The organism is Microbacterium sp. ACRRU (assembly GCF_022346945.1).
GTDB classification, from domain to species: Bacteria; Actinomycetota; Actinomycetes; order Actinomycetales; family Microbacteriaceae; genus Microbacterium; species Microbacterium mcarthurae.
In genome coordinates this window covers 57,376-112,820 of sequence record NZ_JAKRNI010000005.1, presented here as the reverse complement: position 1 = coordinate 112,820, position 55,445 = coordinate 57,376, and the positions used below count along the sequence as shown (strand labels likewise).

The 55,445-nt window shown below is 71.1% G+C and carries 58 protein-coding genes (1 of these 58 running past the window's edge); 35 read left to right on the top strand and 23 right to left on the bottom strand.

Annotated elements, in window-relative coordinates; genetic code table 11:
* The 5 genes from hemL to hemQ all read right to left on the bottom strand — a co-directional run.
* Positions 1-1,181 carry the 5' portion of a glutamate-1-semialdehyde 2,1-aminomutase gene (hemL, locus tag MHY30_RS05025; protein WP_239275647.1) on the bottom strand. Its footprint begins 160 nt before the window's first position, so 1,181 of the gene's 1,341 nt are visible here — the first part of the coding sequence; the start codon lies at positions 1,179-1,181; its stop codon lies beyond the left edge, outside the window.
* A 91-nt stretch (positions 1,182-1,272) separates the two neighbouring features.
* Positions 1,273-2,256: a porphobilinogen synthase gene (hemB, locus tag MHY30_RS05020; protein WP_239275645.1), complete on the bottom strand. Its 984-nt coding sequence runs from the start codon at positions 2,254-2,256 to the stop codon at positions 1,273-1,275.
* Positions 2,253-3,056: a uroporphyrinogen-III synthase gene (locus MHY30_RS05015; RefSeq protein ID WP_239275643.1), complete on the bottom strand. Its 804-nt coding sequence runs from the start codon at positions 3,054-3,056 to the stop codon at positions 2,253-2,255. The genes hemB and MHY30_RS05015 overlap by 4 nt, the downstream gene beginning before the upstream one ends.
* Complete coding sequence (gene hemC / locus MHY30_RS05010; protein ID WP_239275642.1) at positions 3,053-4,051, bottom strand: hydroxymethylbilane synthase; 999 nt, start codon at positions 4,049-4,051, stop codon at positions 3,053-3,055. Before hemC ends, MHY30_RS05015 begins: the two co-directional genes overlap by 4 nt.
* The gene (hemQ, locus tag MHY30_RS05005) at positions 4,048-4,719 is read right to left on the bottom strand and encodes a hydrogen peroxide-dependent heme synthase (protein WP_239275640.1); all 672 of its coding nucleotides are present in this window, start codon (positions 4,717-4,719) and stop codon (positions 4,048-4,050) included. Before hemQ ends, hemC begins: the two co-directional genes overlap by 4 nt.
* Positions 4,720-4,942: 223 nt before the next feature.
* Here hemQ and MHY30_RS05000 point away from each other — a divergent pair, with 223 nt between their 5' ends.
* Positions 4,943-5,731 carry a DUF4239 domain-containing protein gene (locus MHY30_RS05000; RefSeq protein WP_239275638.1) on the top strand — a complete coding sequence of 263 codons (789 nt, stop codon included), beginning with the start codon at positions 4,943-4,945 and terminating at the stop codon, positions 5,729-5,731.
* A gap of 58 nt (positions 5,732-5,789) precedes the next feature.
* Here the strand turns inward: MHY30_RS05000 and MHY30_RS04995 are convergent, their stop codons facing one another.
* The 5 genes from MHY30_RS04995 to hemE all read right to left on the bottom strand — a co-directional run bounded on the left by MHY30_RS04995 (position 5,790) and on the right by hemE (position 9,532).
* The gene (locus tag MHY30_RS04995; protein WP_239275636.1) at positions 5,790-6,068 is read right to left on the bottom strand and encodes a hypothetical protein; all 279 of its coding nucleotides are present in this window, start codon (positions 6,066-6,068) and stop codon (positions 5,790-5,792) included.
* Positions 6,058-6,468, bottom strand: a complete 411-nt coding sequence (locus MHY30_RS04990) for a phage holin family protein (RefSeq protein ID WP_239275634.1) — start codon at positions 6,466-6,468, stop codon at positions 6,058-6,060. Before MHY30_RS04990 ends, MHY30_RS04995 begins: the two co-directional genes overlap by 11 nt.
* Before the next feature lie 3 nt (positions 6,469-6,471).
* Positions 6,472-6,873 (bottom strand): hypothetical protein, encoded by a 402-nt coding sequence (locus tag MHY30_RS04985; protein ID WP_239275632.1) that lies wholly within the window; start codon positions 6,871-6,873, stop codon positions 6,472-6,474.
* A 116-nt stretch (positions 6,874-6,989) separates the two neighbouring features.
* A complete protein-coding gene (locus MHY30_RS04980; protein WP_239275630.1) occupies positions 6,990-8,498 on the bottom strand; it encodes an NAD(P)/FAD-dependent oxidoreductase in 1,509 nt (502 codons plus the stop codon).
* Positions 8,495-9,532: a uroporphyrinogen decarboxylase gene (gene hemE / locus MHY30_RS04975; RefSeq protein WP_239275628.1), complete on the bottom strand. Its 1,038-nt coding sequence runs from the start codon at positions 9,530-9,532 to the stop codon at positions 8,495-8,497. The genes MHY30_RS04980 and hemE overlap by 4 nt, the downstream gene beginning before the upstream one ends.
* 100 nt (positions 9,533-9,632) lie before the next feature.
* Here hemE and MHY30_RS04970 point away from each other — a divergent pair, with 100 nt between their 5' ends.
* The 20 genes from MHY30_RS04970 (at position 9,633) to MHY30_RS04875 (ending at position 28,340) form a co-directional block, all read left to right on the top strand.
* Positions 9,633-10,958, top strand: a complete 1,326-nt coding sequence (locus tag MHY30_RS04970; protein ID WP_239275626.1) for a glutamyl-tRNA reductase — start codon at positions 9,633-9,635, stop codon at positions 10,956-10,958.
* A 24-nt stretch (positions 10,959-10,982) separates the two neighbouring features.
* Complete coding sequence (locus MHY30_RS04965; protein ID WP_239275624.1) at positions 10,983-11,264, top strand: hypothetical protein; 282 nt, start codon at positions 10,983-10,985, stop codon at positions 11,262-11,264.
* Positions 11,265-11,283: 19 nt separating this feature from the next.
* Positions 11,284-11,856, top strand: a complete 573-nt coding sequence (locus MHY30_RS04960) for an HhH-GPD-type base excision DNA repair protein (RefSeq protein WP_239275622.1) — start codon at positions 11,284-11,286, stop codon at positions 11,854-11,856.
* A gap of 134 nt (positions 11,857-11,990) precedes the next feature.
* Positions 11,991-12,311, top strand: coding sequence for a hypothetical protein (locus MHY30_RS04955; protein ID WP_239275620.1), 321 nt, complete (start codon positions 11,991-11,993; stop codon positions 12,309-12,311).
* A 20-nt stretch (positions 12,312-12,331) separates the two neighbouring features.
* A complete protein-coding gene (locus MHY30_RS04950) occupies positions 12,332-12,643 on the top strand; it encodes a pore-forming ESAT-6 family protein (protein WP_228161668.1) in 312 nt (103 codons plus the stop codon).
* A gap of 103 nt (positions 12,644-12,746) precedes the next feature.
* Positions 12,747-13,091, top strand: a complete 345-nt coding sequence (locus tag MHY30_RS04945) for a DUF6507 family protein (protein ID WP_239275618.1) — start codon at positions 12,747-12,749, stop codon at positions 13,089-13,091.
* Positions 13,091-15,928 (top strand): hypothetical protein, encoded by a 2,838-nt coding sequence (locus tag MHY30_RS04940; protein ID WP_239275616.1) that lies wholly within the window; start codon positions 13,091-13,093, stop codon positions 15,926-15,928. Before MHY30_RS04945 ends, MHY30_RS04940 begins: the two co-directional genes overlap by 1 nt.
* Positions 15,928-16,419: a hypothetical protein gene (locus MHY30_RS04935; protein WP_239275614.1), complete on the top strand. Its 492-nt coding sequence runs from the start codon at positions 15,928-15,930 to the stop codon at positions 16,417-16,419. The genes MHY30_RS04940 and MHY30_RS04935 overlap by 1 nt, the downstream gene beginning before the upstream one ends.
* A 5-nt stretch (positions 16,420-16,424) precedes the next feature.
* Entirely contained in the window at positions 16,425-17,273 is an 849-nt protein-coding gene (locus tag MHY30_RS04930) for a hypothetical protein (RefSeq protein ID WP_239275613.1), read from the top strand.
* A 5-nt stretch (positions 17,274-17,278) separates the two neighbouring features.
* Positions 17,279-17,920: an SseB family protein gene (locus MHY30_RS04925; protein ID WP_239275611.1), complete on the top strand. Its 642-nt coding sequence runs from the start codon at positions 17,279-17,281 to the stop codon at positions 17,918-17,920.
* Between the two features lie 13 nt (positions 17,921-17,933).
* The gene (locus MHY30_RS04920) at positions 17,934-18,284 is read left to right on the top strand and encodes a hypothetical protein (RefSeq protein WP_239275609.1); all 351 of its coding nucleotides are present in this window, start codon (positions 17,934-17,936) and stop codon (positions 18,282-18,284) included.
* Between the two features lie 433 nt (positions 18,285-18,717).
* Complete coding sequence (locus MHY30_RS04915; RefSeq protein WP_239275607.1) at positions 18,718-18,861, top strand: hypothetical protein; 144 nt, start codon at positions 18,718-18,720, stop codon at positions 18,859-18,861.
* A gap of 539 nt (positions 18,862-19,400) precedes the next feature.
* Positions 19,401-19,574, top strand: coding sequence for a hypothetical protein (locus MHY30_RS04910; protein ID WP_239275605.1), 174 nt, complete (start codon positions 19,401-19,403; stop codon positions 19,572-19,574).
* 103 nt (positions 19,575-19,677) lie between these two features.
* Positions 19,678-20,448: an FHA domain-containing protein gene (locus MHY30_RS04905; RefSeq protein WP_239275603.1), complete on the top strand. Its 771-nt coding sequence runs from the start codon at positions 19,678-19,680 to the stop codon at positions 20,446-20,448.
* Positions 20,445-21,518 carry a DUF6177 family protein gene (locus tag MHY30_RS04900; RefSeq protein WP_239275601.1) on the top strand — a complete coding sequence of 358 codons (1,074 nt, stop codon included), beginning with the start codon at positions 20,445-20,447 and terminating at the stop codon, positions 21,516-21,518. The genes MHY30_RS04905 and MHY30_RS04900 overlap by 4 nt, the downstream gene beginning before the upstream one ends.
* Complete coding sequence (locus MHY30_RS04895) at positions 21,518-21,778, top strand: hypothetical protein (protein WP_239275599.1); 261 nt, start codon at positions 21,518-21,520, stop codon at positions 21,776-21,778. The genes MHY30_RS04900 and MHY30_RS04895 overlap by 1 nt, the downstream gene beginning before the upstream one ends.
* Positions 21,775-23,112 carry an EsaB/YukD family protein gene (locus tag MHY30_RS04890; protein WP_239275597.1) on the top strand — a complete coding sequence of 446 codons (1,338 nt, stop codon included), beginning with the start codon at positions 21,775-21,777 and terminating at the stop codon, positions 23,110-23,112. The genes MHY30_RS04895 and MHY30_RS04890 overlap by 4 nt, the downstream gene beginning before the upstream one ends.
* Positions 23,109-23,903: a hypothetical protein gene (locus tag MHY30_RS04885; protein ID WP_239275595.1), complete on the top strand. Its 795-nt coding sequence runs from the start codon at positions 23,109-23,111 to the stop codon at positions 23,901-23,903. Before MHY30_RS04890 ends, MHY30_RS04885 begins: the two co-directional genes overlap by 4 nt.
* Positions 23,900-27,988, top strand: a complete 4,089-nt coding sequence (eccCa, locus tag MHY30_RS04880; RefSeq protein WP_239275593.1) for a type VII secretion protein EccCa — start codon at positions 23,900-23,902, stop codon at positions 27,986-27,988. Before MHY30_RS04885 ends, eccCa begins: the two co-directional genes overlap by 4 nt.
* Complete coding sequence (locus MHY30_RS04875; protein ID WP_239275591.1) at positions 27,978-28,340, top strand: hypothetical protein; 363 nt, start codon at positions 27,978-27,980, stop codon at positions 28,338-28,340. The genes eccCa and MHY30_RS04875 overlap by 11 nt, the downstream gene beginning before the upstream one ends.
* A gap of 94 nt (positions 28,341-28,434) precedes the next feature.
* Here MHY30_RS04875 and MHY30_RS04870 read toward each other — a convergent pair whose 3' ends face one another.
* The 4 genes from MHY30_RS04870 to menC all read right to left on the bottom strand — a co-directional run bounded on the left by MHY30_RS04870 (position 28,435) and on the right by menC (position 33,810).
* Positions 28,435-30,126, bottom strand: coding sequence for an amidase (locus MHY30_RS04870; protein ID WP_239275589.1), 1,692 nt, complete (start codon positions 30,124-30,126; stop codon positions 28,435-28,437).
* Positions 30,123-31,157, bottom strand: a complete 1,035-nt coding sequence (locus MHY30_RS04865; protein ID WP_239275587.1) for an agmatine/peptidylarginine deiminase — start codon at positions 31,155-31,157, stop codon at positions 30,123-30,125. The genes MHY30_RS04870 and MHY30_RS04865 overlap by 4 nt, the downstream gene beginning before the upstream one ends.
* A 53-nt stretch (positions 31,158-31,210) precedes the next feature.
* A complete protein-coding gene (locus tag MHY30_RS04860) occupies positions 31,211-32,599 on the bottom strand; it encodes a glycine--tRNA ligase (RefSeq protein ID WP_239275586.1) in 1,389 nt (462 codons plus the stop codon).
* A gap of 77 nt (positions 32,600-32,676) precedes the next feature.
* Positions 32,677-33,810, bottom strand: a complete 1,134-nt coding sequence (gene menC, locus MHY30_RS04855; protein WP_239275585.1) for an o-succinylbenzoate synthase — start codon at positions 33,808-33,810, stop codon at positions 32,677-32,679.
* A 455-nt stretch (positions 33,811-34,265) separates the two neighbouring features.
* On the opposite strand from menC, the gene MHY30_RS04850 reads away from it, so the two are divergent.
* Entirely contained in the window at positions 34,266-35,072 is an 807-nt protein-coding gene (locus MHY30_RS04850) for an SDR family oxidoreductase (RefSeq protein WP_239275583.1), read from the top strand.
* A gap of 7 nt (positions 35,073-35,079) precedes the next feature.
* A complete protein-coding gene (locus MHY30_RS04845) occupies positions 35,080-35,289 on the top strand; it encodes a multidrug transporter (RefSeq protein WP_239275581.1) in 210 nt (69 codons plus the stop codon).
* Positions 35,290-35,291: 2 nt separating this feature from the next.
* Here the strand turns inward: MHY30_RS04845 and MHY30_RS04840 are convergent, their stop codons facing one another.
* A complete protein-coding gene (locus tag MHY30_RS04840) occupies positions 35,292-35,978 on the bottom strand; it encodes a GNAT family N-acetyltransferase (protein ID WP_239275579.1) in 687 nt (228 codons plus the stop codon).
* 145 nt (positions 35,979-36,123) lie between these two features.
* Positions 36,124-37,428 (bottom strand): nitrate/nitrite transporter, encoded by a 1,305-nt coding sequence (locus MHY30_RS04835; RefSeq protein WP_239275577.1) that lies wholly within the window; start codon positions 37,426-37,428, stop codon positions 36,124-36,126.
* A 199-nt stretch (positions 37,429-37,627) separates the two neighbouring features.
* On the opposite strand from MHY30_RS04835, the gene purU reads away from it, so the two are divergent.
* Positions 37,628-38,515, top strand: a complete 888-nt coding sequence (purU, locus tag MHY30_RS04830) for a formyltetrahydrofolate deformylase (protein ID WP_239275575.1) — start codon at positions 37,628-37,630, stop codon at positions 38,513-38,515.
* A 96-nt stretch (positions 38,516-38,611) separates the two neighbouring features.
* Here the strand turns inward: purU and MHY30_RS04825 are convergent, their stop codons facing one another.
* The 4 genes from MHY30_RS04825 to MHY30_RS04810 all read right to left on the bottom strand — a co-directional run bounded on the left by MHY30_RS04825 (position 38,612) and on the right by MHY30_RS04810 (position 42,914).
* Positions 38,612-39,499, bottom strand: coding sequence for an FHA domain-containing protein (locus tag MHY30_RS04825; RefSeq protein ID WP_239275573.1), 888 nt, complete (start codon positions 39,497-39,499; stop codon positions 38,612-38,614).
* Positions 39,500-39,513: 14 nt separating this feature from the next.
* Positions 39,514-39,789 (bottom strand): hypothetical protein, encoded by a 276-nt coding sequence (locus MHY30_RS04820; protein ID WP_239275571.1) that lies wholly within the window; start codon positions 39,787-39,789, stop codon positions 39,514-39,516.
* A gap of 140 nt (positions 39,790-39,929) precedes the next feature.
* Positions 39,930-40,892, bottom strand: a complete 963-nt coding sequence (locus MHY30_RS04815) for a serine hydrolase (protein ID WP_275438037.1) — start codon at positions 40,890-40,892, stop codon at positions 39,930-39,932.
* Between the two features lie 48 nt (positions 40,893-40,940).
* A complete protein-coding gene (locus tag MHY30_RS04810; protein WP_239275568.1) occupies positions 40,941-42,914 on the bottom strand; it encodes a M13 family metallopeptidase in 1,974 nt (657 codons plus the stop codon).
* A gap of 100 nt (positions 42,915-43,014) precedes the next feature.
* On the opposite strand from MHY30_RS04810, the gene MHY30_RS04805 reads away from it, so the two are divergent.
* The 3 genes from MHY30_RS04805 to MHY30_RS04795 all read left to right on the top strand — a co-directional run bounded on the left by MHY30_RS04805 (position 43,015) and on the right by MHY30_RS04795 (position 45,341).
* Positions 43,015-44,340 carry an MATE family efflux transporter gene (locus MHY30_RS04805; RefSeq protein WP_239275566.1) on the top strand — a complete coding sequence of 442 codons (1,326 nt, stop codon included), beginning with the start codon at positions 43,015-43,017 and terminating at the stop codon, positions 44,338-44,340.
* Positions 44,341-44,405: 65 nt separating this feature from the next.
* Complete coding sequence (locus MHY30_RS04800; protein ID WP_239275564.1) at positions 44,406-44,948, top strand: hypothetical protein; 543 nt, start codon at positions 44,406-44,408, stop codon at positions 44,946-44,948.
* A 51-nt stretch (positions 44,949-44,999) separates the two neighbouring features.
* Positions 45,000-45,341 (top strand): hypothetical protein, encoded by a 342-nt coding sequence (locus MHY30_RS04795; RefSeq protein ID WP_239275562.1) that lies wholly within the window; start codon positions 45,000-45,002, stop codon positions 45,339-45,341.
* Here MHY30_RS04795 and MHY30_RS04790 read toward each other — a convergent pair.
* On the bottom strand, positions 45,294-45,920 hold the full coding sequence (locus tag MHY30_RS04790) for an RNA methyltransferase (protein ID WP_239275701.1): 627 nt from the start codon (positions 45,918-45,920) through the stop codon (positions 45,294-45,296). The genes MHY30_RS04795 and MHY30_RS04790 overlap by 48 nt on opposite strands.
* A gap of 279 nt (positions 45,921-46,199) precedes the next feature.
* Between MHY30_RS04790 and MHY30_RS04785 the strand changes: the two genes are divergently transcribed.
* The 4 genes from MHY30_RS04785 (at position 46,200) to MHY30_RS04770 (ending at position 49,849) form a co-directional block, all read left to right on the top strand.
* A complete protein-coding gene (locus MHY30_RS04785) occupies positions 46,200-47,252 on the top strand; it encodes a TerC family protein (RefSeq protein WP_239275560.1) in 1,053 nt (350 codons plus the stop codon).
* A 146-nt stretch (positions 47,253-47,398) separates the two neighbouring features.
* Complete coding sequence (locus MHY30_RS04780; RefSeq protein ID WP_239275558.1) at positions 47,399-48,676, top strand: Nramp family divalent metal transporter; 1,278 nt, start codon at positions 47,399-47,401, stop codon at positions 48,674-48,676.
* A gap of 9 nt (positions 48,677-48,685) precedes the next feature.
* Positions 48,686-49,321, top strand: coding sequence for a metal-dependent transcriptional regulator (locus MHY30_RS04775; protein ID WP_239275556.1), 636 nt, complete (start codon positions 48,686-48,688; stop codon positions 49,319-49,321).
* Between the two features lie 96 nt (positions 49,322-49,417).
* Positions 49,418-49,849 (top strand): hypothetical protein, encoded by a 432-nt coding sequence (locus MHY30_RS04770; RefSeq protein ID WP_239275554.1) that lies wholly within the window; start codon positions 49,418-49,420, stop codon positions 49,847-49,849.
* On the opposite strand, the gene MHY30_RS04765 is transcribed toward MHY30_RS04770, so the two are convergent.
* Positions 49,798-52,293: an HAD-IC family P-type ATPase gene (locus tag MHY30_RS04765; RefSeq protein ID WP_239275552.1), complete on the bottom strand. Its 2,496-nt coding sequence runs from the start codon at positions 52,291-52,293 to the stop codon at positions 49,798-49,800. The two genes, MHY30_RS04770 and MHY30_RS04765, sit on opposite strands and share 52 nt — an antisense overlap.
* Before the next feature lie 41 nt (positions 52,294-52,334).
* Complete coding sequence (locus MHY30_RS04760; protein ID WP_239275550.1) at positions 52,335-53,282, bottom strand: SDR family NAD(P)-dependent oxidoreductase; 948 nt, start codon at positions 53,280-53,282, stop codon at positions 52,335-52,337.
* Positions 53,283-53,472: 190 nt separating this feature from the next.
* Between MHY30_RS04760 and MHY30_RS04755 the strand changes: the two genes are divergently transcribed.
* The 4 genes from MHY30_RS04755 to MHY30_RS04740 all read left to right on the top strand — a co-directional run bounded on the left by MHY30_RS04755 (position 53,473) and on the right by MHY30_RS04740 (position 55,299).
* Positions 53,473-53,643 carry a CsbD family protein gene (locus tag MHY30_RS04755; protein WP_239275548.1) on the top strand — a complete coding sequence of 57 codons (171 nt, stop codon included), beginning with the start codon at positions 53,473-53,475 and terminating at the stop codon, positions 53,641-53,643.
* Positions 53,644-53,736: 93 nt separating this feature from the next.
* Entirely contained in the window at positions 53,737-54,567 is an 831-nt protein-coding gene (locus MHY30_RS04750) for an HAD-IIA family hydrolase (protein ID WP_239275546.1), read from the top strand.
* Between the two features lies 1 nt (position 54,568).
* Positions 54,569-55,141: a YdeI family protein gene (locus tag MHY30_RS15305; RefSeq protein WP_239275544.1), complete on the top strand. Its 573-nt coding sequence runs from the start codon at positions 54,569-54,571 to the stop codon at positions 55,139-55,141.
* 17 nt (positions 55,142-55,158) lie between these two features.
* Positions 55,159-55,299, top strand: coding sequence for a hypothetical protein (locus MHY30_RS04740; protein WP_239275542.1), 141 nt, complete (start codon positions 55,159-55,161; stop codon positions 55,297-55,299).
* Positions 55,300-55,445: the final 146 nt, after the last annotated feature.

Below are 55,445 nucleotides of genomic sequence, written 5' to 3'. Positions count from 1 at the left end.
GCGTGGAAGAAGGGGGCGTACCGCCACGACTGCTGCGTGAGCGCCGTGGCGTAGTCGCGGGGCACCTCGGGCAGGAACGCGACACCGAACAGCGACCCCGCGCGCGGGACCGTGTGCACCACGCCCTCGGCAGTGAGCGCCGCGTCGAGGGCGTCGGCGATGCGGGCGGCCGAGGCGTCGACCGCGGCGTACACCTCCGGTGTCGCCAGGCGCAGGGTCGCCAGGCCCGCGGCGACAGACAGCGGATTCCCCGACAGGGTGCCGGCCTGGTACACGGGGCCGAGCGGGGCGAGCTGGTCCATGACGTCGGCGCGGCCGCCGAGGGCGGCCAGCGGCATCCCTCCGCCGACGACCTTGCCGAAAGTGAGGATGTCGGGGAGGTACGTCTCACCCTGCGACGCCTGCAGCCCCCAGAAGCCGGCCGGGTGCACGCGGAAGCCGGTGAGCACCTCGTCCATGATCAGCAGCGCACCGTGACTGTGCGCGATGTCGGCGAGCGCGGCGTTGAAGCCGGGCAGCGGCGGGACGACACCCATGTTCGCGGATGCCGCCTCGACGATGATCGCGGCGATGTTCTCGCCGTGCACCGCGAACGCCTCGCGCACGGCATCCACGTCGTTGTACGGCAGCACGAGCGTCTGCGCGGCGATCGGCGCCGGCACCCCCGCGGAACCGGGGAGCGCGAGCGTCGCGACGCCCGAACCGGCGGCGGCGAGCAGACCGTCGGAGTGCCCGTGGTAGTGACCGGCGAACTTGATCAGCAGATCGCGGCCGGTGACCCCGCGTGCCAAGCGGATCGCGGTCATCGTCGCCTCGGTGCCCGTCGAGACCAGACGCACCTTCTCGACCGGCGCCAGGTCGCCGACCCGCACGCGGTTCGCGATCAGGTCGGCGAGCTCCACTTCGGCCCCCGTCGGAGCGCCGAAGGACAGACCCCGGGATGCCGCCGACTGCACGGCCCCGACCACCTCAGGATGCGCGTGCCCGAGGAGAGCCGGACCCCACGAGGCGACGAGGTCGACGTACTCCCGACCCGTGGCATCCGTGATCCGGGCGCCCGCGGCGGACTGCACGAACCGCGGCGTCCCGCCGACGGATCCGTACGCCCGCACCGGCGAGTTCACCCCGCCCGGGATGACGTCCTTGGCGCGCGCGAACCACTGATCGTTGAGGTCTGTCATGTGTCAATTCTCCCGTGCGCACGGGCGTGAGTCGCCAAGATTTGTCGCTTCCGCGGTTAGCGAAGCGACAAATCCTGGCGACTCGCGCGCGTTACAGGTCGGCGCGCAGCCAGTGCGCGGCCTCGAGGGCCCAGTAGGTCAAGATCGCATCGGCACCGGCGCGACGGATGCCGAGCAGGCTCTCGAGGATCGCGCCGCGGCGGTCGATCCAGCCGTGCGCCGCGGCGGCCTCGACCATCGCGTACTCGCCCGACACCTGGTAGGCCCACACCGGCACGTCGACCGACGCCTTCACGTCGGCGAGGACGTCGAGGTACGGCAGCGCCGGCTTGACCATCACGACGTCGGCGCCCTCCTCGACGTCGAGCAGCGCCTCGCGCACGCCCTCCCGGCCGTTGCCGGGGTCGAGCTGGTACGAGCGGCGGTCGCCCTTCAGCTGCGAGTCCACGGCCTCGCGGAACGGACCGTAGAACGCTCCCGCGTACTTCGCCGAGTACGCCAGGAGCAGGGTGTCGGTGAACCCCTCGGCATCCAGCGCCTCGCGCACCGCGCCCACCTGGCCGTCCATCATCCCCGACAGTCCGAGCATCGCCGACCCCGCCCGGGCCTGGGCGAGCCCCATGGCGGTGTACCGCTCGAGCGTCGCGTCGTTGTCGACCGCGCCGTCCGCGCGGAGCACGCCGCAGTGGCCGTGGTCGGTGAACTCGTCGAGGCACAGGTCGGTCTGCACGACGAGCGCGTCGCCCACCTCGGACACGACCGCCTCGGTCGCGAGATTCAGGATGCCGTTCGGGTCATCGGCGCCGGATCCCACCGCGTCGCGCTCGGCGGGCACACCGAAGAGCATGACGCCGCCGATCCGGGCCGCCGCGGCCTCGGCGACGGTGCGGCGCAGGGTGTCGAGGGAGTGCTGCACGACACCGGGCATCGAGGTCACCGGAACCTGCTCCGAGATGCCCTCCCGCACGAAGAGGGGCAGCACGAGCTGCGACGGCACGAGGTGCGTCTCACGCGCGAGACGACGGATGGCGGGGGTGCGGCGCAGACGCCGCGGGCGGTACTCGGGAAAGCTCATGCGGGGGTCTCGGACTCCGGGGGGAGGGTGAAGCGGGCGACGGCGTCGACCAACGACTCGACCGTCTGCCGCTCGGCGACGACGTCGACGGCGAGGCCCGCGCGCTTGGCATCCTTCGCGGTGCGCGGTCCGATGGCGGCGATGACGGTGGATGCCGGGATGTCGGGGAACTGCTCGACGACCTGCTCGGCCACCGAACCGCTCGTGACGAGGATCGCGTTGATGCGGCCGGAGTGGACGTCGGTGGCGATCTTCTCGGTCACGGGGACACCGACCGTGCGGTAGGCCACGACGCTGCGGACGTGGTGGCCGGCCTCGATCAGCAGGCGCGTGAGCACGGGTTTGGCAATCTCGCTGCGGAGCGTCAGCACGCTGCGCGGCTCGGTCTCGAGCGCGATCATCTGCTCGGCCATGCCCTGCGCCGAGTTGTCGCGGTCGGGAACGAGGTCGACGCGGTAGCCCACGGCCTGCATGGCCGCGGCGGTGGTCTCGCCGACGGCGGCGACCTTGGTGCTGGCCGGGATCACGGCGCGGTAGGCGTAAAGGACGTCGACCGTCGTCGCACTGGTCAGCGTGAGCCAGTCGAACGCCCCGTCGGCGAGGTCGCTCAGCGCCTGCTCGAGGGTCGCCTGATCGTTCGTCGGCGCGAAGTTGATCAGTGGCGCGATGACCGGAACGGCTCCGCGCTGGCGAAGGCTGGCGGCGACACCGTCACCCCACGGACCGCCGCGGGGCACGAGGACGCGCCGGCCGGCGAGCGGCTTGTCTGGGGTCGGCGTGTGCCGATGGCCTTCATTCATGTGGTCGACTCTCGTGGTACCAGGTCGGCCGCCCCGCGTTCGAGCAACCGACGCGCGGCTTCTTGGCCCGCGCGCGAGGCTCGCGCGATGGGTCCCCCGTCGTCGGCAGCATTCGCACCATTGCCACTGCCAGGTTCCCCACCATACCCCGGCTCCAGGCGCACGGTCCGATCGATACCGATCCGATGCGAGCCGTCGAGGGCGTAGACGATGGCCCGCAGGCGCAGGTCGCCGTCGGTCAGCGACGCGTGTGTGGCGACGGGCGCGTGGCATCCGGCATCCAGGACGGAGAGGATGGTGCGTTCGGCGGTGATCTCCACGCGCGTCGCGGTGTCGTCGAGCGCGGCGAGCGCGGCGAGGATCTCGGGTGCGATGTCGGCGCGCGTCTCGACCGCGAGCGACCCCTGGCCGGGCGCGGTCGGCCACTCCGCGAGTCCGAGGTACTCGGCCGACAGCCGGCCCAGGTCGCCCCCGAGACGGGCGATGCCCGCGGCGGCGAGGATGACGGCATCCAGCTCTCCGTCGCGCACGCGCGCGAGTCGGGAATCGACGTTGCCGCGGATGTCGTGGATGTCGACCCCCGGGTTGTGCCGCAGGGCCTGCGCGATGCGGCGCGGCGATCCGGTACCGACCTTGGCCCCGGCGGGCAGCGCCGACAGGGCGGTGCCGTCGCGCGTCACGACGACATCGCGGGCGTCCTCGCGCGGCGGGGTCGCGGCGATGACGAGACCGTCGGGCTGCAGCGTCGGAAGGTCTTTGAGCGAGTGCACGAGAAAGTCGCAGCGGTCCGCCGCGAGCGCCTCGCGCAGACCGTTGGCGAACACGCCGCGTCCCCCCAGCTGCGACAGCGAAGCGCGGTTGACATCGCCCTCGGACACGATGGGAACGAGCTCGACGGCACGACCGGATGCCTCGGCCACCGCGTCGGCGACCATCTGCGACTGCGCCATCGCCAGCGCGCTGCGCCGCGTCCCCAGGCGCAGGGCGGCGTTCACTGGAGGATCTCGGGAATCTCGTCGAGAGTGACGCGACGCCCGGTGTAGAAGGGCACCTCTTCACGGACATGACGGCGGGCCTCGGTGTAGCGGAGGTCGCGCATCATGTCGACGAGGTCGGTCAGGTCGTCGGACTCCATCGGCAGCAGCCACTCGTAGTCGCCGAGCGCGAAGGATGCCACGGTGTTGGCGATCACGCCGGTGTACTGCGAGCCCTTCTTGCCGTGCTCGATGAGCATCTCGCGGCGCTCCGCCTCGGGCAGCAGGTACCACTCGTAGCTGCGGACGAACGGGTACAGGCAGAGCCAGTCCTTCGCGTCGATGCCGCGGAGGAAGCCGGGCACGTGCGAGCGGTTGAACTCCGCGTCGCGGTGCACCCCCATCGCGTTCCACGTGGGCAGGAGGTTCTTCAACAGCTCGGTGCGGCGCAGGCGTCGCAGGTCGCGCTGCAGCGCCTGGGGGTCTTCGCCGTACATCCACACCATGAGGTCGGCGTCGGCACGGAGGCCGCTGACGTCGTAGAACCCGCGGATCGTGACGCCGTCCGCCTCGATCAGGGCGGTGAGGTCGGCCAGCTCGGTGGCGTCGGCGGCGGTCACGGGATTCTCGGGATCGCGGCGGAGCACCGCCCACAGCGTGTACACGGAGGAGGAGTCGTCCTGAGCCATGGGTCAAGTCTCGCGCTGCGGGCGCGGGCGGCCAAACCCGTTGACTCGGCGGTGGAGCACCCGGCGACGCGGGTGAAGAGCGCTCCGCTGCGCGCGGCGGCGCTCCGCTGCGCGCGGCGGCGATCCGATGCGCACGGCGGCGACCGGACGCCCGGGGCCGCGGGGCGGCCTTGGTAATGTGCGTCGACGGCATCGGGGGATGCCGCTCGGAAGGGTGTGCCCGATGTGGCTGTACCAACTCCCGATGGCGGTGGGGCTGCCGCTGTTCATCGTGCTCGTCGTGGGCGGCTCCTGCGGCATCCTGCTGCTCCTCCGCCGCTGGGTGAGCAAGGTCGCTCCGCAGGGAGACGAGTGGGACCGCGTGCTCAGCTACGCGGTGGGCGCGTACGGGGTGTTCTACGGTGTGACGCTCGCTCTCATCGCGGCCGCCGCGTACGGCAACTTCACCGAGGTCGACGGCATCGTGCTGCAAGAGTCGTCGTCACTGGCATCCCTCTACCGCACGGCGGCCCTGCTTCCCGAGCCGCAGTCGAGCGAACTGCAGGAGCAGATCATCGGCTACACGCGCAACGTCATCGACGTCGACTGGCCCTTGCAGCAGCGGCTCGAGATCCCGGTGGAGACTGATGCCAACATCTCGGCGATGCAGCAGGCGATCGGGAGCGTGCAGCCGGCGAGCCCCGCCGAAATCCTCGCCGTGCAGCAGTCGCTGGATCAGTTCCAGCTGCTGGTGGAGAACCGGCGTGACCGCATCGCGCTCACGCACCTCGCACTCCCCGGCGTGCTGTGGATCGTCCTGAGCGTGGGGGCCGTGCTGAACGCCGTGCTGATCGCGCTCATCGAGGTGCGCAACCTTCGCGTGCACCTGCTGATGGCGGGTCTGCTCGCCCTCTTCGTGGCATTGCTGCTCTACGCGATCGCCGGTTTCGATCACGCCTACGCGGGCCCGATCGCCGTGACCCCCGATTACTTCCAGGACCTCCTCGACGGCCTGTTCGCCAACGAGCCCTAGCCCCGCGGGCGCGCCGAACGTGTGCGTTCGGCGGACCGACGGATGCCGCGGGCGGGGGTCAGCGCGCGTAAGCGCGGACCAGGGCCCAGACCGTGAGGCCGACCGCGGCGGCGACGCCGGCGACCACGGCCGCGGCGGCGCCGGGGTTACGCCGCGCGGCTTCGCGGGCCTCGGCGACGCGCACGTCGACCGCTTCGCTGACGCGACGCGGAACGTTCGCCTTCACCTCGATCGCCGCCAATGCCGCCTTGAGCTCGGCACGCGCTTCTTCGACGGGGTCGGTGATGCCGAGGGGCACCGCCGTGCGCGGCACGGGAACGGGACGCTCAATACTCATCGCCAGCCTCCTTCACGATGCGGACGTCCTGTGCGATGGCCTGGCCCGGATTCTCGCGGTTCGCCAGCTTCTTGAAACGCAAGTACCCCAGAAGCGCCAGGATCGCGGTGATGACGATCATCACGCCGAAGACCACCAGCGCCGACAGCCACACGGGCCACCACGACGACAGTCCGGCGATGACGAACGCGAAGAACACGGGGACGGCCCAGAACACGACGATCAGGGCACCGACGAACCATCCCGCGCCGATTCCGGCGTCCTTGGCCGTCCGCTGCGCCCACGCCTTCGCCCCGTTGATCTCGGCGACGACGAGGTTGCGCACGAGCTCGGGAATGTCGCCGAGGAGCGTGAACAGGCTGTCGTCGGCGCGATCACGGAAACCGCGGGGAGTGGTCATGCGTCAGCTCTCCGACGAGGTGGAGCTGTTCTTGCTCGCCTGCGCGCGCGTTGTCGCGCTCTTCTCGGCGTCTTTGGCGTCGTCCACCGAACCCTCGACGGCCTCGGCGACCTCGCCCGCCGATGCCTTCGCGGCGCGACCGGCGCGCTCTGCACGCTCGGAGACGCTCCCGGACTGCGACGCCGCACCGGTGACGGACTTCGCGCCCTTCCAGACGACACCGGGGACGGTCTTGAGCGCGGAGACGCCGAAGGCCTTCACCTTCTCAACCTGCCCCTGGACGACGGGCTGGTCCCAGACCTTCTCGGCCTGCGCCTTGATCTGCTCGTACCGCTCGCGGCCTGCGCGCGCGCCGAGCACGTAGCCCGCCACGAGTCCGACGACGAGTGCTGCTTTGCCCCTCATGGGGTCTCCTCACGCTCGATCAGTGCTGGTCGAGTCTCACGATAGCGATGTATTCCCGTTCCGGCATCCGCCCTTGACATCCACGGGACATCCCTCGACCATCGGGCCTCCGGCCGTCAGTCCCGGCGCCAGAGGGTGGCACTGCGCACCCGATCCGCCTCCGCGCGCGCGTCGGGAATCACCTGCGCGAGACCCGTTCCCGACAGCCACGCCCCGGTGGCCCCGAGTCCGCGCACGGCCCGGACCGCACCGCGCGCGGCGGCCGTCTGCGCCGCGCGTCCCATCGCGGCGCCGGGCTGCGACTGCACGTACCGGACGCGGTGCGACGCCCGCAACGCCGACCGATCGAGAGGCACCCCGAGCAGGGCAGCCGCCTCGGAGAGGGCGAGCGACCCGGCGGCGTCGTCGTCGAGCGCTGCGGTGGCCGGCTCTTCGCCCTGTGCTCCGAACGACAGACGGATGACATGGATGCCGGGCTCGGTGGCATCCCGCACCCACTCCCACTTCACCGTGGAGTGCGTGAGGGCCTTGGCCACGTGGCTGCCCGGGACGGTGAGGACACCGGTTCCGCGCGGCGCAGCATCGAGCGCGGGAGCGTGGACGACGAGGGTCACCACTTCGACCACGGGAGCAGCCGGCTCGGCGGTGTCGAGGGCCGGGACGACGGGCCGAAGGAGCGCCCGCGCCTGCCGTTCGGGGAGGGCGACGATGACCGCGTCGGCCGAGAGCGGGCTCTCGTCGGCGGAGGTCCGGACGCTCCAGCCCGAGCCCGCGGGCGTGAGCTCCTCGACCGCGACGTCGGTGCGCAGCTCGACCCCGAGGTCTCGCAGGCGAGCGACGAGCGCCTCCACCAGGCGCCACATCCCGCCGGCGATGCCCTCGACCGCGCCGCCCGGTGCTGCGGCGCGCGGCGCCGCCACCGTGGGCGGGACATCGGATGCCGGGGCGTCGGGCGGAGTGCCCGTCGAGCGCGCCGCACGGAGCTCGGCGACCGCGCCGCCCAGCGAGCCCATGCGGGTGAGAGCGGCGTTCAGTCCCGGTGCGGCGAGGTCGACGTCGATGTCGTCGGGACGAGCCGAGTAGACGCCGCTCGTGACGGGCGCGACGAGCCGGTCCAGCACGCGAGCGCCCATCCGCGAGCGCACGAGCGCGCCGAGGCTGCGCTCGTGTCCGATCGTCAGCGGGGGGCGCACGCGGTCGACGTACGCGCGCCACGCTCCCGCCCAGCCGATCACGCGTCGCACATCCGGGGCCCACGGGTTGTCGGGGATGCCGAGGATCCCGCCCTTCGGCAGCGGGGCCGCCCCTACGCCCGGGACCCCCGCGACCCAGGCTCCCGCCCGGTTCGGCGCCACGATCTCATCCGCCAGCCCGAGCTCGTCGAGAAGCTCGCGCACCGCTCCCCCGCGCGTCGCATAGCTTTCGGCCCCGACGTCGAGCGTGAGCCCACCGACCTCGGCCGACCGTACGACGCCGCCGAACACCCCGGAGGCCTCGAGCACGGTCACCTGCATGCCCACCTTGGCGCACTCCAGCGCGGCCACCAGCCCGGAGACACCGCCCCCCGCCACGATGACGCGGCTCTCGTGGGCGTGCTCCGCGAGCCGCTCCAGGGGGTCGCTCATTCCGCCTCCCCGTGGGCGTGCGCGACGATGCGGGTCAGCACCGCGGGGTCGGTGTCGGGCGGGACGCCGTGACCGAGATTGAGCACGTGGGCGCGCGCCGCGCGCCCGTGGGCGAGGATGTCGTCGATGTGCGCCGCCAGCACCGGCCACGGTGCGCCCAGCAGAGCGGGGTCGATATTGCCCTGCAGTGTGGTGTCGGGACCGACGATGGCCGCGGCCTCGTCCAGCGGCATCCGCCAGTCCACGCCCACGGCGTCGGCGATGCCGCCGAGGCGCATGTCGGCGAGGAACGGACCCGTTCCGACGCCGAAGTGGATGCGCGGCACCTCGACACCCTCGAGCGCCGCCCGCGAATGGGGAGCGACGTGCTCCAGGAACGTCGCGCGCGAGAGCGAACCGGCCCACGAGTCGAAGAGCTGCACGGCCTGAGCGCCCGCATCGATCTGGGCCTGCAGGAACGCCCGCGACACCTCGGCCAGCCATCCGGCCAGCCGATGCCACGACGTCGGGTCGGCGTACATCATTCCGCGCGCCCGCAGATGCTCCTTCGACGGACCGCCCTCGACGAGGTACGCCGCGAGCGTGAACGGGGCGCCGGCGAAGCCGATGAGGGGGACGCCGTCGCCGAGTTCGGCCGTGACCAGACGCACCGCGTCACGGATCGGCTCGGCGGCTCCGGCGACGTCGGCCGGGTCGATCGAGGTCACTCGCTCGACATCGGCGGCCGTGCGCACCGGGTCGGCGAACACCGGCCCGCGGCCCGGCTCGATCTCGACCGCGACGCCGGCCAGCCGCAAGGGCACCACGATGTCACTGAAGAAGATGGCGGCATCCACGCTGTGGCGGCGGATCGGCTGCAACGTGATCTCGGCCGCGAGGTCGGGGGTGAGGCACGCATCGAGCATCCGCGTGCCGACGCGCAGCTCGCGGTACTCGGGCAGCGAGCGCCCGGCCTGCCGCATGAACCACACCGGCTGCCGCTCGGGACGGTCGCCGCGAAGGGCACGGAGGAGGGGCGCGTCAGGGGTGGCCATGGCATCCATCCTTCCACTCGCGTCCGCGGGGGAAGAGGGATGCCTCGATGTCGAGAGGCGGCGCGGAATATCTCGCAGGGGCCGGGCGTAGAATATGAGCGTGCTGCTTTGTGTCAGCGCGAGTCACAAGACCGCGTCCTTCGATCTCCTCGAGCGGCTCAGCGTACCCACCACCCCCGTCGCCCCCCTGATCGCCGCGCACGACGAGTGCGTGCAGGGAGCGGTCGTCGTCGCCACGTGCAACCGCTTCGAGGCTTACGTCGACATGGACGAGCCCGTGACGGCCGCCGTCGCGGTGGGTGTGGAAGCCACGCTGAGCGCCATCGAGGCGGCGACGGGCGTGCCCGCGAGCGAGCTCGAGGGCTCCTACACGGTGCTCGGCGGCGGCGACGTCGCAGAGCACCTGTTCTCGGTGGCATCCGGTCTGGAATCCGTCGTCGTGGGCGAGGGCGAGATCGCCGGCCAGGTGCGTCGTGCGCTCACCGAGTCCCGGCAGTTGGGCACCACCTCCGGAGAGCTCGAGCGGCTGTTCCAGCGCGCGTCGGAAGCACAGCGCGGAGTGAAGAACGCCACGGCGATCGGACGCGCCGGCCGCTCGCTCGTCCGCCTCGGTCTCGAGCTGGCCGACAGCCGCATCGCCGACTGGTCGACGCAGCGCGTGCTGCTGGTGGGCACCGGCGCGTATGCCGCCGCGACCGTCGCCGCTCTCCGCGATCAGGGTGCCGAAGACATCGCGGTCCACTCCCCCTCGGGGCGTGCCGCGAAGTTCGCCGCGAAGCACGGGCTGCGTGCCGTCTCGGCCGAGACCTTCCCCACCGCGGTCGCGCACGCCGACCTCATCATCACGTGCACCACGAGCGAGAACCACGTCGTCAGCGCCGCGACCTTCGCCGCCGGGCGCACCGCCGCCGAAGCCGCCGCTCCCGCGTCCGTCGGCTGCCCCGTCGACCATGCCGGCCGCCGCCTCGTCATCGACCTCGGGCTTCCGCGCAACGTCGACCCCGACGTGGCCACCGTGCCGGGCGTCGACCTCCTTGACCTCGAGACCATTCGCCTCCACGCCCCTCTGGAAGAGCTGCAGGCGACGGATGCCGCGCGCGACCTGGTCCGCGACGCCGCGCGCCGCTTCGCCTCGGTGGGCGAGCGCAAGAACATCACGCCCGCCGTCGTCGCCCTTCGCGCGCACGTCTTCGGTGTGCTCGACGCCGAGGTCGCCCGTGTCCGCGCGCGCGGCGACGAGGGTGGTCAGACCGAACAGGCGCTGCGGCACCTCGTCGGCGTGCTTCTGCACACCCCGACCACCCGCGCGCACGAGCTCGCCGAGACCGGCCGCGCCGACGAGTACGTCGACGCGCTGTCGGCGCTGTTCGGCATCGAGGTGTCCGACCCCGAGTCCTCTGCCGCACGCATCGCCGACGCAGGCTGACGGCGCCGACGGCAGGGCGAAGACGTGGGCACCCCGGCATCCGAGGTCTATCGGGTCGCGGGCGAGGATCGCCGACGAAACGGCCTTCGGTGGGCGGCCACGGTGGCGATGGGCCTGCTGGATGCCGGGCGCGACGCGCCGTCGGTGAGCGAAGTCGTCATCCGGCGCGGCGACGGCTCGCTCGTGAAGCGCCTCCCCGCCGGCAGCGTCGAGGACTTCGAAGCCCAGCTGAGCGAGATCACGTCCGATCTGGCGTCGTTGGACGCCGTGCCGTTCGCCCGGAAGTGGATCGCCGAACCCGCGTGACCCGCGCGAGAATGGGCAGATGAGTCTGCGCATCACCGACGATCCCGCCGCCGACGACCTGCTCTCGACGAACCCCCTCGCACTGTTGATCGGCATGCTGCTCGACCAGCAGGTGGCGATGGAGACCGCGTTCGCGGGACCGCTGAAGATCCAGCAGCGCGTGGGAGCGATGGATGCCACGACCCTCGCGCACGAGGACCCCGAGGCCTTCACCGCGGCGTTCTCGCAGACGCCGGCGGTGCACCGCTTCCCCGGGTCGATGGCGAAACGCGTGCAGGCCCTGTGCTCGGCGATCGAGACGGATTGGGGCGGGGATGCCGCCGAGCTTTGGACACGGGACGACCCCGACGGCGCGACCGTGCTGAAGCGGCTCAAGGCGCTTCCCGGCTTTGGCGAGCAGAAGGCGAAGATCTTCCTCGCCCTCCTGGGCAAGCAGTACGGCTACACCGGAGACGGTTGGCGGAAGGCGTCTTCCCCTTACGGCGACGAGGGCGCGTTCCGCTCGGTCGCCGACATCACGAGCCCGGAGTCGCTGACGAAGGTGCGCGAGTACAAGAAGGCTGCGAAAGCGGCCGCCAGGGCGGGCGGCTGACCCCTCCTACACCATGTGAGAGAAAAAGGAGAGTTCTCTCATCTTTCTTCCGCGCCCCCGGAGCCGTGGTTAGTGTTTCAGGGTTCGTTGCACGTGTATTCGCGATCGAAGGGTGGGCTCTCGTGAAGTTCGCAATGGGTTCCGACACTCTGGGTGTGCTGGGGAAGGCCACCTCGGGTTCGAGTGATGAGCTGTCACTGCTGGTGCGCCAGCTATTCGAGGCGGCCGAACCGCTCGAAGGACAGTTCCAGGGCGCGGGTCGTGCCGCGTTCGACCGGTTCAAGTCGCGTACCGACGCGATCTCGGCCGAGCTGAAGCTCGCCCTCGACGGCGTGCTCGGCGGTATCTCGGGCATGGACCGCTCCTTCCAGGAGGGCGAGTCGTCCATGGTCGATCAGACCACGAGCCTCGAAGCCGGATCGTCGTTCGACGCCGCGCGCTTCGGTGGCCGCTGAGAATCGGAGAGGACTGACTCATGGTGAACCAGGGAGACCGCCGCGACTACTCGATCGCGGCCTCGCAGAACGCTCAGGACAACTTCAACCGCGTCGCCGCGCAGCTCGAGTCGCTGATCGACCAGCGCGACCGCGACGTGCAGGCCGCGATGGCCGACTACTCCGCCGACGGTGTGTCCGAGGACTACCGCGGCAAAGAGGTTCGCTGGAAGAACGCCGCCGCCGAGGTGCGCGGCATCATCCAGACGCTCCGTTCGTCGCTGGAGCGCAACGACGAGTCCGCCCAGACCGCGCTGAGCAAGGCTCGCGCGGCGGTGGAATCGATCGGCTGACGATCACCACACGGTGCCGGGCGCGACGAGCGCCCGGCACCGTCGGTTCCGCGCGCGTGGGGTGCGTCGCGCGTGATCGTCGAGATATGAAGGGGTGCTGTCGATGACGAGCTGGCGTATCGAGCCGTCCGGTGTGGTTGCCGTGCTGCAAGACGTCAACGTGGATGCCGAGGCCCTCGGTGCCGCGCTGAACACGCTGAGTCCCGCTCTCGAAGGAGCCGTGACCGCGACCCAGTCGGGCGCGATCTCCGAAGCGGTGCAGGCCTACTTCCAGCAGGAAGAGGGCCCGCGCATCCAGGGGATGAGCGGCCGTATCGGGGCGGCCGCGCAGGGCGTCGTGACGGCCACCGAAGCGTACATCGCGGGCGACACCGAGATGGCGGCCAACGCGCAGACCGCGGCCGTCCACGCGGTGTACCCGCCCTCTCTTCCGCACGGGGTGATGTGATGCCGGATCCGATCAACTACGAGGCCATTCCGGGTGCCGACATCAACCCGGATGCCATCGAAGAGAACGCTCGCACGATCAGCACCGTCTCGGGTCAGGTGTCCGAGCACGGCTCCAACGTGCATTTCAAGTGGCAGGGCATGGCCGGGGTGTACGAGGCCCCGGAGTCGCCCACCCTCTTGGGTTTGATGGCGCCGGTGTCGTCGCAGGCGACGCAGGTCAGCGACAACCTCGCCGAGGTGTCGGCCGCGCTCACCGCCTTTGCCGCAGATGTGCGCCCGATCAAGGCGGAGCTGGATTCGCTGCGCGCCCAGGCGAAAGCGTTCGTGGACTCCGTCCAGGGCGGCGTGCAGGTGCGCGAGATCAACCCGGCGTGGACGGCCGCGCAGTCGCCGTCCGGCGGCGCGACCGCAACGCCCACGTACCAGGGTTCGTGGGGCTCGTCGACAACGACGTCGTCGAGCGCTGCGGCGCCGGAGATGTACCGCACGGTCACCAAGGAGTGGCACGAGTCGCAGGAGCACGTCGACCGCAACAACGAACTGCTGTCCGCGGTCAACGCGCAGCAGATCAAGCTGTGGGAAGCGGAGCGCGCGTGCGCCAACCGCATTCGGGCGCTCTACGGGGCCGCGCCGCTGCACGCTGCGACATCCGAGGACGACGCGCTGGGCTACGGCATCGCCGAGATCCCCGAGGGCACCGAGATGCCCTGGGGTGCCGAGGTCGAGCGCACCGAGGGCTGTGGCGAGGCGACGGCGAAGTTCGTCTTCAAGGACTTCCTGTGGGAGGGCATCGCCGTCGGCGGCATCTGGGGCACCGTGCAGGGCCTCGGCACGCTCGTGCTCGGCTACAACCCCGAGACGGGTGAGTTCTTCTCCGGCGACGCGTACGGGGCGGCGTGGGGCAACCTCGGAATGATCGGGGTCTCCGGTCTGGCGAACTCGCCGCTGCTCGGCCCCCTCTTCTGGAGCGACAGCCTCCTCGAGTCGACCGGAATCGGCGGCTTCCTGCCCCAAGAGATTCGTGACTTCAAGGCGAGCGCCGACGAGGCCGCCCTGAACACCGGCAAGGCCCTCATCGCGTGGGACAAGTGGCAGGACGACCCAGGCACCGCGCTCGGCGAGTCGGTCTTCAACGTCGGCACCGCGCTGATTCCCGTCGGCGGCGCGGCCGTGGCCGGTGTGAAGACCGCGTCGACGGCGGCATCCGTGGTGTCGAAGATGGCCAAGGTCGTGGACTTCGTCGATCCCGCAGCCCTCGCGGTGAACGGCGCGATGCGCCTCGGCGGTGCGGGGCTGAACAGTCTCGACGGCATCATCGGTCGCCTCGGTTCGAACGCCACCGACGGCTTCCACCTGAACGCCCCCGACATGCCGTTCGTCGCCGACGATGCCGCTTCGGCACTGCGCGCGCTCGACGACGCCGGGGTGAATCTCGACACCGTGACGGCGCGCGTCGAGGACGGCGTCCCCGTGTACGAGTTCCCGCCGACGGATGCCATCCCCTCGGGTCGCATCGAGATGCCCGCCGGATCTTTCGACGGCGTGCGGGGTGGCGACGTGCCCGTGCGCACCGACGGCGAAGCGGATGCCGGTGTCACGGCGCCCGTGCGCGAGCCCGAGCTGGTCTCGGCCGGCGGCGTCCGCGGCGAGACCGGCCCCGGTCCGGTGAACTCGATCGTCGAGGACGCTCCGGTTCGGACGGAAACGGGCGGAGCGGGCGAGTCGACGGTCGTGCGCGAGCCCTCGACCGGGCCCGGCGGCGGCAGCGACCACGCCGGCGGCGAGAGCGGCGGACGTGGTGGCTCCGATACCGGGAACGGCGGCGTGGGCCGCGGCGGCGACGACGTGAGCGGCGTGGGCCGTGGCGACGACGCTGGCAGCGCGGGACGCGGCGACGACGGAAGCGCCGGACGCGGCGACGACGCCGTGGGCGGTGCGACCCGCGGCGACGACGCCGTCACCGGCGGCCGTGCGGAGGACGGAACTACCCCGGGCCGCTCCGACGACGACACCGCCGCGGGCCAGGATGGCTCTTCGTCGGGCGGTGCGACGAACGGTGGCGGACAGCCCCCGGCGGGCAACGTGCCGCGGATGCCGAACGGTGATCCGTTCCAGCCCCACATGTCACACAACCAGGTCGCGCAGCTCCCTAGTTCACAGTCACTGATCGACGCAGGTGCCGCGCGGCACGGGCTCACCCCGGATCAGCTGCACGACCTCGTGCACGGGCGCCCGCTCGACTCCCTCACCCCGGACGAGATCCGGATCGTCCTCGACGTACGCGAGAGTATCCCGCAACCGCAGCCCGGCGAGATAATGCAGAAGATCCTCGGCCAGACCGACGTCGACAATCTCCTGAACCGTACCTACGGGAGGCAGGACACGGTGGGTGGCTTCGTCGCGCGCGCCTCCGACGCGACCGGGCTGACCACTCCAGATGAGATCGCGCGTGGGTTCGGCCTCGACTACGGCCCGGGCCGGACCGTTCCCGCCCAGTTCACCGCGCCGACGGGCGACACGTACGCCGTGCGCTTCACTCTTCCGAGCAACGCGGATCTGCGGGTGCCGTCCGCAGACGCGGGGAACCTCGCGGGTTACCTCTTCGACAACACGGGCCAGCCGTACTACCGCCCCGCGAAGATGGATCCCCTGGGGCCCGCCAACCCGTTCCTGGGCCACGGCTTCGTGGGAGACGGCAGCGTTCAAATCATCCCTGAGTATCATTTCCCGAACCGGATCAACATCGGCCCCGGCACCGAGGTGTACAAGATCACCCCCACCGGCGAGGAGATTCCGTACGCCGTCCTAACGTCTCAAGGATGGGTTCGGTTCTGATGAACGCTCCTCGCACTGTCCGGGATACGGGCACGTGGATCGAGACCACCGACGGGTGGTACGCGTCCACCTTTCAGATCGCGCAGGACGACACCCCTACCGAGTTCTTCATCTACGACCACGAGGGCACCGGCCATCGGCAAATCGCCCCGCGGGACGTCCTGGCGGTCGAACAGGTGACCTCCGAAGGGCTTTACCTCGGGCACTGGATCCCTGTGGTGTCCACGTGGAGCGAGGACATGACGCCCCTGCGCGCCCCGCTGCCGTTCGGACACGCCGGGTATCTGGCCATGCTGTTCTTCGACGCCGGTCCCGAGCGCGACGCGATCGCCGCTCTTCCGCGCGCTGAGGTACACGACGACCGCACGAGCAACGGTGGGATCTCGCTGCTGGTTCCCTTCGCTGAACTGACCGACTACCGAGAGACCGCGACTAGGCTAGGCACCCCCGTCATTCGCCGACGCGACGCAACGTCCTCCCCGACAGAATGAATGCCATGGACATCTTTCAGAAGATCGTGACGCCGGGGCGTCTGCGCTTGTGGACACAGGGCGACGACTTGCTGACCGGTTTCGTGGCGCGCCAGGCCGACACCGCCTGGGCACGGACGCCGTCCGACCTCCTCGAAGCGCACGGCTACGCGGCATCCGACCCCTTGTTCGCGGGATCCACCTTCGTTGACATCCTCCGGTTCCCGAGTGCTGAGTCTCTCAGCTTCATCCCCGCGACCGGCGAGGGCGGCGCCGGTTTTGTCGAGCCCGCTCCCTTCACCGGCACCGGCTTCGCGCCCACGGCGAAGGGAATCGTGCCCCTGTGGTGGGTGGAACCGACGCGTGTCCCCCCGGGCTCCGAACTGTGGCGGATCCATGTGGATGGTCGTGAGGAGTTCCTCTCGGTCTACGCGAACGTCGCCTCGGGTTGGCAGCCAGGACAGGGACAGGCATTGCCGTCCGACGTGTGCGGACGATTCGTCCGATGGAACGGCGAGGCGGTGCTCGCCGACCAGCTGGAGAACGGGCGGGTCGTCCTCGCGTCGTACACGCGGATCAAGGATGCCAAACTCACGGAACGCGGTCTCTGGGCGCGAGTCGTCGAAGCCTCTGAGGTCGAGCAGCCCTATACGCTGAGGCTCACCGCCCGGTTCGGGGACCTTCCGTTTCAGATCGTCCGGCGATGGCACGACGGAACCCGCGCGGTCGCCCGGCTTGTCTACCTCGGACGCGATGCGACCCTCGCCGAGCGGGCCGGTCTCGAGCGGACCGATGCCGGCGTCTACGAGGTGACGGCCGCCCTGGATGAATTGATGGATGTCCGCGGCGAGGAACTCGTCCCGAGCAGGGCCTGAGTCGAATGACAGGGCTTCGACCCGAGAACGACCTCGAAGTCACCATGAGGTCGGTGCGGTCCGGGGAGCTGCCCTCGGAGCGGCTGGCACCGGCCCTGCTGGAAGCCGAATTGGTCGTTCTCGTCGACGGAACGCCCGACCCGACGACGTTCCAGCCCCTCGTCGTTCATCGCGACGACGCGAACTTCCTCGCCGTGTTCACCGCGACGGACCAGGTGCCGGCAGAATTGGGCAAGGGCCGCAACGCGCTGCTGATGCCGGGCCGACTCCTCATCAGCGGCGCTGCCCCCGAAGTCGGCCTCGTCGTGAACCCAGGGGCCGCGGGCACGATGGAGATCCCGCCGTCGGCTTTGACTGCCCTCCGCCAGGTGTCAGCGGCACCGTCCACGCGCTATTTCATCCGTGAGCAGATGGTGGACGGGCAGGTCGTCCCGGTGTCGGTCTTCCGTCGCCGCTCCACTCCGGAGGGACCGGTCGACGAGCGTCTCCTCGACGTCGACTCCTGGACCGACGACCGGCACGGAACTGTCGACAAGGCCATCCGCTTCCCCCTGGACGCCGACATCGAGGAGATCTCCCCCGAAGCCGCGCAGGACGTCTTCGACATGGTCGCGCGCCGCAGCTACGTCCCGCTGCGGCGCCGCTGACCGCCCCTCCCACATGACGACGCCCGCGGACTTCTTCCGGTCGCTGCGGCTCGACTATCCCGACACGAACTTCCTCCGCGGCGATCAGTCCGCGTTCGTCCTCCGATTCCAGCAGGACATCGATACGCCGGGTTCCGTCAACTCGCAGCTGCACAGTTCGATGGGCGGTGACGGCTCGGTTGACCATTACAGTGCGCCGTTCACAGGCAACGGCTTCCTGAAGACCGGCGGTGACATCATTCCCGAGTACCGTGCGAAGCAGGTGAACATGCGCGACGGCGCGGAGATGTGGGAAGTATTGGACGACGGAACGCAACGACTCTTCGCCGTCTGGCGACGCGGTGAGTGGATCCCGGTGGGGTGAAGGAATCAATGCTGCCAGTGAGCGAAACGTTGTTCGAGTACCGAGGCAAACGGTACCCATGGCATTCCGGAGGGGACGACTACCTGCGCCTGCGGACGGACCGGCCCCCCGCCTCCGAAGACTTCCCCGACGCGACCGAGATCAACGCGGATCCCGATGATCCTTGGGTCAAACTTCCCCGGCGCGCCGTGACCGCGCGTTTCTCGCAAGAGGTGAGCGGAACGTGGCACGGCGTGCCCGTATCCGTCGGTCCGCGCGTGAAGCGAGGTCTCCAACGCGGAATGGTCACAGTCTGGTATGCCGGCAACGAACCGGATGCTGCTGTGTCCGCAGGGTTGTCTGGCAACCAGAATGACGGGTGGTCCGCGCTCACATCCCCGGATGAGGTAGAAGATGTGCGCGTGCAAACCAAACGTCTTCCTATGGTGAGCACATGAGAACTGTCCTGCAGAAGCTGCTGCATCCCGGTATGTCCGCAATGATCCGCGAACGCGGGTACTCGCAGGTCAGCGGCTCCGTCGTGCGCGCAGGTGACGCGAAGAACCTGCGCACGGCCAGCGCGCTGCAGGAGGCCTAAGGATGGCCGTCCGGTGGCTCCGGACACGTCGATGTCGTGCGATTCGAAGTCCCTCTGTGCGCAACCCTCACGGTGCCGCCGCAGGTGGAGCGGCCGTGGCCGTCGTACCCGCTCGGGTTCCTGCGACCCGTTGGCGATGAGATCGTCCCGGTCTGGAACATGACCACGACCCGCTATTCCCGGGTGCCGAACTTTGGCGGATCACGGACGCGGGCGAACAGGAGGTCCTCGCTGTGTACCGGGGGCTGCTCACGGGTGGACCGCGCTCCAAGGGCAACCGCCGGTCAAGGAGTGGCATCCGTCCAGTCGCTTCTTCGGCACGAGGGCCGTCTTCGAAGACACCGAGTACGCCGCGGACATCCGTGACGATCAGGTCGATCTCACGTCGTACGTCGAGCCGGCGTCTCCCGAGTGGTCTCAACCGCGCCTCGGCGTTTGGGACAGAACGGTCCCGCTCACTGCCTGCACGGTGTACGCGCATCGACGGGCGACTCGTCCCGGCGCGGCTGTTCCGGGGTCGTCCGACCCCAAACGGGCCGGTGGACGAGATGCTCGTCGACGTCGACACCTGGCATCCGGACACGCGGGGCATGCTCGACCGCGCGATCCGCTTTCCGCTGGATTCCGACCTCGAGGAGATCTCGGATGCCGCGGCCAGCGAGATCTTCGCGATGGTCGCACGGCGCGAGTACACGCCCCTGACCCGCCGGTGAGCCGGTAATTCTGCCGCCCCGCGGGTTATCCACGCAAGGGACGGGCCGAACGGGCGCCGTCGGAACGTCCCGCATAGGGTGGAAGGTCGAGGGAGGGGGCCCGATGACGAGCACGCACGATTCGTTGCGCCTGGCCGACGTCGATCCGCTGGTCTTCACCGAGCGCGCCCGCGGGGGCCAGATCGTCGGGGCCGTGGCGCTCGACATCGTCATGCCCGTGGCGCTACTCGCGGCCGGGATCATCGTCATCGTCGCCGGCCCGCCCGCTGTCGGCTGGCTTCTCGTGATCGCGGCGCTCGCACTGCTCATCGTCGCCGTGTGGTTGCTGGGTCGCAGCGGCCGCACGCTCGGAACCGCCACCGTCGATGCCCGCATCGTGCGCCTCACCACCGGCGCCGCCGCGGGCGCATCGGCGCTCACGGCACTGGTCTCCGGGAAGCTCGGGATGTTCGACCTGCGCCGGGGTCGCGACCCGTTCGCCCCCGCGATCGCAGCCTTCCAGTTCCCCGAGGCCGTCGCCGCGACGCCGAGCCGCGCACGCCGCGGCATGGTGCCGACGCTGCTGCTCGACTCGGGTGAGCGCCTCACGCTCGACACCGCTCTCGTGCTCGGCCGCGATCCCTCGGCACCGGCCGATGCCCCGGCCGAGGTGTACCGCTGGGCCGATATGTCACGCACGCTGTCGAAGTCGCACGTCCGCCTGGAGTGGGACGGTCGGCAGGTGTGGGTCACCGACCTCGGCTCGACGAACGGCACCTTCGTCCGCGGCGCCGGCGCCTCCACTCCGCTTCTCCCCCACCAACGCACGCCCGTGCCCACCGATGTCGTCCTCGAGATCGGTGACCGCACTCTGACCGTCCGGGATGCCGCATGAGCACCGTCGCACACCCCCTCCTCGACGCGGCCGGCCCCGGCTGGGCCGGAACCGAGACGCGCGCACCGATCGTCGCGCTGACGACGGCGATGAGCGACTTCCTGCACAAGACGGCGAGCCAGGGGCTGCGGCCGATCATCGTCTCGAGTGAGTTCTCGCGCATGACGCAGCCACTCGCGCAGGTGCTGTCCGCCGTGCAGGGCCACTGGGTCGTGCGCACGCGGAACGACGGCTTCTACGACGCGCGCACGGGCGCCCGCATCGACGCGCCCGCCGACGCGCTGACCCCGGAACCGCCGACGGCCGAGAACGTGCACCCCCTCTTCGTCCGGGCGCAGGTGGCATCCACTCTGCAGGTCGTGGCGACCGTCTCGACGCGGCACCGAGTCACGCGTCCCGTGCGGCTCGGCGGTGTCGCCGAGGCCGCGGTCGCCCTGTTCAGCGGGGCAGAGCCGGCGGCGTTCGGCGCGGTCGAACCGCTGCTCGCGCCCTGGGACCGCGACGACCTCACCGAGCGATCGCGGCGGCGGATCCCGCTCGACAGTCATTGGATCGCCGTGGGCGGCGGCGAACGCGCGGTCCTCTCCACCGTTCAGGTCGGTCGCACGAGCGAGGGTCTGGAAGAGACGACGCGCGTGTGGGCCGCGGTGCCCGGCGTCGGCCGCGAGTCCGGCGCCACCGCGACCGCGGAGGCTCGCGAGCTCCTGTCCCGCGCGGCGACCGTCTGCCTGCCGCTCATCGGCATCGCCTTCGCCGCGATCGGTGCCCCGGATCTGGCGCGTCGGGCCACGGCATCCCCCCAGCCCGAACCCCTGGCGCTGCTCATCGGGCCCGTGGGCATCCGCGCGCTCGGCATCGACGCGAAACGCTGGATCGACGAAGTCGGCGGCACCACGGTCGGCAGCCCGCGGCTCCCCGGTGTGCTACTGCCTCTCGGCTCGGTGGACGGCGGCGGGTGGGGGCGCCTGAACGACGTCCTCGCCACGCTCGACCCCGAGCGTCTCGGCGAGCTGCTCAACCTCGCCCCGCACGTGCGCGCGCAGCTGCGCGCCACGGAAGGAGTGCGCTGATGCCCGACCAGCGGGACACCGTTCTCATCGAACAGGCCAAGATCCAGCGCATGCGCCTGGGTTCGGCGCTCGTGTACGGCCACATCGGCGAGCGCCGCACCGTCAACGACCACGGGAAGCGGTTGATGGGCTCGATCGTGGTCGCCGCCATCGCGTGCGCCGCCTGCGTCGGCGTCTCCTTCGTCTCGCAGCTGCTGACCGAGCGCGCCGAACAGGCGAATTCGACCGTCCAGACCCCCACCGGAGCCGTGACCCCGTGACCATCTACACCCGTCTGACCGTCGCGGGTTCCGAACGCCGCGCCGAGGTCGTCGTCCCGAGCGGCGAACCCGTGGGCGCCGCGATCCCCCGCCTGCTCGACCTCCTCGGCGAGACGGCGGGCACGGTGGCGCGCCCGCTCGCCGTCATCGCGCCCGACGGCGAACAGATCGACATCGCGCTCACGCCGCAGCAGCTCGATCTCGCCGACGGCACCCTGGTCCGCCTGGTCCGCCTGGATGCCGCGCCCCCGCCGCCCGTCGTGATCGACGTGACCGACGCCGCGGCGGATGCGCACGACGCGCGCCCCGACCGGTGGGACGACCGCGCGCGCACGATCGCGGGGGGCACGGGGATCGCCGCAGCCTTCGCGATCGCCGGCTGGCTGTCGCCGTGGTCGTCACCGACGCTCGCGGCCTTCGCGCTGCTCGGGGCCGCCGTGGTCCTCGCGGCGATCGCGACGGGTCTGGGGCTCGGCGGCCTCCGTCGCCTCTCGACGTGCGTGTCGGCGGCGGCGGCCGGCCTCGCCCTCCCGGTGGGCAGTGCGACCGCGGGCGCACTGGCATCCGGTCCCTCGGCTCTGCTCGCGGGGATCGCCGCCGCCCTCGCCACGGCGTCGACCGTCGCCCTGCTCGGGGTCGGGGTCGCGCATCGCCGCCGCGGAGCCGCGTCCGGCGGGGCGCTGGGCGCCGTCCTCTCGTCGCTGCTCCTGGGTCTTCTGCTGGCGGGCGTGGATGCCGTCGCGGCCTCGACCATCACCGGCGTCGTCGCCGCGTTCGCCACCGGTCCGCTGCCCTGGATCGCCCTCTCCTCCGCGGGCTTGACCGACCTCGACCAGCGCGCGGCCGACGGGGCACCCCCCGCCCGTCCTCGCGCCTTCGCCGCGATCGACGAGGCGTACGCCGCCCTGACGTGGAGCGTGGCGGCCGTGGCATCCGTCCTCGGCGTCACCGGGGTCGCGCTCGCCCTCTCCGGGACGATCTGGACCGAACTGCTCGCCCTCGCGTTCTTCCTCGTCGCAGCGCTGCGCACCCGGGCGTTCCCCTTGCGGTGGCAGGGCTGGCTGCTGTGGGCCGCGGCGGGCGTGATCGCCGCCGCCGCACTGACGGTGCTGCTGGTCGGGGGCCTCGGCTGGGTCGGTGCGGGGGTGGCCGTCGTCGTGGCCGCGCTCATCGCGACGATGGTCCTGGTGCGTCCACGTCCGCACGTGCGCGCGCGTCTGCGCGGGCTCGGCAACATCGTCGAGACGCTCGCCGTGGTGTCGCTGATCCCGTTGCTGGTGGGCGCGCTCGGCATCTACGCCGAGCTGCTCGGCATGTTCGGCGGCGGATCGTGACTGTGCTCGACGTGCGGGCCCTGTCGACCGCGGTGTTCGGCAGCGGCGCGAACGCGCGTGCCGAACTCACCTCGTGGGATGCCGCGATCCGCGGCGGCCTGTCGACCACCCGCCGCGTCGGGGTCGTGTCGTTGTCGCCGGGCGCGGGCACGAGCACCGTCGCCCACCAGGTCGTCCGCGCGATCGCCGCGCGCCGCAGCGAACCGGTGCTCGCGGTCGACGTCTCCGCGGGTACGCCCGGGCTCGCCGCGCGCCTCGGCGCCGAACCGGTGCCGCCCGACGACACCCGCGCCGCGGCGCGCACCACGGCCGAGGCGCTGACGGGCCTCGAGGTGCGGGAGGGCGTGGTGGCCCTACGCCCGCGCGACGCCGACGACGCGGTGGGCGCCTGGCTCGGCGAGGCCGCGCCGATCACCCGCTTCTTCGACGTGTCGGTCACGGACTTCGGGGCGCGGCATCCGCTCGTCGACCTCGCCGCGTGCGCCGCGCTGTGCGACGTGGTGTGCCTGGTGGCGGACGCGCGCCGCTCTCCGGCCGAGCACGCCCGCTCGGTCGTCGAAGCGATCACCGGGTTACCGGAGTCCCCGTCGGTCGTGCTGGGGCTGGTGGATCACGCCCACGAGGGCGACGGGGTGGCCCGCGCCCTGTCCGCGGGTGCCGAGCACACCGTCGTCGCGGTGCCGTTCGATTCGGGCCTCGCCGCCGGCGGCCACCCCCGGCGGTCGGCCACGCAGCTGGCCGTGGTGCGTCTGGCGGCCGCCCTCGTCGCCGCGACGGGGAGGACCGCATGACCGTCCGCATCGTCCACCGCCCCGCGCGGATCAGCGAGGCCGTCGAACCCGCACCCGATGTCGTCCTCGCGCCCCCGCCGCCGATCGGCGAAGGCGCGACGGGGTTCCCGCTGCAGTCGCTGCTGCCGATCGTGGGCAGCCTCTCGTCGATCACGATGATCGTGCTGCTGCGCAACAACCCGATCATGGTCGTGGTGGGCGCTGTCATCCTCGTCGTCGCACTCGTCGGCGGCCTCGGCATGGCGCTCACGCAGCGCGGCAACGCCGCCCGGCAGCGCCGCGTGCAGCGCGAGCGCTACCTCGACTACCTCGAGGAGACGCGCGAGGCGGTCCGGCAGACCGCCGACGCCCAGCGCACCGCCGCTCTGGCCCTGCACCCCTCGCCCGGCGCGCTCGTCGAGATCGCGTCCGACCCCGCCCGGCGCTGGGAACGGCGACCGGGGGATGCCGATTTCCTCCGCGTCCGCATCGGCACGGGCGACCTGCGCGCGGTCGAGGTGGCGCTGCCGCCCGAGCAGAACCCGGTGCAGCCGTTCGACCCGGTGATGCGGGAGTCCGCCGAGCGCATGGTGCGCCTCGCCGGGGTCGCGCAGGGGATGCCGGCGACCGTCGACCTCGAGCGCGGCGGGCAGGTGTCGATCGTCGGCGCACGGCCCGACACTCTGCGCGTCGCACGGGCGCTCGCGGCGCAGATCGCGGCGTTCCACTCGCCCGACGACGTTCACATCGCCGCAGCCATCGCTCCCGCGCAGCGCGACGACTGGCACGGACTCGACCTGCTGCCCCACCTCTCCGGCGACACCCCGCCCGCCGGCGCCGTCATGGCGCGGCGCGTCGCGCCGAGCCTGCCCGAGCTGCTGTCCCTACTGCGCGACGAGCTGCGCGACCGCGTGGCGACCGCCGCCGCCTCCCGCCGTGCGGGGCGCAAGACCAAGCCGGGGCGTCTCGTGATCTTCGTCGATGAGGCCGATCACGCCGCGTCTCCGGTGCCCCGTCTGGATGCCGCTCTCGACCTCACCGCACTGGGGGTCACCGTCGTGCACCTGGTCGACGACCGCCTCAAGGAGCCGACCTCGGTCGCCGTCCGTGTCACGGTCGACGCCGGTACCGCGACCATCGAGACGCCCGGTGCAGGTGAGGCGGCGATCACCGGCATCCGGATCGACCCCGTCACTCCCGCCGCGCTCGACGTGGTCGCCCGTCCTCTGGCGGGGTTGCGTCTCACGCGCACCTCGGCGCAGGACACCGGGACGGCCCTCGCCCCCGATGTGACGCAGCTCCTGGGTGTCGCCGACGTGGATGCCATCGACACCTCCGCCGCGTGGCGCACGCGCAGCGCCGCGGAGTTCCTGCGTGTGCCGATCGGCGTCGACGACCAGGGCGGTCCGGTGCTGCTCGACCTGAAGGAGTCCGCACAGCTCGGCATGGGGCCGCACGGCATCTGCATCGGCGCGACCGGCTCGGGAAAGAGCGAGCTGCTGCGCACGCTCATCCTGGGCCTGGCGCTGACGCACTCCCCCGACGACCTGAGCATGATCCTCGTCGACTACAAGGGCGGCGCGGCGTTCGCACCGTTCTCGCGCCTCCCGCACGTCGCGGGCATCATCGACAACCTCGCCGACGACCCGCAGCTGACCGAGCGCGCCCGCGCGAGCATCCAGGGCGAGGTCGTACGCCGCCAGCGCCTGTTGAAGGATGCCGGGAACGCGGCATCCATCGGTCACTACCGGCAGATGCGGCGCGATCGCCCCGAGCTGCCCGCGCTGCCGCACCTGTTCCTGGTGATCGACGAGTTCGGCGAACTGCTCACGGCGGAGCCCGACTTCGTCGAGCTGCTGCTGACGATCGGACGCATCGGCCGCTCGATCGGCGTGCACCTGCTGCTGTCGAGCCAGCGCATCGAAGGCGGACGCCTGCGCGGCCTCGACACGTACCTGTCGTACCGGATCGGCCTGCGCACCTTCTCGGAGTCGGAGTCGGCCGTGGTGCTCGACACCCCCGACGCGTTCCACCTGCCGGCGATCCCCGGCTTCGGCTACCTCAAGGTCGACACGTCGGTCTACACGAGGTTCCGCGCGGGGTACGTGTCGGGCCCCGTGCCCGACCCGGTCGAATCCGGTCCGCGGCACGACGACGCCCCGCCCGTGCTGCGGCTGCCCGCGTACGACCTGCCCGACGAGACGCCCGAGACCGAGCAGATCGACAGCGCCGAACCCGAGACCCCGACCACGGGCCGGACCCTCGTGCAGGCGGCGACGTCGCGTCTCGCGCGCGGCATCGCCCGCACGCGACCGGTGTGGCTGCCGCCGCTCCCGCCCGTGCTGACGCTCGGCGGCGTGCTGCCGCAGGCCGACGGCGCCGGGACGCTCCGCGCGCCGATGGGTCTCGTCGACGACCCGTCGAAGCAGACGCAGTCGCCGTGGATGCTGGACCTCACCCGCTCGGGCGGTCACGTGTCGATCACCGGCGCACCTCAGTCGGGCCGGTCGATGTTCCTGCGCACGCTCGCCGCGTCGCTGTCGTTCACGCACTCGCCGCGCCAGGTGAGCATCTACGGCATGGACCTCACCGGTGGTGGTCTCGCCCGTATCGAGCCGTTCCCTCACGTCGGTGGCGTCGCCACGCGCGGCAGTCGGGAGCGTCTCACGCGTCTGCTCGAAGAGCTCACCGGCATGCTCGCCGTCCGTGAGCGGGTGTTCCGCGATCACGGTCTCGACTCCCTCGCCGACATGCGCCGCCAGCACGCCGACGGACGCCTGCCCGACCTGCCGAGCGCCGACGTCGTGCTGCTCGTCGACGGGCTCGGGGCCCTGCGCCAGGACTTCGAAGACCTCGAGACCCCGCTCGCGCAGCTGCTCGAACGCGGCGGCAGCTTCGGCATCCACGTCGTCGTCGCCCTGTCGCGCTGGAACGAACTGCGCATGAACCTGCAGGGACTCATCGGCACGCGTCTCGAGCTCAAGCTCAACGACCCGGCCGACTCGCAGATCGCGCGCAAGCTCTCGCAGACGCTCCGGGCGGACGAGCCCGGCCGCGTGCTCACCGACGAGAAGCTGTTCGCGCAGGTCGCGCTGCCACTGCTCGAAGAGGTCGACGACGGCGACACCGGCGAAGCGCTCGAGCAGCTCGCGCGCGAGAGCGCGGCCCGCTGGGGCGGTCAGGGCGCGGCGCCCATCCGGCTGCTGCCCGAGGTGCTGTCGCCGTCCGAGCTGCCCGACGCGATCGACGAACCGGATGCCGTGCCCCTGGGCCTGCGCCAGGACACGATGCAGCCCGTGTCCCTCGACCTCGTCACGCGCGACCCGCACCTGCTCGTCCTGGGCGACAGCCGCTGCGGCAAGACGACGCTGCTCCGCGGCATCGTGCAGGGAGCGATCGACCGGCACTCCGCCGAGGAGCTGGTCGTCGCCCTCATGGACGCGCGCGGGGAGCTGGCATCCGAGATCCCCGATGCCTACCTCGGCGGCCACGCGTCGTCGGGGAGGCAGGCGCGGCTGCTGGCCGAATCGATCGCGGTCGAGCTCGAGAAGCGCGCCACCGACCGTGACGCCGGCCCCCGGATCCTCGTGATCGCCGACGACTTCGACATCCTCGCCGCCGGCGGCACCGAACCGCTGCGGCCGCTGCTCCCCTACCTCGCGTCGGCACGCGACCTGCGCCTCAACGTCGTGGTGAGCCGTCCGGTCGCGGGCGCGTCGCGGGCGATGTTCGACGTGGCGCTGCAGGGCATCCGCGACACCGGCGGCACCGCGTTGATCATGTCGGGCGACCGCTCCGAGGGTGCGCTGCTGCCCAAGCTGTATGCCGAGCCCATGATCGCCGGCCGCGGTCGTCTCGCCCGTCGTGGTGAGCGTCCGACCCTCGTGCAGGTGGCGAACTTCATCGCCGTCGAGGTCGAGGGCTCGAGCGCTTCGGCGGTGGGGGCGGCGGCGCAGGCCGTGCCCGCGACGGACGCCGATGAGGCAGATGCCGTGGACGAGACGACGCGGGAGGTGCTTCCCACCCCGGCGCCCGCTCCCGCAGCGTCCTCGGATGGCGAGGAGCTGCCCCTGACCCGACGAAGGAGAGACAACCGTGCCCCGTAGCAGCGTCGCGTTCACGCGCGAACCGATCGACATCGACGCGCTCGCCGAGGCGGTCTCCACCGTGCTCACGCCTGAGGAACTCGCCGCGACGCCCGTCGAGATCCGTCCCGTCGACGACGGTGCCGCAGCCCAGGTGGTCATGGCGGAACGGGTCGTGCTGACCGCGCTCCGGCCGCGGCTGACCCCGCCGGCCGCGGAACTCGCCCGCGTCTACGGCGCCGTGGAAGTGGCCGCCGACGCCCGGTGGTCGACGGACTGCTTCGTGACGTGGGAGCCCGAGGGCGTCATCGGCGTGCGGCTCATCGACGCCGCGGCTGCCGCCCGGGGCGGGGTGGCCGCGCACCTGGGCTGACACCCGGCTTCGGCCGGCACCGGGCACCATCCGTGCACCGGGGCGCGCGTTGTCCGCCCCGCTGCACGGATCGCGCCCCGGCCCGCCCCCCCCTTTACTCCAGCGTCGGCGTCCGCGGCGGTGGCGTCCGCCGCGGGCGCAGCGCCTCGAACGCCGCGGCCATCGACAGCAACGCCGCGTCGTCGTACGCGCGTCCCGCGAACGTCAGGCCCGTCGGCATCCCGATGTCCGGCAGCGTCCCCAGGGGCACCGTCACCGTCGGCACGCCGCAGTGGCGGATCGCGAGGTTGCCCGTCGCCACCCAGACGCCGTTGCGCCACGCGATGTCGGCCGACGCCGCTTTCACGTCGGCGTCGGCGGGCGCCACATCGCTGAGCGTCGGGAAGACCACGGCGGCGAGGCCGTTGGTATCCATCCACTCCTCCAGATCGCGGCGGCGGGTCTCTTCCAGACCCTCGAGCCCTTCGGCCAGATGCGGGATCTCGGTGAACGACGACACCGGGTGCGCGCGGACGTGCGCGGGGTACTCGGCGATGTCGTCGTCGAAGCCCGTGTACCGGTCGGGCAGCGCACCCTCGGGGTGCGGGAAGATCGCCGCACCGTCCACCGACGCCAGACCGGGGTGTCCGTTCGCGCGCAGGAAGTCATCCCACGCCCACGCCGACAGATCGACGATCTCGCGGTGGAGGAACTCCTCCGACACCAGACCCCGCGTCCGGATCGTCGGCGCTCCCGGACGATCACCCTCGTAGTTGCTCACGAGCGGGAAATCGCAGTCGACCACGATCGCGCCCGCCGCCTCGAGGTCGGCCCGCGCGACCGCCCACAGGTCGAGCAGCGACGGGCGCGGCACGATCCGCTCGCCGGTCGGCCCGCCGACGCCACGGGGGCCCGTGCCCGCGAGCGGGTCGGTGCCGACGAACATGCGCGGGATGCCGATGCGCTTGCCCCGCAGCGAAGGTCGGCCGGCAAGCTCGGCGAACGACGGCGGCCGCACGTCCGACGCGGCCGGCAGCTGGATCCACGGCTGCGCGCGCCAGAAGTCGCCGCGCGTCTCGGAATCGTCGGCGACGATGACGTCGAGCACCGCGAGCAGGTCGGCCATCGAGCGGGTGTGCGGCACGACCACGTCCATGGTCGGTACGAGCGGCCAGTTGCCGCGCACCGAGATCATGCCGCGCGACGGGGTGTACGCGCACAGGCCGTTGCAGGCCGCCGGGGCGCGGCCGCTCGACCACGTCTCCTCGCCCAGGCCGAACACGCCGAACGACGAGGCGGTCGCCGTTCCCGAGCCGTTCGACGACCCCGACGCGAACGCCGACGTCAGGTACTCGGCGTTGTAGGGGCTCTCGGCGCGTCCGTACAGCCCGCGCTGCATACCGCCGTTGGCCATCGGGGGCATGTTCGTCAGCCCCAGGCAGATGGCCCCCGCCTCGCGCAGCCGGGCGATCGTGAACGCATCGTCCGCCGCGACGAGGTCGGCGAACGCGGGGCTCCCGGCGGCGACGGTGAGGCCCCGCACCATGTAGCTGTCTTTCGCGGTGTACGGGATGCCGTCGAGCAGCCCCCGCGCCTGGCCGGCCGCGCGACGGGCATCCGACTCCGCGGCCTCGACGAGCGCGTCGGGATTGCGGACCACGACGGCGTTGAGCTTCGTCGCGGTGTCGGGACCGTCGTACGCGTCGATGCGCGCGAGGTGCGCCTCGACGAGCTCGACGGCGGTGGTGCGGCCCTCGGCGAGCGCGGCGGCGAGATCGGCGATGGAGGCCTCGACCACATCGATCACGCGGTCACCGCCGGCTGCTGCTGCGTGATGCAGTGGATGCCGCCGCCCCGCGCGAAGATCTCGCGGGCGTCGACCGTCACGACCCGGCGACCCGGGTACACCTCCTCGAGGATGCCGCGGGCCGTGGCATCCGCTTCCTCCTCGCCGAAGCCGCAGGCGATGACTCCGCCGTTGACGACGAGGTGGTTGACGTAGCTCCAGTCGGTGTCGCCGTCGGCGTCGCGCACGGTGGCGGGTGCGGGCAGGTCGCGGATCGTGAACCGGCGGCCCGTGGCATCCGTCTGCGTCTCGAAGAAGGCCCGCAGCTCGCGCGTCACGGCGTGGTCGGGATGCGCGGGGTTCTGCTGGTCGTGGAGGAGTACGACACCGGGAGAGGGCAGCGTCGCGACGATGTCGACGTGGCCGCTCGTCCCGAAGTCGCCGTAATCGCGGGTGAGGCCGCGCGGCAGCCACACCGCGTGCGTCGCGCCGATCGTGCGGAGCATCTCGGCCTCGACGCGCGCGCGGTCGGCGTAGGGGTTGCGGCGCGGGTCGAGCTGCACCGTCTCGGTCAGCAGCACGGTCCCCTCGCCGTCGACGTGGATGCCGCCACCCTCGTTGACGAGCAGCGACGGGGTCAGCTCGGCACCGGCGGCCTCGGCGACGATCCGGCCGTGCTGCGCGGCCTTCTGCCACACGGCCCAGTCATGGTCGCCCCAGCCGTTGAAGACCCAGTCGACGGCGCCGAGGACCCCCGGCCGCTCGGGGTCGACGACGAAGGTCGGACCGGAGTCGCGCATCCAGAACTCGTCGACCGGAGCCTCGACGATCTCGATTCCCCCGCCGAGCATCCGGCGGGCACGGGTCAGCTCGCTCGGGTCGACGAGCATCGAGACCGGCTCGAACGCCGCGACGGCGTGGGCGACCGCGGCCCAGGCCGCGTAGCCCGCTTCGCGCTCGGCATCCGTTCCTCCGAGGGTCGGGCCCTCGCTCGGGAACGCCATCCACGTGCGAGTGTGCGGAGCGGTCTCGCTCGGCATACGCCAGGTCATGGGTCCTCCCGAAACGTCGGCGACGTCGACCAGCCGATGGTGCGGCTCCGGCCTCAGGCGCCGCGCAGCCGCTCGGCCAGGTAACCGTGGAGCGCGTCGAGCGGGATGCGCTCCTGACCCATCGTGTCGCGGTCGCGGACGGTCACGGCGTTGTCGTCGAGCGAGTCGAAGTCGACCGTGACGCAGTAGGGCGTGCCGATCTCGTCCTGGCGACGGTAGCGGCGACCGATCGCACCGGCGTCGTCGAAGTCGACGTTCCAGCCGGCCGAGCGCAGCGTGTCGGCGACCTCGCGGGCGAGCGGCGACAGGCGCTCATTGCGCGAAAGCGGGAGCACGGCGGCCTTCACGGGCGCCAGGCGCGGGTCGAGCTTCAGCACCGTGCGGGTGTCGGTGCCGCCCTTGGCATTGGGCACCTCTTCCTCGCGGTAGGCGTCGACGAGGAACGCCATCATCGCGCGCGTCAGACCGAACGAGGGCTCGATGACGTACGGGGTGTACTTCTCGCCCGAGGCCTGGTCGAAGTACGTCAGGCTCGAGCCCGAGGCATCCGAGTGGCTCTTCAGGTCGTAATCGGTGCGGTTGGCGACCCCCATGAGCTCGCCCCACTCCTTGCCCGGGAAGCCGAAGCGGTACTCGACGTCGATCGTGCCGGCGGAGTAGTGCGCGCGGTCCTCTTCCGGGACATCGAAGCGCTTCATGTTCTCGGGGTCGATGCCGAGGTCGACGAACCAGTTCCAGCACGCCTCGACCCAGTGCTCGAACCACTCTTGCGCCTCGGCCGGGGGCGTGAAGTACTCGATCTCCATCTGCTCGAACTCGCGCGTGCGGAAGATGAAGTTTCCGGGGGTGATCTCGTTGCGGAACGCCTTGCCGACCTGGCCCACACCGAACGGAGGCTTGCGACGGGATGCCGTGAGCACGTTGGAGAAGTTCACGAAGATGCCCTGCGCGGTCTCGGGGCGCAGGAAGTGCAGACCCGATTCGTCGTCGACGACGCCGAGGTAGGTCTTCACGAGGCCGGAGAACGACTTCGGCTCGGTGTACTGGCCCTTCGTGCCGCAGTTGGGGCACGGCACGTCCGCGAGGCCGTTCTCGGCCTTGCGACCCTTGCGGGCTTCGAAGTCCTCGATGAGGTTGTCGGCGCGGAAGCGCTTGTGGCAATGCAGGCACTCGACCAGCGGGTCGGTGAACGTCGCGACGTGGCCCGAGGCCTCCCACACACGCTTAGGCAGGATGATGCTGGAGTCCAGCCCCACCATGTCGCCGCGGCCGCGGACGAACGTCTGCCACCACTGCCGGCGGATGTTCTCCTTCAGCTCGGTGCCGAGGGGGCCGTAGTCCCATGCCGAACGCGAACCGCCGTAGATCTCACCGGCCTGGAACACGAATCCGCGATGGCGAGCGAGCGAGATGACCTTGTCGAGGCGGGACTGTTCGGCCACGGTGGCTCCAATGGTCGGGAAAGCTGTGGGTGCGAGCGCGAGTGCGCGGCATCCAGTTTATCGAGCCACGCCACCCCTCACCGTGAGAGGCGTTCCCGCCGCACGGTGAATGCGTCGAGCGCCGCCTCGTCGATGTCGACGCCGAGGCCGGGACCGGTGGGGACGCGCACGTGTCCGTCCTCGAGCACGGCGGGCTCGGTGACGATGTCGCGGTCGTAGAAGCGGGCGGATGCCGAGATGTCGCCGGGCAGCGTGAACCCGGGGAGGGCCGCGAGCGCGGCGTTCGCCGCCCGCCCGATGCCGGTCTCGAGCATGCCGCCGCACCACACGGGGATCCCGGCGACCCGGCACCGGTCGTGGATCGTGAGCGCCTCGAGGTACCCGCCCACACGTCCCGCCTTGATGTTGATGATCGCCGCCGCCCCGAGCTGCAGGGCGTCGGCCGCGGCCTTGTCCGACACGATCGACTCGTCCAGACACACGGGGGTGCGCAGGCGCTTCGCGAGCGCCGCGTGGTCGACGAGATCGTCCTCCTGCAGCGGCTGCTCGATGAGCAGCAGGTCGAACGCGTCGAGCCGTTGCAGCGTCTCGGCGTCGGCGAGGGTGTAGGCGGAGTTGGCATCCACCTGCAGGGGGATGCCGCCGAACGCCGCCCGCACGGCGGCGGTGTCGTCGACGTCGCGACCCGGCTTGATCTTGATCTTGATGCGCACGTAGCCCTCGTCGAGGTACGCAGCCACCGCGTCGACGAGCGCCACGGGGTCGCGCTGGATCCCGACCGAGACGCCCGACGGCACGCGGTCCTTCTCGGCGCCGAGGTACTGCCCGAAGCTGCGCCCCTCGGCGCGCAGCGCCGCATCGATCACCGCGAGCTCGATGCCCGCCTTGGCCATGCGGTGGCCGACGACCGGGGACAGGATGCCGGCGACCTCCTCGGGCGCGAGCGTGCGGCGTTCGAGCAGGGCCGGGGCGAGGAAGCGCGTGAGGACATCCCAGGCGCCCTGCGTGTACTCGCTCGAATAGAACGGTTCCGCCGACGTGACGACCTCTCCCCACCCGACGCCGTCCGGCGTCTCGACACGCACGACGATGACCTCGCGTACCGTCTCGGTGCCGAACGACGTCGTGAACGGCGAGACCAGCGGCATGTGCAGGACGCGGAGCTCGACGGCATCCAGAACCACGGGGGCAGCGGAAGTACGGGGCGGCATGAGGGCAGGGTATCCGGCGTCGCGCCCCCGACCCGCCGCACAACTCCGGCACACCCACCCCGACGCGGAACCCGGATGCCACGACCCCGCCGTTCTGCAGGAGTTGTGCCCGCGAAGAGCCGCGACCCACGGCATCCACAGGCTCTCCCCCGCCGACTCCGCCGTCGCGCGCCGACCCGCCGCACAACTCCGGCACACCCACCCCCACACAGAACCCGGATGCCACAACCCCGCCGTTCTGCAGGAGTTGTGCCGCGACAGCCGCGGCGCACAGCGCCTCCCCCGCCGACTCCCTCGCGCCCCCGACCCGCCGCACAACTCCGGCACACCCACCCCCACACGGACCCCGGATGCCACGACCCCGCCGTTTTGCCGGAGTTGTGCCGCCGTAACGCCTCGCGCGTCGCCTGGCAAGGCCGCTCGACACCGGGCCGCGCGCGCGTAGCGTCGCGGGCATGAGCGACTTCACTCCCCGCCACGCGATCGTCACCGGTTCGGACTCGGGTATCGGCGCGGCCACCGCGCTCGCGCTCGCCGAGGCCGGCATGGACGTCGCCATCACGTACCACTCCGATAAAGACGGCGCCGAGGAGACGGCCGAGGGCGTGCGGGCTCGCGGCGGCCGCGCGATCGTCGCGCAGTTCGATGCGACCGACTTCGAGTCGGTGCCCGGCGCGGTCACCGCCATGGCCGATGAGCTCGGCGGCCTCGATGTCTTCGTCAACAACGCCGGCGGCGGCATCGGCGGCCCCTTCCTCGACCTCGACCTCGACACCTGGCGCACCGACATCGCGCTGAACCTCGACGGAGCATTCCTCGCCCTGCACGCCGCGGCCAAGCGCATGGTGACGGCCGGCAACGGCGGCCGCCTCATCGCCGTGTCGAGCGTGCACGAGCACCAGCCGCGCGTCGGGTCGGCGCCGTACGTGGCCGCGAAGCACGGCTTGGGCGGCCTCATCAAGACCATGGCCCTCGAGCTCGGGCAGTACGGCATCACCGCCAACGCCGTCGCACCGGGCGAGATCGCCACGCCCATCAACGACATGGCGCCCGAGGATGCCGACCGCACCCACCGCCCCGGCATCCCGCTCGGCCGCCCCGGCAAGCCCGACGAGATCGCCGACGTCATCCGGTTCCTCGCGTCGCCCTCGGGCTCATACGTCACCGGGGCGAGCTGGGTCGTCGACGGCGGGATGCTGCAGATGGGCCCGCAGGCGGGATCGCACATGGAGTCGGACGCGTGGCGTTCGGCGGGACAGTGAGGACGCGATGAGCGACGACAAGAGCTTCGAAGAGAACCGTCACGACCAGCTGACGAGCGCCCCGAAGTCCACGGAAGCCGACGCGGCACCCCGCTTCGACGTCACGAAGCGCGACGGCGTCACCCGCATCGACGTGCGCGACGACGCGGCGGTGCGCCCGGGCCCCGGCCAGGGCGACCCTGCCGCCGAGGAGGACGTTCCCGTCTCGGACGGCTGAGCTCACACGAGCAGATACCCTCGCCGATCGACGCCGCCGATCCGCAGACCGGATGCCAGGTGCCCCCGCAGCGCATGACGCACGCGGGAGCGCCACTCGGCGGCGGCCGCCGGGTCGGTGCGGCGCAAGGTCTCGATGTCGTCGGGGAGGTCCACGACCGCGCGAACGGCGTCGCCGGTCGGCGTGGGTGCGGGCGGCTCGGCCAGCGCCCACGACACCAGCAGCCGGTCGGACTCGTCGCCGCGATTGACGTCGTCCGGCATCTCGCCGTAGTGGTTGACGAGGTACTCGGTGGCGCTTGCGCCGAGCACGGCGAGGTTGAAGTGCGCATTCCGGCGGATGAGCGGATCGAACGTCCACGTGATGCGTCCGACTCCCCGTTCGAGCGCCCACTCGCGCTGGTGCGCCTTCAGCTGGCGTCCGAGCCCCCGTCCCTGGTGGCCGGGCAGGATGCCGGTGATGTGCGAGTGCATCGTGCGGTCGGCGGGCGGGCCGAAGAAGGCCGCGGACGCCCCGATCATCCGATCGCCGTCGTACAGCCCGACGACGTAGTTCCCCGAGTGCTCGAGTGCCCGCAGGATGTTCGCCGGCATGGTCGCACGATCACCGACCCACACTTCATCGAACAGCTGCGCCCCCGCGAGGATGCCGTCGAGGGTGTCCAGCGGGCGGATGTCGATCTCACTCACGCGTCGAGTCTGGCATCCACTTCGGGGGCACTCCTCGCTCGAAGCGCCGCCGTGTCACGCGAGCGCCCCGCATGTCCCCATGCGTGCAGCCCCGCCCGGCCGACGTTGCACGAAGTGGGACGCGCACCACCGCGCGGCGCGGCGACTAGCCGCCGACGTGGCGGATGGTGCGGGCGCGCTCCACGACGATCCCGATGCTCCCGACCAGCCACAGCGGCACCTGCGAGAGGAACGCCCAGCGGAAGGCATCCAGGGAGTACGTCTCGGGGGTGCCGGCGCCCTGGACGTCCATGGCGACACCGATGAACAGGATCGCCAGCAGCGCGGCCAGGAACCCGCCGCCGTTGACGATTCCGGTGGCGGTGCTCAGGCGGTGGCTCGGCGTGAACGTGCGAGCGTGGTCAAAGGCGATCATGGATGCCGGGCCGCCGGTCGCGAGCGCGAACATCAGCACGATCAGCAGCCACAGGGGGGCGGGTCCGGGCCACGCGATCACGACGATCCACACGATCGCCTGGAACCCCACGGTCGGGAGTACGAGCCAGCGCGAGCGACGCCGAGGATGCCGGCTGGACAGCGCCCCGATGACCGGACCGCTGAGGATGCCGAAGAACACGAACAGCGTCATGATCGCCGATGCCGTGGCCGGCTCCAGCCCTTCGCCCGCTGTCAGGAACGGGAAACCCCACAGCAGCATGAACGCCGTACCCGCGAACGGTGTGGTGAAGTGCGACCAGAACCCGAGCCTCGTGCCGGGGTGCGACCACGACTCGCGGAACCCCTGCCGGAGGTCGGCCGACGAGGTGACGATGCGGATCGCGCCGGTCTCGGTGTCGACGGAGGTGTCGACGGGGTCGGCCCGCCGCTCCGGCGGCCGGTTCCGGATGATCGCGTAGGTCAGCACCGCGAAGAGCACACCGAGCCCCGCGACGCTGCCGAACGCGACGCTCCAGTTGGTGGCGTGCAGCAGCGCCGCCAGCGGCACGACGGCGACGATCTGGCCGAGCTGCCCGATGATCCCCGTCAGCTGGACCAGCACCGGAGCGCGCTGGGCCGGGAACCACGTAGCGATGACACGGAGAACGCTGGGGAAGATCATCGCGTCGCCCGCCCCGATGAGCACGCGCGCCAGGATGCCGATCCCCACCGCGTCGGCGAACGCCATGACCAGCTGACCCGCCGCCATCAGCACCATGCCGATCGCGATCATGGGGCGCGCGCCGTACCGGTCGAGGAGTAGACCCACCGGGATCTGCATCGCGCCGTAGACGAAGAGCTGGATCACCGCGAACATCGACAGCGCCGAGGCATCCGCCTGGAACCGGGTAGCGGCGTCCACTCCTACGGCGGACAGCGACGTGCGGTTGACGATCGAGACGACGTACGCCAAGACCCCGACGGCCCACAGGGTCCACGTTCGCCAACCGGGGCGATCAATGGCAGTGGTCACGGCGATTCCTGTGGGAGAACGGGGACGGATGCCACGGAGAGCGGCATCCACAAGGCTAGCCGTGGGCACCGACACCACGCGCCGGCATCGTCCCCACGTGACCCCCGGGCTCCCGACCGCGCTCCGGGCCGTGCCCCGCGCCACGAACCGCGCGGCGCATGTGTCCGAGGAGGTCAGCCGGGCACGGCAGAATGGTCCGATGGTCTCCGTGAGTCCCCACCTGCAGCCCGATCACGCGTGCCTCATCGTGCACGGAAGCGACACCCCCGGCATCATCGCCGCGGTCTCGTCGCTCATCGCGCGTCAGGGCGGCAACATCGTCGCGTTCGACCAGTACTCCGACGGGACGCGGGGCGGGGCCTACTTCCAGCGGGTCGTGTTCCACCGGCCCGACCTCGCGGCATCCCTTCCCGAGATCGAGGCCGACCTCGACCGCACGCTCGGCGAGGGCTTCGACCTGGAGTGGAAGCTCACCGACCTGTCCACGCCCAAGCGCATGGCGATCCTCGCGTCGAAGCAGGACCACTGCCTGCTCGATCTGCTGTGGCGCCACCGCCGCGGCGACCTCCCGGTCAGCGTGCCCATGGTCGTGTCGAACCACACCACCTCCGCCGAGGACGTGCGCTCGTTCGGCGTTCCGTTCTTCCACGTCCCGTCGACGCCGGGCCCCGACAAGTCGGCATCCGAGGCTCGCATCCTGGAACTGCTCGTCGGCAACGTCGACTTCGTCGTGCTCGCGCGCTACATGCAGATCCTCTCGCCCGACTTCCTCGAGAAGATCGGGGTGCCGGTGATCAACATCCACCACTCGTTCCTACCGGCCTTCATCGGTGCCGAGCCGTACAAGAAGGCCAAGGAGCGGGGCGTCAAGCTCATCGGCGCGACCTCGCACTACGTCACGAGCGACCTCGACGAGGGGCCGATCATCGAGCAGGACACGATCCGCGTGACGCACGCCGACTCGGCCGCCGAGCTGGCCCGTCGCGGCGCCGACGTCGAGCGTCAGGTGCTGTCGCGCGCCGTCCTGTGGCACGCCGAGGACCGCATCATCCGCCACGGCAACCACACGATCGTCTTCACGGCGTGATTCGCTCACGAGACTCCATCGCGCTGACGTCTGCCCCGCCGTGTGCGGCGCGGTTGTCGGCGCGATGAAGTCTCGCGTGATGAGGGTCGGGGCCCCTCAGTCCGGATCGGATGCCGCGGCCAGCGGCCCCGTCCCGCCGCGGGGTGGCTGCTTGCGCTGACGGGCGAACTCCCCGCCCACACGCCCGCCGTACGGCCGTCCGTGGTCCGCCCACTCGGCGCGGAAGTACGCCAGGCGCCAATCGCCGAGCTCGATTCGCGCGCCGGTGCGCAGGATGCGTCCATTGCCGCGGCGGCCTTCGGCGGCAGCTCCACCGCCACCGACGACGTCGAAGCCGTACAGGACGTACTCGTCGTCGCCCTCGTGGCGGATCTCCGCGTGCACCGGGGCGAGTCCGGGCAAACGCAGATCGGCCTCGTCGCCCGACCCGATCACCGTCTTGGTCGGCAGCAGATCGAACTCGCGCGGGGGCTTCCCGTCCCAGCTGGCGGAACCGATCGCGAAGATCAGCCGGGGACGCCCGGAGCCCGGTGTGTAGTGCGTCGTCGTGATGCGGCGCCGCACGAGACGGTTGACGGTGGGCACGAGCGGCAGCGGGGTGCCGGGCGGCACCGGCACCGTCAGGGCCTGCCCGTCCTTGCGGCGCGTGAGCAGCGGCGCCAGCGCCGCGACCGATCCGAGCCGGATGTGCGGTGAGCCCGTGACGACCCGCTGCAACAGGCTGCTCTTGACGTCGCCGAGGTGCAGGATCGGACCATCCGGTCCCTCCAGGCACACCGAGATCCCGCGCTTGGCGAGCGCATCGGCCACCGTCGACAGCTCGGCGAGCGACCGGCGACCGTTGCCGGGGAGGCGCGACGGATCACTGATCGTGACGCGCACCTCGGTCCCCGCGGCGGTGATCGTGCCCTCGAACGGCGGGAGCGCGGCATCCTGCCCCGTCTTCTGCTCCGAGAAGGCGAGGTCGATGTCGAGGCGCACCATGGCGGCGCCCGCCCTCAGTTGCCGCGGTACGGGTCGGAGCCCGGCGCGGTGTCGTCGCTCGTGGTGACCCGGAGGGTGCCGTTGAGCTTCCACGTGGCACGCGGCGCGTCGGGGCCGATGTCGCGCGGAACCTCGATGGTCATGTCCACGAAGGAGTAGTTGACCGCGGCACCGCGGCCGGTCAGGTACGACCACATCTCGCGACCGAGGTCGGTCCAGTCGGTGATCGAGTGGCCTTCGGGTCCGGCGGAGTTGGCGAACGGGTCGGTGGATGCGGTGGTGTCGGACATCGTCCCAGTCCTTTCTGGTGTTCGGGGCACCAGCGTCCCACCGGGCCGCATTGCGAAACGAGGGATTGCGTTCCCGCGCCCGTTGCGGCATAACGCTGCACCACCCCCGTCCCCGAGTCGCCGACCCCGACGGACGGCCGTCAGAACACGTACTCCATCAGCTCCACGCCCAGGACGCGGAACGCATCGTGCGCACGGAGCCGGTGCGCGATCGAGAGGTCGTCGAAGTTCACGATCAGGGCGTAGGCGACGCCGGCTCGCGGACCGCCGAGCACACCGGCTTCGGCACGCACGCCCTCGGAACGCCCCGTCTTGTTGACGAACAGCAGCCCGTGCCGGTCGTTCTCGTGCGCGAAGGGATCCAGACCGGTGGCGGATGCCACGAGCGAGAGGTCGTGATTGAGGCTCAGCCACTCGGCCACCTGGGCGCTGACTCCCGCCGACACCACCGTCGAGTTGACGAGCCCCGCGAAGACCGCCGCCATCTCGCGCGCAGTCGACAGTGCGACGTGCGGCGCGTCGTCGGGGCCGCGGTCGTCACGGAACCGGTCGAGCAGCGCGGTGCGCCGCAGGCCCAGCTCTTCGATGCGCGAACGGACCGCCGGTAGCCCCACGCGCTGCAGCAGCGCGTTGGCGGCCAGAGCGTCGCCGGCCGAGGCCGCGAGCACCGCCGCGTCGGCCAGCGGCAGCGCGGGAGCCTTGAGGTGCTGCCACACGCCGCCCGCCGACGCGGAGTGCACGGTGGCGCGGTCGACGATCTCGAGCGCGTCGACCCGCCCCGCCTCGATCGCCGCGGCGACCTCGATCAGCAACGGGACCACACCGAGCCCGGCCACCGGCAGCGTGATGAAGTCGTCGCCCTCCAGCACCGCGGAACCGCCGTCGAGATCGTCGATGCGCACCGACACCTTCGCCCCGGATGCCGCGAGCTCATCGAGCGCGCGGAGCGTCGTCGTGAACGACCGCCGTCCCGCCGCCGCCCGCCGGGGCAGGCGTCGCGGCCCCTTGCGTGCCGAGCCGCGGAGGGCCGGGGCGTCGCGTCGTGACGACTCCACGGGCCCTCCGACGGGCTCGGGTGCGGCAGGCTCGGGAACCGGTGGCATGCCCACGAGCGTGGCTCCTTCCGGGTCAGAAGAGCAACAAACGCCGTCTCACCAGATGGTGACGCGCTGGTCCGCGTCGAGCCACAGGGCGTCGCCCTCGGTGACCTCGAACGCGTCGTAGAACGCGTCGATGTTACGCACGATCTGGTTGCAGCGGAACTCGTTCGGCGAGTGCGGGTCGATCGTCAGGAGCCGGATGGTCTCGGCATCCCGGCCCTTCTGCTGCCAGATCTGCGCCCAGCTCAGGAGGAGCCTCTGGATGCCGCTGTACCCGTCGACCACGGGACCGTCGGCCGGCTCGTCCTCGCCGAGCGACAGCCGGTACGCGCGGAGTGCGATGCCGAGGCCCCCGAGGTCGCCGATGTTCTCGCCGATGGTGAGCGCGCCGTTGACGTGGTGCTCCTCGCTCAGCCCCTGCGGGACGAGCGCCTCGTACTGGGCGATGAGCGCCTTGGTGCGCTCCTCGAACGCCGCGCGGTCGGCATCCGTCCACCAGTCGCGGAGCGACCCGTCGCCGTCGAACCGGCTGCCCTGGTCGTCGAATCCGTGCCCGATCTCGTGGCCGATGACCGCGCCGATGCCGCCGTAGTTCGCGGCGGCGTCGCGTTCGGCGTCGAAGAAGGGGTACTGCAGGATCGCCGCGGGGAACACGATCTCGTTCATCAGCGGGTTGTAGTAGGCGTTGACCGTCTGCGGGGTCATGTACCACTCGTCGCGGTCGATCGGCTGCCCGACCTTCGCGAGCTGCCGGTCGTGCTCCCAGACATGCGCGCGCCGCACGTTGCCGACGAGGTCGGCCGCGTCGATCTCGAGCGCGGAGTAGTCCTTCCACCGCACCGGGTAGCCGATCTTCGGCGTGAACGCGTCGAGCTTGGCGAGAGCCCGCTCGCGCGTCTCGGGTGTCATCCACTCCAGCGACTGGATGGACTCGCGGTACGCCTCGATGAGGTTCTGCACGAGGACGTCCATGGCATCCTTCGCCGCCGGCGGGAAGTGGCGCTCGACGTACACCTTTCCGACGGCCTCGCCGAGCGCGGCTTCGACCAGGCCCACGCCGCGCTTCCACCGCTCCCGGTTGACCGGCACACCGGTGAGCTGCGTGCCGTAGAAGGCGAAGTTCTCGGCCACGAACTCCTCCGAGAGGAACGCGGCGGCGGAGTGCACGACGGCGAACCGCAGCCACGCCTTCCAGTCCTCGAGGCGTTCCTCGACGAGCAGTGCGCCCAGCGCCTCGACGAAGCTCGGCTGGTACACGACGACCTCGGCGAACGCGCCCTCGTGGCCCGGCGCCACCCCCGCCCGCCAGGGCGCCAGGTCGATACCGGCGAGGCCGACCATCTCGTCCCACGTGCGCAGGTTGTAGGTCTTCACCGCGTCGCGACTGTCTTCACGCGACCAGTGGTGTGTCGCGAGCTCGGTCTCGAGCGCGAAGACGCGGTCGGCGGATGCCGCGGGCTCGGCGACCCCGGCGAGGGCGAACATGCGCTCGATGTGCGCGCGGTACGCGGCCCGGGTGTCGGCGAAGTTGTCGAGGCGGTAGTAGCTCTCGTCGGGGAGCGACAGGCCGCCCTGGTAGATCACGGGGACGTACCGGGTCGGGTCGCCCGGATCGGGCTCGACGAACAGGGTCAGGAGGCCGCTCACGCCGTCGCGCTCGAGCTCGCCGACGAGCTCGAGGAACGCGGGGACGTCGGTCACGGCATCGACGCGGGCGAGCTGGTCGGACAGCGGCGCCGCCCCCGACTCCTCGATGCGCGCGGTGTCCATGAAGCTCGCGAACAGGTCACCGATCTTGCGGGCCTCGGTGCCCGGCTCGGCCTGCTGCGACTCCTCCACGATGGTGCGCACGTCCTTCTCGGCCTGTTCGGCGATGAGGTGGAAGCTGCCCCACCGTGCTTTGTCTTCGGGGATCTCTGTGCGCTCCAGCCAGCGGCCGTTCACGTGGCGGAACAGGTCGTCCTGGGGGCGGATCTCGTCGCTCAGTTCTTCGAGCGCGAGACCGGAGCGGGGGGTCTCGGTCATGGAGACAGAATAAAGGCCCCCGCTCGGTGCCGGCTCTGCGCGACGTCCTGGCGCCCGCAGCCCCCCGGCCGGTGTCGGGGGTCCACCGTAGGCTCGGACGGTGACCACCGCACCAGCGAACCTCAACCGCGCGATCGTGCGATTGGCCGTCCCCGCGCTGGGTGCGCTCGTCGCCGAGCCGTTGTTCCTCATCGTCGACGGCGCCATGGTGGGCCACCTCGGCGTGGCACCGCTGGCCGGGCTGGGCATCGCGAGCGCGGTGCTGCACACCGTCGTCGGACTCATGGTGTTCCTCGCCTACGCCACGACCCCCGCGGTCGCTCGGCGGTACGGGGCCGGCGAGTTCGGGCGGGCGGTGTCGGTCGGCATCGACGGCATGTGGTTCGCACTCACGATCGGCGCGGTGCTGGCCCTCGTCGGAGTCCTGGCGACCCCCGCGCTGGTCGACGTGTTCGGGGCTGCCCCCGACGTCGCCGAGAACGCCCGCGTGTATCTGTCGATCTCGATGTGGGGACTCCCGGCGATGCTCGTGGTCTTCGCCGCGACCGGGCTCCTGCGCGGCATGCAGGACACCGTGACGCCCCTGTGGATCGCCGGGGTCGGCTTCGGCGTCAACGCGGTGCTCAACGCGCTGTTCATCTACGGCTTCGGCTGGGGCATCGCCGGCTCGGCGGTGGGCACCGTCGTCGCGCAGTGGGGCATGGTGGGCGCGTACGTCGTGATCGCCACTCGCCTGGCGCGGCGGCACGCGGCATCCTTGCGCCCCGAAGTGGGCGGGCTCCGCGGAACGGCCCGCTCTGGTGGCTGGCTGTTCCTGCGCACTCTGAGCCTGCGAGCGGCGTTTCTCGCCACCGTCGCGGTGGCGACCGGGCTCGGCTCGGCCGAGCTCGCGGGCTGGCAGATCGCCTTCACCATCTTCTCCACCGCGGCCTTCGCGCTCGACGCCCTCGCGATCGCAGCGCAAGCGCTCGTGGGCAAGTCGCTCGGCGCGGGTGACACCACCGGCGCTCGACACGTCCTCTCCCGTACGGTGGCGTGGGGTCTGTGGTTCGGTGTCGCCGTCGGAGCCCTGGTGGCCGCGGCATCCGGGGTCCTCGGGCTCGTCTTCACGGGTGATCCCGAGATCGCCGCCCTCATTCAACCGGCGCTCCTCGTCCTAGCCGTCGCGCAGCCGCTGGCGTCGTTCGTGTTCGTGCTCGACGGCGTCCTCATCGGCGCCGGCGACGCGCGCTACCTCGCGATCGCGGGTGTGCTGAACCTCGTGCCGTACATTCCGGCGCTCGTCCTCGTCGCGCTGCTCGCGGGCGGCGGGGCGGGGGGTCTGGCGTGGCTCGCGGGAGCCTTCTTCGGCGTGTACATGCTGGCGCGTGCCGCCACTCTCGGGCTGCGCGTGCGCGGCCGCTCGTGGATGACGGCCGGCGCGTGACCGTGTCGCGGGGCCGTCTCACCGATGTCCACGCGACTCCCAGGAGCCGCGCGTACCGTGCCGGCATGAGGTCGACGTCCTCGGCCCGCGTGGCCTTTCCCCCCCTGCTCGTCGCGGCGGCGCTCGTTCTCGCGGGGTGCACCTCGACCGGTGCGGCCGCGCCGTCCGACTCGTCCCCCTCGCCGGCGGCACCCCTGCCCCCGAGTACGCCCTCGGCCTCCGCGCCCGAGGCGACGCTCCCCGACGACGCGACCGAGCTCGAGCAGTGGGCGGCGACCGCGCTACCCGAGAACGGCCGGGGCGGCAGCCCCGCCGTCGCGCGCGGTACCGGGAGCGTCGGACCCGCCGGCGCGAGCGTCGACCTCGACCCGGTCGGTGGATCGTGGGACGTCGTCGTCGCCTGCCAGAGCGACACCGGAGCACCCCTTGTGGTCGAGATTGACGGAGTCGCGGGAACCGCGATCGACGTCGCCTGCGGCACCCCCGGGGCGACCGGGGCCGCGCCGACGACCATCCGGTGGGATGCCACGGCCGCCGCCGCACTCCGCGTCGACTCGACCACCGATGCGGTGTTCGCTTACGAGGTGCATCCGCGCGCCGGATCGTAAGTTCCCCGAATCGTCACACGCCCGACACCCGGCATCCCTATCCTGGTTCGCATGCGGGGGCATGTGGCGGCGACGCTGATCGTGCCGGCCGCGCTGATCGTGGCGATGGTCATCTTCTGCGCGGGCGGCTCTTACTTCGTCGAGTACCAGGAGTGGGATGCCACCACCTCGGCGTTCGTCTACCGGACGAGGCCGTTCTCGGGCGTCGTCCTCGGGGGGTCCGTCATCGTCAGCGCCGCCGTTCTTTTCGGGGCGGCGCTCCTGCTGCTGCGAACGGGCCGCGTCCACGGCTCGCCGGCGGTCGACGAGTGCCCGGAGCGCGTGGCCCGTTTCGAGCAGCTCGGGTCAAGCCCAGCGCCGGCACCACTCGTACATGACGACCGCGGCCGCTGACGCCGCATTGATCGAGCGCGTCGAACCGTACTGGGTGATCTCGACCACACCGGTCGCCGCGGCGAGCGCCTCGGCGGAGAGCCCGGGACCTTCCTGACCGAAGAGCAGGACGCAGGCCCGGGGCAGCTCGGCCCGATCCACCGGCACCGACCCGTCGACGTTGTCGATCGCGAGAACCGGCAGCCCCTCTCCGCGCGCCCACGCGGCGAAGGCCGCGACATCCTCGTGATGACGGACGTGCTGGTAGCGGTCGGTCACCATCGCTCCGCGTCGATTCCAGCGCCGCTTCCCGATGATGTGCACCTCTGCCGCGAGGAACGCATTGGCGCTGCGAACGATCGATCCGATGTTGAGATCGTGCTGCCAGTTCTCGATAGCGACATGGAAGGGATGCCGCCGAGCGTCGAGATCGGCGACGATCGCTTCCATGGTCCAGTAGCGGTAGGCGTCGACGACGTTGCGACGGTCACCCTCGGCCAACAGCTCCCGGTCGTAACGCGGATCATCGGGCCACGCTTCCGGTCCGCCGGGCCACGGCCCGACGCCGTGCAGGGGTGCGGGGGAAGCCTCGACCGGGATCGAGGTGTCCGACGTTGCGTCTTCTGCGCCGTTCGGGGTCGCGCCCGGATGTGCGGGAGTCGCGTCGGCCGGGGTCACCCGTTCAGGCTATCCGTCCGGTAGCTGTGACCCTCCTCCACGTCGTGGCGCGCGCGTTGACATGGCCGCGTGCGTCGTGGTGCAATCCCTCTCGAAGGGGAGTAATCCCGGCTTCGCATCGTCAATACGAACTCGAGGGAGTTCCGGTGCGAGGCGGCCGCAGGCCGATGAGACCTTCACGATTTCGTGGAGGTTTTTTTCATGAGTGTTCCGCTGTGGGCGTGGTTCGCCGTTCTGGGCGTCATCCTGGCGATGCTCGTCATCGACCTGGTGGCGCATCGGAAGGCACACGTCATCGCCGTCCGTGAGGCGGCGGCGTGGTCTGTCGTCTGGGTCGCGCTCGGTGTGGCCTTCGGCGTCCTCGTGTGGACGGTGTGGGGCGCGGAGTTTGGGCAGCAGTACTTCGCCGGCTACCTGATCGAGAAGTCGCTGGCCGTGGACAACGTGTTCGTCTGGGCGATCATCTTCGCCGCGTTCAGCGTGCCCCGCGAGTACCAGCACCGCGTGCTGTTCCTCGGTGTCCTGGGGGCGCTGGTCTTCCGTGGCATCTTCATCGCCGCCGGCGCGGCCCTCATCGAGAACTTCTCGTGGGTGCTGTACGTGTTCGCCGCGTTCCTGATCTACACCGGGTGGCGCATGTTCCGCTCCCGGAACGAGCACGTGCATCCCGAGCGTTCCCGCGTCCTCGCGGTGTTCCGGCGGTTCGTTCCCATGACCGACGCCTATCACGGGCAGAAGTTCCTGGTCCGCAAAGCCGGCGTCGTCGTGGCTACGCCCCTGCTGGCCGTGCTCGTGCTGGTGGAGATCACCGACATCGTGTTCGCGGTCGACTCCATCCCGGCGATCTTCGCGGTGACGTCGGAGCCGTTCCTCGTCTTCACCGCCAACGCCTTCGCCATCCTCGGACTCCGGGCGATGTACTTCCTCCTCGCCGACCTCATCCACCGGTTCGTGTACCTGAAGGTGGGGCTCGCGTTCGTGCTCATCTGGGTCGGGATCAAGATGCTGCTCCTGGACGTGCTCTACATCCCGACGACCGTGAGCCTGGCGGTGGTGGCGAGCATCATCACCGTCTCGATCGTCGCGAGCCTCCGAGCCACGCGCGGGCAGGGTCGCCGCGAGGTGACGACCGCGGCGGCCGGGTCGTTCCGGGTCGCGACCGACGAGGAGATGGCGGCGGTCGAGCCCGTATTCCGTCGACGCCGAGTCGCAGCTTCCGAGGGCAGCCGCGGCACAGGCACCGATCACCGCTGAGACCGCCCGGTCGGCCCGCCCGTCCCCTTGCCCTGGGCGGGTCGACCGGGTCGTGACGTCCGTCCGCGATTGGGGTCATGTCCACCCCCACGCGCGGCCGGACGTCAGCGCTTTTCGGCCCGCCGAAAAATCGGTAGGGTTTCGGCATGCCGAAAACTCTCGAGGTCGCCCCGCCTCGCCGCAGCACCGGGCGCGCACTGTGGTTGTTGGGCCCGGCGATGGTCGCCGGGGTGGCCTACCTCGACCCGGGGAACGTCGCGAGCAACATGACCGCCGGCGCCGTGTTCGGGTACCTGCTGGTGTGGGTCGTCGTGCTCGGCAACGTCATGGCGTGGCTGATCCAGTACCTCTCGGCCAAGCTCGGGATCGTCACGGGCGAAAGCCTCCCCCAGGTGCTGGGCAGGCGCATCCGGCGGCCCTGGGCGCGGAGGGCGTACTGGCTGCAAGCCGAACTCGTGGCGATGGCCACCGATGTCGCCGAGGTCATCGGCGGCGCCGTCGCACTGCATCTGCTGTTCGGCATCCCGCTGCTGTGGGGTGGCGCGATCACCGGGGTCGTCTCGATGGGCTTGCTCGTGGTGCAATCGCGGCGGGGCGCCCGTGCCTTCGAGACGGTCCTGATCGGCCTGCTCCTGATCATCGCGGTCGGGTTCACCGCCGGGCTGTTCCTGGCCCCGCCCGATCCCGGCGGCGTGGTCTCGGGACTCGTTCCGCGGTTCGAGGGCTCCACGTCGGTCCTCTTGGCCGCATCGATCCTCGGCGCCACGATCATGCCGCACGCCATCTACGCGCACTCGGCCCTGAGCCGCGACCGCTTCGCGCCGCCGCAGCCGAGCACGCCCGAGAACCTCGAGGCCGCGCGCGGCCTGTCGACCCCGCGACTGCTCCGGGCCACGCGATGGGATGTCACGATCGCGCTCGCCGTCGCCGGCACGGTCAATCTCGCGATCCTCCTGCTGGCCGCGGCGAATCTCACGGGCGTCAGCGGCACCGACAGCCTCGAGGGCGCCTACGCGGCTCTTCGCGACGGCCTCGGACCGTTGGTTGCGACGCTGTTCGCGGTGGGTCTGCTGGCCAGCGGCCTGGCCTCGACCTCGGTGGGCGCGTACGCGGGTGCCGAGATCATGCACGGTCTCCTTCGGATCCGGGTGCCGCTGCTCGCGCGGCGCCTGGTCACCCTGGTCCCCGCGCTCCTCATCCTCGGCCTCGGCATCGACCCCACGCTCGCCCTGGTCCTGAGCCAAGTCGTCCTGTCGTTCGGCATCCCCTTCGCTCTCGTGCCGCTGGTGGCGCTCACGGCCCGACGGGACGTCCTGGGCACCTATCGCAACCGCGCGGTGACGACCGCGGCGGGCGTGGCGGCGTCGGTGTTCCTCATCTCGCTGAATGCCGTTCTCCTGTGGCTGGTGTTCACCGGCGGTTAGGCTGAACGCGTGGAATCGCCCGTGGCCGACGACTATCTCAAGGCCATCTACCACCACACGGAGTGGCAGGACGACCCGATCACGCCGTCGCAGCTGGCCGCGGTGCTCGGCCTCGCCCCCTCGAGCGTCACCGAGATGGTCAAGAAGCTCGCGGCACAGGGGCTCGTCAGCCACCGGCCCTACGGTCCCGTGTCGCTCACCGCTGCCGGCCAGCGTCGGGCCGCCTCGGTCATCCGCCGTCACCGACTCATCGAGACGTGGCTCGTGCGTGAGTTCCGCTACACGTGGGACGAGGTGCACGACGAGGCCGACCTGCTCGAGCATTCGCTCAGCGACCGACTCCTGGAGGGCATCGACGAGCGACTCGGACGCCCCCGGTTCGACCCCCACGGTGATGCGATCCCGGATGCCACCGGCGCGGTGCACCGCGAACCCTTCGTGCTCCTCGCCGATGCGGCATCCGGTCATTCGGGTCGCGTGCTGCGCGTGAGCGACCGCGATCCCGCGCTGCTGCGCGCCCTGGTCGACCGGCGCATCGACGTCGGCCACGAGCTCGAGGTCGTCTCGCGCGACGTGGTGCGCGCAGACGGCGTCGAGGTGACGCTGCCCGACGGTGCGGGCGGCTCGGTCTGGCTCACGCGCTGAGCCGGGATTCCGCGCGCGGTCGCCTTCCCCCGCTCTGGACGCGGCCGTTACGCTGGCCCCCATCGGCTCCCGCGAGCCGCCGAGCATGAGGCAGCCATGACCCCCACCGTTGATCTCCGCCGACCCCTCCCCGTCACCGTCGCGGTGGTCCTCGTCTACGTCGGCGGGCTCGCGAACACCGCTCTCGGCGTGCTGGTGCTCCTCGCCCGATACGAGGTGGATGCCACGGACGTTCTCGCCGTCTCGCTCGTCGGGGCCGCGACCATCCTGCTGGGTCTGCTCACGGTCGCCGGAGGGTCGTCGCTCGCACGAGGCAGTCGCCTCGCGCGGAACCTCCTGACCGCCTACCTGACGCTCCTCGTGGTCCTGCAGATTCTGGCGGTCGCGCTGACCGAGCTCGACCCCACGATCGCGGTGGCCCTGCTCGCGGCGGTCGTCGTCATCGCCGCCGTCTGGATCCCCCCGGCGGCGCGACGCTACTTCGCTCGCACCGCCCCGGCCGCGTCGGATCCATCGCCGATCGCCTGAGACGACGGGCCGCTCCGCGCCGTCGCATCGGCCGCCCGCAGCGTGCGACGCACGAACCGGCGGTGCACGAATCGCACGATCTCGATCGCCCCGACGGCCGAGATGACGACACCGGTGACGAGCCAGGCACCCTCCTCGCCCGGATCGCGCAGCTGGAAGAACTCCCCGAGCGCGGGGATCGTGAAGATCGCCGTCAGAGCGACGAACATCGCGCCGATCACGAGGACCTTGACGCGCGTCACCGGCCGCGAGAGCACCGTGAGCACCCAGATGGCGACGATCGCGAGGATGATCGTCGCGCCCGTACGCAACTGCTCGACACTCAACCCGAGCGCCATCGCGGCGCGCGTGTACAGGGTCAGCGCGATCGCGATGACGAGCCCGGCCGGAATCGCGAAACTCAGCGATCGCCGGAGGAATCCGGGCACGTAACGCTGCGTGTTCGGCAGCAGCGCGAGGAAGAATGCCGGGATGCCGATCGTGAGGCCGTCGGTGATCGACAACTGCCGCGGCAGGAACGGGAACTCCATGACGAGTGCGCCGAACAGCACGGCGAGCCCGGTCGCGTAGGCCGTCTTGGTGAGGAACAGCATCGAGACGCGCTCGATGTTGGCGATGACCTGGCGCCCCTCGGCGACGACCGAGGGGAGATGCGAGAACCGTCCGTCGAGCAGCACGAGCCGGGCGACCGCCTTCGTGGCCGCCGCGCCGGAGTTCATGGCGATGCCGATGTCGGCGGTCTTGATGGCCAGGGCGTCGTTGACGCCGTCGCCGGTCATGGCCACCACGTGTCCGCGCGCCTGCAGGGCCGTCACCATGCGCTTCTTCTGGTCGGGCGTGACACGGCCGAACACCGTGTACTCCTCGAGGACGCGGCCCAGGGCGTCGTCGTCGTCCGGCAGGCCGCGCGCGTCGTACCCCTCGTCGACGTCGAGCCCGACCTCGCGCGCGATCGCGGCGACGGTGCGGGGGTTGTCGCCCGAGATGACGCGCACGGCCACACCCTGCGCCCGGAAGTAGGCGAGCGCCTCCGCGGCATCCGGGCGCACCGCCTCCACGAAGGTCAGCACGGCGACCGGGACCGCACCCTCCGGAAAGCGCTCCGCCGCGACGTCGGTGTCGTCGAGATCGGCGGCGGCGTGGGCGAGTACCAGCGTGCGACGCCCAGATGACGCCAAACGCGTCACGGCTGCGCCGAGCTCGCTCGTGGCATCCGCCGCGGTGTCGCCGAACACCATCTCGGGAGCTCCGAGCACCCAGGTGCCGCCGGGCGCCCCCGTGAACGAGACCGCGCTCCACTTGCGCGCGGAGGAGAACGGGATGCGCTGTGCCGCCGTCAGCGGGGCGGTGACGGGGAAAGGGTCACGCAGGCACTGGGCGGTCGCGTTCGCGTCGTCCGCGGCGCCGTACCAGGCCAGGGCATCGCGCCAGCCGCCGATGGACTGCAGCTCGAGCGCGGCATCGAAACGGATCTCGCCGGCCGTCAGCGTCCCGGTCTTGTCGAGGCAGATGACGTCGACCCGCGCGAGGCCCTCGACGGCCGGCAGCTCGTTGACGAGGACTTTCTTGCGCGCCAGGCGCGCCGCACCGACCGCGAACGCGATCGACGTCATGAGCACGAGACCGAGCGGGATCATCGCGGTGAGCGCGGCGATCGTGTTCACCACCGCCTGCGACCACGTGCGCTGCTCCCACGCCTGCACCCATCCCCCGGCGACCATCATCTGCGCGTTCAGGACGAGCAGCCCGATCGGCCCGATCCCCCATCCGACCCAGCGCAGCACGCGGTCGATGGACGTGCGCAGTTCGCTCGAGACGAGCTGGAACCTCTTGGCCTCGCTGGCGAAGGCGTTGGCGTACGACTCGGCCCCGACGCGGGTGGCGCGGGCCGTCCCCTCGCCCGCGACGACGATCGACCCCGACAGCGCCTCGTCGCCCGGCCTCTTGTCGACGGCATCCGATTCGCCCGTCAGCATCGACTCATCGGTCTGCAGCGCCCGGGAATCGACGACGACCGCGTCGGCGGGCACCTGATCGCCCGCGCGCAGGACGAGCAGATCGTCGCGGACGACGTCGGCGGGAGCGATCTCGGCGTCGACGCCGTCGCGCCGCACGCGCGCCCGCGGAGCGTTCAGCAGCGCGAGGCGGTCGAGCGCGGCCTTCGCGCGAAACTCCTGCACGCACCCGATGACGGCGTTCGACAACGCGGCGACGCCGAACAGCGCGTCCTGCCAGCGGCCGAGGAGGAGCAGCACGAGGAAGCAGGCACCGACGATGCCGTTGAACAGCGTGAAGACGTTGGCGCGGACGATGTTCCACGCCGAACGGCTGCTGTCGGCGGTGAAGGCGTTCGTCTGCCCCGCGGCGACCCGCTCGGCGACGGCGGCGGCCGACAGCCCGCGCGCATCGTCGGCGTCGAGCCCGTGGACGATCGTCTGGTCCATGCGATCACTGTAGGGGGAGATCGCGACATCGCCCGGGCGGTTCAGGATGCCGTGCGGCGCACCCTCTCGAACGGCCACCGGACGTGCGTCCCGGTCTCGCACGCGCGCCACAGATCGGCCCCGAGAGCACTGTCGCGCGTCCGACGCGCGGGCGTCGCCGAGCGAGGGCCACCGCGCGCCACGAGCGCCGGGCCGTACATCGATCCGCCCTCGGCGAGGGGGTCGACCAGCGCCCGCACGAGTGCCCAGGCCCCCTCGTCCTTGGACTGGGTGAACGGGGCCTGGAGGTTGTCGACGAAACGCGTGAGACGCGTCGGCTCGTTGACGCCCCGGATGCCGCGGGTCCTCCCGCTCGTGGAGTAGCCCGGGTGCGCGACGAGGCTTTCGACCGGAACGCTGTGCGCGCGAAGGCGCCGATCCGCCTCGAGGGCCAGGGCCGTCGTGGCGGCCTTGGATTGCACGTACGCCCGCCACGGGGTGTAGCCCTCGCGGAGTTCCGGGTCTGTGGGCACGTGCGTCCAGATTGACGTCGACATGCTGCCCACCCACACCATGCGGCCGCGCGCCGAGGCCAGGGGCTTGAGCAGTTCGCCGGCCAAGGCGAAGTGGCCGAGGACGTTGGTGGCGAAGACTTTCTCGTGACCGCCGGCGAGCTCCCGCGTCTTCGGAGGGTGCACGATTCCCGCGTTCATCAGGAGTCCGTGCAGACGACCGCGCGCACGGACGGTCGCGGCGGCCGCGCGCACCGACCCGAGGTTGCTGGTGTCGAGCAGGAGCGTCTCGACCGAGGCATCCGGATGCGTCCGCTTGACCGCTGCTTTGGCGGTGACGAGGCGGTTCGGGTTGCGTCCGGTCAGGAACACGTGAGCGCCGGCACCGGCGAGCTGTTCGCAGGAGAAGTACCCCAGCCCCCGAGTGGCCCCGGTCACCAGGTACGACCTCCCGGAGAGGTCGGGGAGGTTCCGGGGGTCCCACTCGTCGCGCGCCACTCTACGACCCTAACGAGATCGCTCTCCGCCGTCACGGGCGCATTCCCGATGCGGAATATCGATCTCGTGAAGTTTTTCGCGCGGCGGCGTGACGAAAGGCGTTCGACACGCGTCTGAGAGATGAGAACACCGACGCCGCCACGGCGACACCGCCCGGCGCGACGTCTGCATTCACGAGAGGAAACGGATCATGGGTCTCGACGACAAGATCAAGAACGCCGCCCAGGACATCACGGGCAAGGCGAAGGAAGCGATCGGCAACGCCACCGACAACGACAAGCTCGTCGCCGAGGGCAAGGCCGACCAGGCCAAGGCCGATGCGAAGAAGGCCGGCGAGAACGTCAAGGACGCGTTCAAGTAAGCACGCGCGAAGCGGGCCGCGGCTCCGCAGGCCGCGGCCCGCTCTCCTGGTCTTCCTCGTGGCCGTGTCGGCCCCCGGGGATAGGCTGAGCCCATGCGAACCCGGGGCGACATCGAGTGCTGGCTCACCGACATGGACGGCGTGCTCGTTCATGAGAACACGCCGATTCCCGGCGCCTCCGAGCTGCTCGCGCAGTGGCGGGCGGAGGGCACGCCGTTCCTCGTGCTCACCAACAACTCGATCTTCACGCCGCGCGATCTCAGCGCCCGGCTGAGGGCCTCGGGGCTGGTCGTACCCGAGTCCTCGATCTGGACCTCGGCCCTGGCGACCGCCGACTTCCTGCGGTCGCAGATGCCCGGCGGCTCCGCATTCGTCATCGGTGAGGCGGGTCTGACCACCGCCCTGCACGAGGCGGGCTTCATCATGACCGAGACGGCTCCCGATTACGTCGTCGTCGGCGAGACGCGCAACTACTCCTTCGAGGCCATCACGAAGGCGATCCGGTTCATCCGCGACGGCGCGCGCTTCATCGCGACGAATCCGGATGCCACGGGCCCGTCGACCGAAGGGGTCCTGCCCGCGACCGGTGCGATCGCCGCGCTCATCACCAAGGCGACCAACAAAGAGCCCTACATCGTGGGGAAACCGAACCCCATGATGTTCCGCTCGGCTCTGAACCGGATCGGAGCGCACTCCGAGAACACCGGCATGATCGGCGACCGCATGGACACCGACATCGTGGCCGGCATCGAGGCCGGGCTGCACACCGTGCTCGTGATGACCGGCATCAGCGATCAGCGTGAGATCGAGAAGTACCCCTTCCGTCCGGACGAGATCCTCTCCTCCGTCGCCGAGCTCGTGCGCGACGAGCCCGTCGAGACCGACCTCGCCGACGGCGAAGAGGGTCTCGCGGAAGGCCTGTGACGTGGGTGCGCTCGACGACGGGGTGAAGGTCGCGGCGGTCGACGCTGCGGAATGGGGCCGCTGGCTCGAAGAGAACCACACCGTGTCGAAGGGCGCGTGGCTGCTGCGCGGCCGAGGTTCCGACGCCGGGCGTTACGTCGCCTACGAAGACGCCATCTGCGAGGCGCTGTGCTTCGGCTGGATCGACGGACCGGTGCGCGTGTTCGACGAGGTCAGCTCGGGGTTGTGGTTCGCGCCCCGGCGCCCGACGAGCGGGTGGGCCGCGACCAACAAGGCCCGCATCGCCCGGCTCGAGGCCGAGGGTCGGCTCCGCCCAGCCGGCATCCGCGCCCTCGAGGTCGCCCGCGCCAACGGCGCCTGGGAGGTGCTCGACGGGCCCGAGGCGGGCATCGAGCCACCGGAACTCACCGCGGCTCTCGACGCCGTTCCGGCCGCACGCGCCAACTGGGACGCGTTTCCCCCCTCGAGCCGCAAATTCGGACTGACCCAGATCGCGATGGCGGTGCGACCGCAGACGCGCGAGGCGCGCATCGCGAAGATCGTGGCCGACGCCGCCGCCGGTAAGCGCCCCTGACCCTCGAGGACCCCCGCATGGACGACCGCACACTCTGGCTTCTCACGGCGTTTCTCATCACCGCCGGAACGCTCGTAGCGTTCCTCGTGCAGTGGCGACGCTCCCGGCGCAACGGAGGCCGCGACCCGTTCGACGGCCCCGGCGACGGCACCGACTGACCCCGGCACGGCCGGGCGGGCGGCATCCGGCCCTCATCGCGAGAACGGTGACTAACCACGTTGCCCGATGGCGACATCCGACCCGTATCGCGAAAACAGGGAACACCACGAGAACAGGTCGATCAGAGCCGAGACGGCCTGTTCTC

Excerpts from the sequence above, each read along its gene's own strand:
- hemB (WP_239275645.1), bottom strand. The coding sequence starts at position 2,256 with ATGAGCTTTCCCGAGTACCGCCCGCGGCGTCTGCGCCGCACCCCCGCC.
- MHY30_RS05015 (WP_239275643.1), bottom strand. The coding sequence starts at position 3,056 with ATGAATGAAGGCCATCGGCACACGCCGACCCCAGACAAGCCGCTCGCC.
- hemQ (WP_239275640.1), bottom strand. The coding sequence starts at position 4,719 with ATGGCTCAGGACGACTCCTCCTCCGTGTACACGCTGTGGGCGGTGCTC.
- MHY30_RS05000 (WP_239275638.1), top strand. The coding sequence starts at position 4,943 with ATGTGGCTGTACCAACTCCCGATGGCGGTGGGGCTGCCGCTGTTCATC.
- MHY30_RS04995 (WP_239275636.1), bottom strand. The coding sequence starts at position 6,068 with ATGAGTATTGAGCGTCCCGTTCCCGTGCCGCGCACGGCGGTGCCCCTC.
- MHY30_RS04990 (WP_239275634.1), bottom strand. The coding sequence starts at position 6,468 with ATGACCACTCCCCGCGGTTTCCGTGATCGCGCCGACGACAGCCTGTTC.
- MHY30_RS04985 (WP_239275632.1), bottom strand. The coding sequence starts at position 6,873 with ATGAGGGGCAAAGCAGCACTCGTCGTCGGACTCGTGGCGGGCTACGTG.
- MHY30_RS04980 (WP_239275630.1), bottom strand. The coding sequence starts at position 8,498 with ATGAGCGACCCCCTGGAGCGGCTCGCGGAGCACGCCCACGAGAGCCGC.
- hemE (WP_239275628.1), bottom strand. The coding sequence starts at position 9,532 with ATGGCCACCCCTGACGCGCCCCTCCTCCGTGCCCTTCGCGGCGACCGT.
- MHY30_RS04960 (WP_239275622.1), top strand. The coding sequence starts at position 11,284 with ATGAGTCTGCGCATCACCGACGATCCCGCCGCCGACGACCTGCTCTCG.
- MHY30_RS04955 (WP_239275620.1), top strand. The coding sequence starts at position 11,991 with ATGGGTTCCGACACTCTGGGTGTGCTGGGGAAGGCCACCTCGGGTTCG.
- MHY30_RS04950 (WP_228161668.1), top strand. The coding sequence starts at position 12,332 with ATGGTGAACCAGGGAGACCGCCGCGACTACTCGATCGCGGCCTCGCAG.
- MHY30_RS04945 (WP_239275618.1), top strand. The coding sequence starts at position 12,747 with ATGACGAGCTGGCGTATCGAGCCGTCCGGTGTGGTTGCCGTGCTGCAA.
- MHY30_RS04940 (WP_239275616.1), top strand. The coding sequence starts at position 13,091 with ATGCCGGATCCGATCAACTACGAGGCCATTCCGGGTGCCGACATCAAC.
- MHY30_RS04935 (WP_239275614.1), top strand. The coding sequence starts at position 15,928 with ATGAACGCTCCTCGCACTGTCCGGGATACGGGCACGTGGATCGAGACC.
- MHY30_RS04930 (WP_239275613.1), top strand. The coding sequence starts at position 16,425 with ATGGACATCTTTCAGAAGATCGTGACGCCGGGGCGTCTGCGCTTGTGG.
- MHY30_RS04925 (WP_239275611.1), top strand. The coding sequence starts at position 17,279 with ATGACAGGGCTTCGACCCGAGAACGACCTCGAAGTCACCATGAGGTCG.
- MHY30_RS04920 (WP_239275609.1), top strand. The coding sequence starts at position 17,934 with ATGACGACGCCCGCGGACTTCTTCCGGTCGCTGCGGCTCGACTATCCC.
- MHY30_RS04915 (WP_239275607.1), top strand. The coding sequence starts at position 18,718 with ATGAGAACTGTCCTGCAGAAGCTGCTGCATCCCGGTATGTCCGCAATG.
- MHY30_RS04905 (WP_239275603.1), top strand. The coding sequence starts at position 19,678 with ATGACGAGCACGCACGATTCGTTGCGCCTGGCCGACGTCGATCCGCTG.
- MHY30_RS04900 (WP_239275601.1), top strand. The coding sequence starts at position 20,445 with ATGAGCACCGTCGCACACCCCCTCCTCGACGCGGCCGGCCCCGGCTGG.
- MHY30_RS04895 (WP_239275599.1), top strand. The coding sequence starts at position 21,518 with ATGCCCGACCAGCGGGACACCGTTCTCATCGAACAGGCCAAGATCCAG.
- eccCa (WP_239275593.1), top strand. The coding sequence starts at position 23,900 with ATGACCGTCCGCATCGTCCACCGCCCCGCGCGGATCAGCGAGGCCGTC.
- MHY30_RS04865 (WP_239275587.1), bottom strand. The coding sequence starts at position 31,157 with ATGACCTGGCGTATGCCGAGCGAGACCGCTCCGCACACTCGCACGTGG.
- menC (WP_239275585.1), bottom strand. The coding sequence starts at position 33,810 with ATGCCGCCCCGTACTTCCGCTGCCCCCGTGGTTCTGGATGCCGTCGAG.
- MHY30_RS04850 (WP_239275583.1), top strand. The coding sequence starts at position 34,266 with ATGAGCGACTTCACTCCCCGCCACGCGATCGTCACCGGTTCGGACTCG.
- MHY30_RS04845 (WP_239275581.1), top strand. The coding sequence starts at position 35,080 with ATGAGCGACGACAAGAGCTTCGAAGAGAACCGTCACGACCAGCTGACG.
- purU (WP_239275575.1), top strand. The coding sequence starts at position 37,628 with ATGGTCTCCGTGAGTCCCCACCTGCAGCCCGATCACGCGTGCCTCATC.
- MHY30_RS04825 (WP_239275573.1), bottom strand. The coding sequence starts at position 39,499 with ATGGTGCGCCTCGACATCGACCTCGCCTTCTCGGAGCAGAAGACGGGG.
- MHY30_RS04820 (WP_239275571.1), bottom strand. The coding sequence starts at position 39,789 with ATGTCCGACACCACCGCATCCACCGACCCGTTCGCCAACTCCGCCGGA.
- MHY30_RS04815 (WP_275438037.1), bottom strand. The coding sequence starts at position 40,892 with ATGCCACCGGTTCCCGAGCCTGCCGCACCCGAGCCCGTCGGAGGGCCC.
- MHY30_RS04810 (WP_239275568.1), bottom strand. The coding sequence starts at position 42,914 with ATGACCGAGACCCCCCGCTCCGGTCTCGCGCTCGAAGAACTGAGCGAC.
- MHY30_RS04800 (WP_239275564.1), top strand. The coding sequence starts at position 44,406 with ATGAGGTCGACGTCCTCGGCCCGCGTGGCCTTTCCCCCCCTGCTCGTC.
- MHY30_RS04795 (WP_239275562.1), top strand. The coding sequence starts at position 45,000 with ATGCGGGGGCATGTGGCGGCGACGCTGATCGTGCCGGCCGCGCTGATC.
- MHY30_RS04785 (WP_239275560.1), top strand. The coding sequence starts at position 46,200 with ATGAGTGTTCCGCTGTGGGCGTGGTTCGCCGTTCTGGGCGTCATCCTG.
- MHY30_RS04780 (WP_239275558.1), top strand. The coding sequence starts at position 47,399 with ATGCCGAAAACTCTCGAGGTCGCCCCGCCTCGCCGCAGCACCGGGCGC.
- MHY30_RS04770 (WP_239275554.1), top strand. The coding sequence starts at position 49,418 with ATGACCCCCACCGTTGATCTCCGCCGACCCCTCCCCGTCACCGTCGCG.
- MHY30_RS04765 (WP_239275552.1), bottom strand. The coding sequence starts at position 52,293 with ATGGACCAGACGATCGTCCACGGGCTCGACGCCGACGATGCGCGCGGG.
- MHY30_RS04755 (WP_239275548.1), top strand. The coding sequence starts at position 53,473 with ATGGGTCTCGACGACAAGATCAAGAACGCCGCCCAGGACATCACGGGC.
- MHY30_RS04750 (WP_239275546.1), top strand. The coding sequence starts at position 53,737 with ATGCGAACCCGGGGCGACATCGAGTGCTGGCTCACCGACATGGACGGC.
- MHY30_RS04740 (WP_239275542.1), top strand. The coding sequence starts at position 55,159 with ATGGACGACCGCACACTCTGGCTTCTCACGGCGTTTCTCATCACCGCC.